The 57,671-nt window shown below is 32.6% G+C and carries 45 protein-coding genes and 2 pseudogenes (1 of these 47 cut by a window edge); 15 read left to right on the top strand and 32 right to left on the bottom strand.

Annotated elements, in window-relative coordinates:
- From CLCY_RS02710 to CLCY_RS02730, 5 genes are all read right to left on the bottom strand, one after another.
- On the bottom strand, window positions 1–88 hold the start of the coding sequence (locus tag CLCY_RS02710) for a methyl-accepting chemotaxis protein (RefSeq protein WP_048569602.1). It extends 1,910 nt beyond the left edge of the window; only the first 88 of its 1,998 coding nucleotides appear in the window; the start codon lies at window positions 86–88; the stop codon falls past the left edge of the window.
- Between the two features lie 277 nt (window positions 89–365).
- Entirely contained in the window at window positions 366–1,343 is a 978-nt protein-coding gene (locus CLCY_RS02715; protein ID WP_048569603.1) for a transglutaminase domain-containing protein, read from the bottom strand.
- Between the two features lie 57 nt (window positions 1,344–1,400).
- Window positions 1,401–2,348 carry a hypothetical protein gene (locus CLCY_RS02720; RefSeq protein ID WP_048569604.1) on the bottom strand — a complete coding sequence of 316 codons (948 nt, stop codon included), beginning with the start codon at window positions 2,346–2,348 and terminating at the stop codon, window positions 1,401–1,403.
- 207 nt (window positions 2,349–2,555) lie between these two features.
- Window positions 2,556–4,826, bottom strand: a complete 2,271-nt coding sequence (locus CLCY_RS02725; protein WP_048569605.1) for a bifunctional diguanylate cyclase/phosphodiesterase — start codon at window positions 4,824–4,826, stop codon at window positions 2,556–2,558.
- Between the two features lie 246 nt (window positions 4,827–5,072).
- On the bottom strand, window positions 5,073–6,230 hold the full coding sequence (locus CLCY_RS02730; protein ID WP_048569606.1) for a hypothetical protein: 1,158 nt from the start codon (window positions 6,228–6,230) through the stop codon (window positions 5,073–5,075).
- Between the two features lie 414 nt (window positions 6,231–6,644).
- On the opposite strand from CLCY_RS02730, the gene CLCY_RS13290 reads away from it, so the two are divergent.
- Together CLCY_RS13290 and CLCY_RS02740 are read left to right on the top strand one after the other, a co-directional pair.
- The gene (locus CLCY_RS13290) at window positions 6,645–8,951 is read left to right on the top strand and encodes a bifunctional diguanylate cyclase/phosphodiesterase (protein ID WP_053083242.1); all 2,307 of its coding nucleotides are present in this window, start codon (window positions 6,645–6,647) and stop codon (window positions 8,949–8,951) included.
- A 149-nt stretch (window positions 8,952–9,100) separates the two neighbouring features.
- Window positions 9,101–9,286 (top strand): hypothetical protein, encoded by a 186-nt coding sequence (locus CLCY_RS02740; RefSeq protein ID WP_048569607.1) that lies wholly within the window; start codon window positions 9,101–9,103, stop codon window positions 9,284–9,286.
- A 71-nt stretch (window positions 9,287–9,357) separates the two neighbouring features.
- On the opposite strand, the gene CLCY_RS02745 is transcribed toward CLCY_RS02740, so the two are convergent.
- The 3 genes from CLCY_RS02745 to CLCY_RS02755 form a co-directional block, all read right to left on the bottom strand.
- Window positions 9,358–10,542, bottom strand: coding sequence for an alginate O-acetyltransferase AlgX-related protein (locus CLCY_RS02745; protein WP_048569608.1), 1,185 nt, complete (start codon window positions 10,540–10,542; stop codon window positions 9,358–9,360).
- A gap of 12 nt (window positions 10,543–10,554) precedes the next feature.
- A complete protein-coding gene (locus CLCY_RS02750) occupies window positions 10,555–11,838 on the bottom strand; it encodes an MBOAT family O-acyltransferase (RefSeq protein ID WP_341372092.1) in 1,284 nt (427 codons plus the stop codon).
- A gap of 1,041 nt (window positions 11,839–12,879) precedes the next feature.
- Window positions 12,880–13,824 (bottom strand): ADP-ribosylglycohydrolase family protein, encoded by a 945-nt coding sequence (locus CLCY_RS02755; RefSeq protein ID WP_048569610.1) that lies wholly within the window; start codon window positions 13,822–13,824, stop codon window positions 12,880–12,882.
- A 420-nt stretch (window positions 13,825–14,244) separates the two neighbouring features.
- Here CLCY_RS02755 and CLCY_RS02760 point away from each other — a divergent pair, with 420 nt between their 5' ends.
- Together CLCY_RS02760 and CLCY_RS02765 are read left to right on the top strand one after the other, a co-directional pair.
- Entirely contained in the window at window positions 14,245–16,059 is a 1,815-nt protein-coding gene (locus CLCY_RS02760) for an adenine deaminase (RefSeq protein WP_048569611.1), read from the top strand.
- Window positions 16,060–16,154: 95 nt separating this feature from the next.
- Window positions 16,155–17,576 carry a purine-cytosine permease family protein gene (locus CLCY_RS02765; protein ID WP_048569612.1) on the top strand — a complete coding sequence of 474 codons (1,422 nt, stop codon included), beginning with the start codon at window positions 16,155–16,157 and terminating at the stop codon, window positions 17,574–17,576.
- Window positions 17,577–17,678: 102 nt separating this feature from the next.
- Here the strand turns inward: CLCY_RS02765 and CLCY_RS02770 are convergent, their stop codons facing one another.
- The 4 genes from CLCY_RS02770 to CLCY_RS02785 form a co-directional block, all read right to left on the bottom strand.
- Entirely contained in the window at window positions 17,679–19,088 is a 1,410-nt protein-coding gene (locus CLCY_RS02770) for a serine aminopeptidase domain-containing protein (protein ID WP_048569613.1), read from the bottom strand.
- A 293-nt stretch (window positions 19,089–19,381) separates the two neighbouring features.
- Window positions 19,382–20,398: an ABC transporter substrate-binding protein gene (locus CLCY_RS02775; RefSeq protein WP_048569614.1), complete on the bottom strand. Its 1,017-nt coding sequence runs from the start codon at window positions 20,396–20,398 to the stop codon at window positions 19,382–19,384.
- A 21-nt stretch (window positions 20,399–20,419) separates the two neighbouring features.
- Complete coding sequence (locus CLCY_RS02780) at window positions 20,420–21,169, bottom strand: ABC transporter ATP-binding protein (RefSeq protein ID WP_048569615.1); 750 nt, start codon at window positions 21,167–21,169, stop codon at window positions 20,420–20,422.
- A complete protein-coding gene (locus tag CLCY_RS02785; RefSeq protein WP_048569616.1) occupies window positions 21,163–22,122 on the bottom strand; it encodes an ABC transporter permease in 960 nt (319 codons plus the stop codon). Before CLCY_RS02785 ends, CLCY_RS02780 begins: the two co-directional genes overlap by 7 nt.
- 455 nt (window positions 22,123–22,577) lie before the next feature.
- Here CLCY_RS02785 and CLCY_RS02790 point away from each other — a divergent pair, with 455 nt between their 5' ends.
- The gene (locus tag CLCY_RS02790) at window positions 22,578–22,988 is read left to right on the top strand and encodes a hypothetical protein (protein WP_048569617.1); all 411 of its coding nucleotides are present in this window, start codon (window positions 22,578–22,580) and stop codon (window positions 22,986–22,988) included.
- A gap of 129 nt (window positions 22,989–23,117) precedes the next feature.
- Here CLCY_RS02790 and CLCY_RS02795 read toward each other — a convergent pair whose 3' ends face one another.
- Together CLCY_RS02795 and CLCY_RS02800 are read right to left on the bottom strand one after the other, a co-directional pair.
- On the bottom strand, window positions 23,118–23,930 hold the full coding sequence (locus CLCY_RS02795) for an alpha-helical endospore appendage domain-containing protein (RefSeq protein WP_048569618.1): 813 nt from the start codon (window positions 23,928–23,930) through the stop codon (window positions 23,118–23,120).
- A gap of 157 nt (window positions 23,931–24,087) precedes the next feature.
- Entirely contained in the window at window positions 24,088–24,762 is a 675-nt protein-coding gene (locus CLCY_RS02800; protein WP_048569619.1) for a hypothetical protein, read from the bottom strand.
- A gap of 710 nt (window positions 24,763–25,472) precedes the next feature.
- On the opposite strand from CLCY_RS02800, the gene lpdD reads away from it, so the two are divergent.
- On the top strand, window positions 25,473–25,880 hold the full coding sequence (lpdD, locus tag CLCY_RS02805) for a prenylated flavin chaperone LpdD (RefSeq protein ID WP_048569620.1): 408 nt from the start codon (window positions 25,473–25,475) through the stop codon (window positions 25,878–25,880).
- 72 nt (window positions 25,881–25,952) lie between these two features.
- Here lpdD and CLCY_RS02810 read toward each other — a convergent pair whose 3' ends face one another.
- From CLCY_RS02810 to CLCY_RS02820, 3 genes are all read right to left on the bottom strand, one after another.
- Entirely contained in the window at window positions 25,953–27,869 is a 1,917-nt protein-coding gene (locus tag CLCY_RS02810; protein ID WP_152668076.1) for a hypothetical protein, read from the bottom strand.
- Window positions 27,870–28,038: 169 nt separating this feature from the next.
- Window positions 28,039–29,418: an esterase-like activity of phytase family protein gene (locus tag CLCY_RS02815; protein WP_048569622.1), complete on the bottom strand. Its 1,380-nt coding sequence runs from the start codon at window positions 29,416–29,418 to the stop codon at window positions 28,039–28,041.
- Between the two features lie 180 nt (window positions 29,419–29,598).
- Complete coding sequence (locus CLCY_RS02820; protein ID WP_048569623.1) at window positions 29,599–31,557, bottom strand: S8 family serine peptidase; 1,959 nt, start codon at window positions 31,555–31,557, stop codon at window positions 29,599–29,601.
- A 349-nt stretch (window positions 31,558–31,906) separates the two neighbouring features.
- On the opposite strand from CLCY_RS02820, the gene CLCY_RS02825 reads away from it, so the two are divergent.
- A complete protein-coding gene (locus tag CLCY_RS02825; protein WP_048569624.1) occupies window positions 31,907–33,097 on the top strand; it encodes an HNH endonuclease in 1,191 nt (396 codons plus the stop codon).
- A gap of 80 nt (window positions 33,098–33,177) precedes the next feature.
- Here the strand turns inward: CLCY_RS02825 and CLCY_RS02830 are convergent, their stop codons facing one another.
- The 5 genes from CLCY_RS02830 to CLCY_RS02850 form a co-directional block, all read right to left on the bottom strand.
- Window positions 33,178–34,665: a flagellin gene (locus CLCY_RS02830; protein ID WP_048569625.1), complete on the bottom strand. Its 1,488-nt coding sequence runs from the start codon at window positions 34,663–34,665 to the stop codon at window positions 33,178–33,180.
- Window positions 34,666–34,843: 178 nt separating this feature from the next.
- Window positions 34,844–37,225, bottom strand: coding sequence for a hypothetical protein (locus CLCY_RS02835; RefSeq protein WP_048569626.1), 2,382 nt, complete (start codon window positions 37,223–37,225; stop codon window positions 34,844–34,846).
- 184 nt (window positions 37,226–37,409) lie between these two features.
- Window positions 37,410–39,812: a hypothetical protein gene (locus CLCY_RS02840; protein WP_048569627.1), complete on the bottom strand. Its 2,403-nt coding sequence runs from the start codon at window positions 39,810–39,812 to the stop codon at window positions 37,410–37,412.
- A 361-nt stretch (window positions 39,813–40,173) separates the two neighbouring features.
- On the bottom strand, window positions 40,174–40,692 hold the full coding sequence (locus CLCY_RS02845; RefSeq protein WP_048569628.1) for a hypothetical protein: 519 nt from the start codon (window positions 40,690–40,692) through the stop codon (window positions 40,174–40,176).
- A 248-nt stretch (window positions 40,693–40,940) separates the two neighbouring features.
- Window positions 40,941–43,565, bottom strand: a complete 2,625-nt coding sequence (locus CLCY_RS02850; protein WP_200899958.1) for a hypothetical protein — start codon at window positions 43,563–43,565, stop codon at window positions 40,941–40,943.
- A 552-nt stretch (window positions 43,566–44,117) separates the two neighbouring features.
- On the opposite strand from CLCY_RS02850, the gene CLCY_RS02855 reads away from it, so the two are divergent.
- The 5 genes from CLCY_RS02855 to CLCY_RS02870 all read left to right on the top strand — a co-directional run bounded on the left by CLCY_RS02855 (window position 44,118) and on the right by CLCY_RS02870 (window position 46,238).
- A complete protein-coding gene (locus tag CLCY_RS02855) occupies window positions 44,118–44,354 on the top strand; it encodes a DUF1659 domain-containing protein (RefSeq protein ID WP_048569629.1) in 237 nt (78 codons plus the stop codon).
- Between the two features lie 30 nt (window positions 44,355–44,384).
- Entirely contained in the window at window positions 44,385–44,600 is a 216-nt protein-coding gene (locus tag CLCY_RS02860) for a DUF2922 domain-containing protein (RefSeq protein ID WP_048569630.1), read from the top strand.
- A 257-nt stretch (window positions 44,601–44,857) separates the two neighbouring features.
- Window positions 44,858–45,490 carry a sigma-70 family RNA polymerase sigma factor gene (locus tag CLCY_RS02865; protein ID WP_048569631.1) on the top strand — a complete coding sequence of 211 codons (633 nt, stop codon included), beginning with the start codon at window positions 44,858–44,860 and terminating at the stop codon, window positions 45,488–45,490.
- 200 nt (window positions 45,491–45,690) lie between these two features.
- Complete coding sequence (locus tag CLCY_RS13415) at window positions 45,691–45,837, top strand: DUF1413 domain-containing protein (RefSeq protein ID WP_161797098.1); 147 nt, start codon at window positions 45,691–45,693, stop codon at window positions 45,835–45,837.
- Between the two features lie 95 nt (window positions 45,838–45,932).
- A complete protein-coding gene (locus CLCY_RS02870; protein WP_048569632.1) occupies window positions 45,933–46,238 on the top strand; it encodes a hypothetical protein in 306 nt (101 codons plus the stop codon).
- 100 nt (window positions 46,239–46,338) lie between these two features.
- On the opposite strand, the pseudogene CLCY_RS02875 reads toward CLCY_RS02870, so the two are convergent.
- The 3 genes and pseudogenes from CLCY_RS02875 to CLCY_RS13420 form a co-directional block, all read right to left on the bottom strand.
- A pseudogene (locus CLCY_RS02875) lies at window positions 46,339–47,031 on the bottom strand (glycoside hydrolase family 113); the annotation flags it as partial.
- A 143-nt stretch (window positions 47,032–47,174) separates the two neighbouring features.
- Complete coding sequence (locus tag CLCY_RS02880) at window positions 47,175–48,308, bottom strand: RNA-guided endonuclease InsQ/TnpB family protein (protein WP_048569633.1); 1,134 nt, start codon at window positions 48,306–48,308, stop codon at window positions 47,175–47,177.
- Window positions 48,309–48,919: 611 nt separating this feature from the next.
- Window positions 48,920–49,219 (bottom strand): annotated as a pseudogene (locus tag CLCY_RS13420) (glycoside hydrolase family 113); the annotation flags it as partial.
- A gap of 966 nt (window positions 49,220–50,185) precedes the next feature.
- Here CLCY_RS13420 and CLCY_RS02890 point away from each other — a divergent pair.
- Together CLCY_RS02890 and CLCY_RS02895 are read left to right on the top strand one after the other, a co-directional pair.
- Window positions 50,186–50,422 carry a DUF1659 domain-containing protein gene (locus CLCY_RS02890; RefSeq protein WP_048569635.1) on the top strand — a complete coding sequence of 79 codons (237 nt, stop codon included), beginning with the start codon at window positions 50,186–50,188 and terminating at the stop codon, window positions 50,420–50,422.
- A 30-nt stretch (window positions 50,423–50,452) separates the two neighbouring features.
- Window positions 50,453–50,668 (top strand): DUF2922 domain-containing protein, encoded by a 216-nt coding sequence (locus CLCY_RS02895; protein WP_048569636.1) that lies wholly within the window; start codon window positions 50,453–50,455, stop codon window positions 50,666–50,668.
- A gap of 69 nt (window positions 50,669–50,737) precedes the next feature.
- Here CLCY_RS02895 and CLCY_RS02900 read toward each other — a convergent pair whose 3' ends face one another.
- The 3 genes from CLCY_RS02900 to tnpA all read right to left on the bottom strand — a co-directional run bounded on the left by CLCY_RS02900 (window position 50,738) and on the right by tnpA (window position 53,232).
- A complete protein-coding gene (locus tag CLCY_RS02900; protein WP_048569637.1) occupies window positions 50,738–51,079 on the bottom strand; it encodes a hypothetical protein in 342 nt (113 codons plus the stop codon).
- 292 nt (window positions 51,080–51,371) lie between these two features.
- Window positions 51,372–52,814: an RNA-guided endonuclease TnpB family protein gene (locus tag CLCY_RS02905; protein ID WP_048569638.1), complete on the bottom strand. Its 1,443-nt coding sequence runs from the start codon at window positions 52,812–52,814 to the stop codon at window positions 51,372–51,374.
- Between the two features lie 70 nt (window positions 52,815–52,884).
- Window positions 52,885–53,232, bottom strand: a complete 348-nt coding sequence (tnpA, locus tag CLCY_RS02910) for an IS200/IS605 family transposase (RefSeq protein WP_048569639.1) — start codon at window positions 53,230–53,232, stop codon at window positions 52,885–52,887.
- A gap of 451 nt (window positions 53,233–53,683) precedes the next feature.
- Between tnpA and CLCY_RS02915 the strand changes: the two genes are divergently transcribed.
- A complete protein-coding gene (locus CLCY_RS02915) occupies window positions 53,684–53,872 on the top strand; it encodes a ferredoxin (protein WP_048569640.1) in 189 nt (62 codons plus the stop codon).
- Window positions 53,873–54,026: 154 nt separating this feature from the next.
- Here CLCY_RS02915 and CLCY_RS02920 read toward each other — a convergent pair whose 3' ends face one another.
- From CLCY_RS02920 to CLCY_RS02935, 4 genes are all read right to left on the bottom strand, one after another.
- Complete coding sequence (locus CLCY_RS02920; RefSeq protein WP_048569641.1) at window positions 54,027–54,815, bottom strand: hypothetical protein; 789 nt, start codon at window positions 54,813–54,815, stop codon at window positions 54,027–54,029.
- A 65-nt stretch (window positions 54,816–54,880) separates the two neighbouring features.
- Window positions 54,881–55,645: a hypothetical protein gene (locus tag CLCY_RS02925; RefSeq protein WP_048569642.1), complete on the bottom strand. Its 765-nt coding sequence runs from the start codon at window positions 55,643–55,645 to the stop codon at window positions 54,881–54,883.
- A gap of 247 nt (window positions 55,646–55,892) precedes the next feature.
- Window positions 55,893–56,654 carry a hypothetical protein gene (locus tag CLCY_RS02930; RefSeq protein WP_048569643.1) on the bottom strand — a complete coding sequence of 254 codons (762 nt, stop codon included), beginning with the start codon at window positions 56,652–56,654 and terminating at the stop codon, window positions 55,893–55,895.
- 198 nt (window positions 56,655–56,852) lie between these two features.
- Entirely contained in the window at window positions 56,853–57,419 is a 567-nt protein-coding gene (locus CLCY_RS02935) for a hypothetical protein (RefSeq protein WP_048569644.1), read from the bottom strand.
- Window positions 57,420–57,671: the final 252 nt, after the last annotated feature.

Below are 57,671 nucleotides of genomic sequence, written 5' to 3' on the forward strand. Positions count from 1 at the left end.
CTTTAAACACAATTATCGAAGTAGATAATATAGTTGGGATAAGTGCAAATAAAATAAACATAGCTGTAAACTTGCTTTTTAACTTCATACATCCTTCCTCCTATTTAACTCATTTAATGAGGTATCGCATGTTTTTCCAAATTACTTTATATTCTGCCAAGTTTTAAATGCCGATTATTCCTATAGAAACAATAGTAAAAATAGCAAACCATTTCTATAAGCATTGATATATCTAGTGTTACATACTTCACATTATTAATGGATAGTAATTGTTAATTTTTAATGAACTAATGGTAATTTAGTTTTTTAGATTAGAACTTTAAATAAAAAAGCCACTTACACATGTAAGTAGCTTTTAATTCAAACTATTTATTTATAGATTTTACAATATAACGTGAAGGCATAAACCTTGTGCCTTTTTTAGGTTGATACTTTGACAAATCAGCCTTAGGATAGTTTTCTTTTATCCAGTAATGGGTTCTTGCCATATAACTATCTGTTTTATTAAAGAAGTCATATGATAGTATAGGCTTTAACTGACCGTTTAAATAGCTAATAGGATCGTCCCATGTTGGATCAACATGATACCAAATGCTATTGATTTTTACTAGGTTCCATGCATGAGGTACTCCATCACCTGTACCTACAACTATTTGACTATCTACCCCTACTGCGTCTAACATTTTTTTCATCGTTGTTGCGTACCCATCACACACAGCAACTTTATTCACTAATATTCCATATGGTGTATGTGAATCTATAGGTATAGTGTCTTTATCTAAGTTTTCAACATCGTATCTAGCTGTGTTAACAATGTAATCGTGTATAGCCTTTTCCTTTTGATAATCACTCATTGATGATGTTACTATCTTAGATGTGATTGAAGCTACTAGACTATTGACTTGACTTGTCTTTCTTTTAACTTCATCTATACTCATATGATAGTTGTAATATATTACATATACCTCATTTCCATCTTCTGTGTATTGATAAGCAGAATAGCTCTCAACATAACTCCCTGTTCCAACGAAGGAAATTATCTTTTCAAAGTTACTTCTAAATCCTTGTAAATTACCTTTTAGATAGCTATTTTTGAAAACCATCTTTACACTTGAATCTACATTTTTTATTGATGAATCAAGGGCTTTATAAAATTCATTGTAGTTACTAACACTGTATGTTGGCATGCTTGGAGTAGTAGCTTTATAAACCCCCTGCTTAATAGTTATGCTAAATTCCTTATTGTCCATAGGAGCTGATGCTGAAGCCACACCACTAAAAGATGCAGAAACAATAAATGCCCCGATTACCATTGACAATAATTTTCCAGTAAACTTTCTCATAATATCACCTTCCCCTGGAATATCTTATATGTATTTGAAATTGATTCTTCTCTTAAATTACTGAAATAATATTCCTATTGGATATAACTTAGCAGTTCCCTTTGATAGTACCACATCGAAAAGTACTTCCCCCTTATCAGGATTGCTAAATGCCTTAGTAGCAGTTACATCAATGTCATATCCTATCTTGTCATTTATAGCATTTGATATAGAGCTAGAGTCTGTATTAACAACTTCGAATTCCCCATTTTCTAATGCTTCTAGAAGCTTATAATATGCATTTTTAATGTCTATTTCATCCTGAGTTAAGACTATATCTCCTAGACTTGCTAGAAGTAGCCTACCCTCATATTCAAGCATATTGCTTTCTTCACATGTTCCTAGTTTTTCAGCTTCTGCAAATGCCTTCTTTGCATCATCTACATTTCCTGAAGTTTGGGCCCCCTCTAGCATAGCTTTTGCTACATCGAACTGTGCATTAAACTTATTCTCTATATCCGTAACTACCGCTGTACATTTATTCATTCTAGCAGTTAAGATATTTATTTCTTTTAAAAATTCAGTTCTATCAACCTTTGCTAAATCTTGACTTCCAAGGGTTAAATAATTATTCCACTGTCTAACATTTCCTATTCTCGGAGTATTAGATGCAATACTCTTTTCTACTTGATTTATTCTTGCAAGGGCATTGACTAATGACTCTGCCTTATTAATAGCAGTGGTAAGTTTACTTCCCTCCGCTGCTTCACTTGATGGAAGCTTTGCTATAAGTGCTCTAATTTCCTTTATGTATGCCTGCCACTGAGCTTGATTTTTAAGTCCTAGATAATTATTATGTAGTGACCATATAAGATGAGATGTCTTTGCCTTAGCATCACTTAATGTATTTGATATAGCTTGTACAAAAGTTACCTCATTAAGCGATTGAAGCCCTACAGTAGTCCCACTTAACGTCAACAACGCTGCCATAAAAATCCCTAGGGATTTCTTCTTTAGATTAATCATACTACTCCTCCAATTAGCATAGTTTTCCACTAATTAAATATTTTGTTATGTAATACTCCATTTCTATTAGATAAAATATACTTTATTTATTAGAGGAATTGCAAGAAAAATATTAATATTTATTAAAATAAACTACGTAATAAATATACGCTCTAAATCTAACAACAAAAATGCCCTCCTAGTGAACTAGGAGGGCATTCTATAATTCTAAAATACCTTATGAGAATTAGTCATTAACATATCTTTAAATTCTGATATAGGCACAGGCTTTGAAAACAGATATCCTTGCGCCATATCACATCCAATTTCCTCTAGAAACTCCGATTGTTCCTCAGTTTCTACTCCCTCAGATACAACCTTAATACCCATACTTTTGGCTAATGATACAATTCCTAAAACTACTTGTTTCCATCTTCCTGTACCATTTACTTCCTTAAAGAATTCCCGATCAAGCTTTAATATATCAACAGGTAAATCTTTAAGTAAATTAAGAGATGAATACCCTGCACCAAAGTCATCCATTGATATACTAAATCCAACCTTTTTTATACTATTCATGATATCCAGTAAAATTTCAGTATTACCAAATACAGCGCTTTCCGTTATTTCAATTTCTATAAAACTTGGATTAATATTATATTTATCTGCTAGTTCCTTATACATTTCAATAAAGTTCTTATTATTTAGATGAACACGTGATACATTAACTGATATAGGAATAATAGGAACACCTCTATCAATAAAGCTTCTAATAGTTTTACAAACCTCTTCAAAAACATACATATCTAAATCAAGTATAAATCCATTTTTCTCAAATAGAGGTATAAACTCACCAGGTGATATAATACCGTTTTCCTTACTATTCCATCTAACAAGTGCCTCAGCACCTACAATACTTAAATCTTTTAAGCTGTACTTTGGCTGAAAATATATAACAAACTCTTTATTCTCCAGTGCTGAGTTCATATAAGTTTCTATTTCTTTTTCCTTTAAAATATTATTATATATACTATCACTATAAAATGTATAAGTAGTCCTATGATATCCCTTGTCTACTTTTTTAGCAATACTAGCCTTATCAATTAAAGCTGTAATATTAATTGAATCATCTAATATTTCTTTATCTATTTTATAAATTCCAAATGAAATAATAGCCTCATAATTCCCTTCCTTCTTCCACTTATAGGTATTTATTTGACTATTAATATCTATTAACTTGTTTATAATATCCTCATTTTTTTCATATGAAAGTAAAAGAACAAATTTATCAGCATTTATTCTAGCAAAGGTTTCATGTGACTTTAATTTACTCTTAAGTGTATCAGAAATAAATCTAAGGGTATTATTTCCCTCTTCATAGCCGAACCTATCGTTGATATGTTTAAATCTATCTATATCAAATTGAATAATTGCATATTTTCTATGATAATTACTTTCTATAATTTTCTTTACATCTACCTTAAATTTGCTTAATGTATTAGCACCTGTTAAAGGATCTATAAAAGCTATCTTATATATCTTATCTCTAGATATCCTTTGCATATATAAAATATACATGGTTATTAAACTAAAAACTATAATGATTCCAGCAAAAATACCTAAAGTTCTACTTTTAATATATGATATTTTTTCACTAACAATCCCCTCAGGTATAACAGACAGTAAATACCAGTCATTAATCTCAATAGGAGTATAACTCATGTACTTCTCTAAACCATTGATTTTACAATTAACATTTCCGCTTTTGCCCTTAGCCATTCTACTTAGCATATCATCTTTACTGTGCTCACCTATAAATTCAACTGAATAATCTGAATCACCAACTAAATTAAAGTCCTTCAAACTATTATATTGGTTAGGTCTTAATATCGTTTCCCCTGTTTTCTTTACAACATATGAGTATCCTTTTCCACCAAATGTTGAAACCGCTAAAATCTTGTTATATATCTCTACCTCATGTTCTGCATAGATAACACCTATTATACTTTCATTCTTGTAAATAGGAGCTGCATACACGCTTACCTTTTTACCATTAACTCTTCCAATTAGTGGCTCAGATAAGTTCGCTTCTCCCTTCATAGCCTTTTTAAAATATTCTCTATCACTTAAATTAACATGATGTTCATCAGTAGTACAAGCTTCACCATTTGGAAGTATAATTCCCATTCTTATAAACTTATCTTCAATTCTACTCCCCTTTAATTTCTTCAACTCACCCTTTACATCAAGCTTATCCTCCGCCCCTATAAGCTGTGAAATATTCTCAAGTGCTTTAATATCCCCTTTTATTTGTTTTTGAAGTGTTATCACACTTTGATTAGATATTTCTGAAAGATAGGTATTAGTTTCTTCTTTCAATATCCTTGAAATATTTACAATGTAATTAGTAAAAAAAGCTATAGAAATTAAAATAACCATAAAGGAAATAGCTAATGTAGTAATTACTTGATACTTATAATCTTTTAACATAGACTTCATATCTCCCCCAAAAACCTTACATTTAATGTTAATCCCTCCATATTATTATAGTACATTTTATGCCTAAAGTGTTAAAAAGTATAAACATTAAATGTATAAAGGGGTAATCTTTTGATATAAGTTAGGCGTACTGTGGGATATATTATCTTTGGTTAAAATGATGAGGACACCCCTTGCAGAGCACTAACCTACATAAAAAGACTGCTTACAATCTGTGTTTGCAAGCAGTCCCTATATTAATTTAAACTAAGCTATAATTGTATTCGCCGCTTCTCTTTCTTGAAGTGCTTCTCTCGCTTCCTCTAGTAGGTCCATAGCTATTCTATTCTTATTAAGTAATTCTCTTTGTTCATCTGTTAACGCATTATCATATGCAGAAACTAGAATATCAGCTATCTCGAAGTAATCCTTGTGTTCTTTGTCCTCAGAAAGTCTACTTTCTAGTAGTACAGCTATAGGATGTGCCGCTGCACATGCTTTTAAAGCTTCAAGCTCCCTAGCTGCTTCTATAATAACCATTTCCTGAACTTGATATGATAACTCTTCGAATTCAGACATTGCTACTAGTGCATTTGTAAAGTAGTCTACATTTAACTCCTCAAACTGAGACATATCATATAGATTTTTTAGTGATGTAATTACCTTCTTCGCCAAAGACTCGTTAAATATTCTATAAATGCAGTCTATCTTTTCCTTAGCATAACTATTAGCCCTAACTTGAAGCTTTTCATACTCTGAAAGCTCCTCATACATATTAACTGTTTCTCTAGGTTCTCTTTCATATGGCTCATAATTTTCAAATTCTGAATCATCTTCATATCTGTCTCTTCTATCTTTATCATTAGGATCATATGATAATAATTTAAGAGTTACTACTTGAACCTTTAGTTCGCTAAGTATTCTCTTAGCTGGTTCATCCCTATTTATTACTTCCTTTGAACCTTCAGGTAGCCTATTATATGAATTTATTACCTTCTCCTTCATTAAGCATCCTGAATCCTTTAGAGAGTATATTGCTCTTAAATCCCTTATAACTGGCTCTGCCTTAGCCTCATATAGCTTATAAGCAGCTTCACTTCTAAGCACTAATGATGTAGCCATCGGAGAAAGCTTCTTATATATATCAAGAACCTCCCTAGCTTTTTCGTAGTAGTTCTTATCTAATAAATCTAGTTTCATAAGTAAGTCTATAAAGACCTTTGCATCCTCTTCAGCCTTAACCTTCTTCATTACTTCTAAGGAATCCCAGTACTTGTACGCTAAGTATGTATTGTTCATAACCTCATTCTTCTCTTCAGCTGATAACTCCTCATAGGAAGCCAGTGCAGTCTTTATTTCTTCTTTATTTCTTTTATTATCTGGACATAAAGACTTTAGCATGTCTATTACCCTTATTACTCTCATGAAATTCGCCCTCCTTAGTACATTAAGTAACTTTAATTAAGCAAAAACGAAACCTTAATATATACTTAATATTTATCCTTTATCATGAAGAAAAACCATAATAATATCTTCACTTGTTATTATAATTTTCAATATGAGTAGATTTTATTCCTAATTATCCATACCTTATATTGCTATTTAATACATGAGCCTAGGAAAGTAATAAGCCTTGCTACAAGATTAACTTTAAGTATAAACAAAATTCTTAAATTAGAGGGAGTTTTAACTTCCTCTGATTTTTAGAAGTCCTTATCCAGAGGCTTACTATAGGATAAAATTTTTTAATTACTAGAACATTTTTACTTTTTATTCTATAATAAACCTAATATGTCATAATATACTTTAATAAGCCATTGAATTAAGGAGGTGTATATTATGCTAAGAAACTTAAATAAGAAAAATAAAATACTAAGCTCCTCCCTAGGTTTAAATAAGGATAAAAACATACCTATTATATTATCTGTAATTGCAGTAATATTTACAGTATTTATAATGATTGTGCTTTCTGCAATATATATGTATAAACTTAGATTAATTCTTACGGAAGAGACAAATTCCTACTTATCAGAGGTTAACTCCCAAGGAGTATCCTCGGTTAAAAAACAAGTTAACTATGAATTAGAATTACTTAGTGCAATTGCATCCTCTATAAGTGAAGAAAATGGTAATAACTTAGAAAATGCTGCACTTACACTTATTAAAGAAAGCAAACATAACAATTATAAGAGAATGGGTATAATGCTTCCTAATGGTAGGTCCTATACAAGTGATGGATATATCGAAGACTTTTCCGATAATGACTCCTTAAAAAATTCACTTAGAGGATCTTCTAGTGTTTCTAAGGTTATTATAGATAAGATAAGTGGAGATAAAATACTAGTATATAGCGTACCAATATATAAATCTGGAGATGTTATAGGAGTACTTTTCGGTACCCATAACATAGATGTCTACAAGGATATCATTTCTGTATCATCATTTAATAACAATGGAATATCCTATATATCACAAAGTGATGGTAAACTGGTTATAAACTCCAATAGCCCAAATACTCATACTCTATTTAACGAAGAACTTAACCAAGATATAAACACTACACCAAAGAATATAAAAGATTTTAATCTTATGAAACTTAATATGAAAAATGGAAAAAAAGGGACTATAGAATATAATTATTCAGGAAAAGATATGTACTTGATTTATTCACCTATAGGTATAAATAACTGGTATCTTATGTCCTGTGTACCAAAGGAAATAATCACAGAAAAATCTAGTTACCTAACAAAAATAACATTTCATACATCTATTTTTATTGTGTTTTTATTTTCTTCTCTTATGCTATGTCTTTTATATAGTCAATACAAAAGCAAGAAGGCTCTAAGTAATCTTGCCTATATAGATGATTTAACAGGAGCAAGCAACTATACAAAGTTCAGCTTAGATGTGAAGAATTTGCTTAAGAACACTAAAAACAAATACGTTTTTGTTATATTTGATATAGACAAGTTCAAGTATATTAATGATGTCTTTGGTTTTAATGAAGGCAATAGAATCCTAAAGAATATCTCCTCTATACTTGAGGAAAATATTAATAGAGAAGAAGTTTTCTCAAGGGTTCGATGTGACCATTACTCAGTTCTTATGAAGTATAAAGATGATGAAGAGATTGTTACTAGACTAAAGGGATTAAATGAAAAATTCTCTGAAATTAATAACTTCAATGCTTCTAAATATAATCTAGTAATAAACTATGGTATATATAAAATAACCAATGAGGATACCTCACTTAATACTATAAGTGACATGGCGGAAATCGCACTTGAAACAGTTAAGGGAAGACATCAAAGTTCAATTGCATTCTATAATGATGAACTTAAGAGCAAAATCCTAGAGGAATGCGAGATAGAAACTTACATGTACTCCGCCCTTGAAAAGAAAGAGTTTAAGGTATATCTTCAGCCTAAGTATAATCTAAATCCTGTTAAAGCAGCTGGTGCTGAGGCACTGATTCGTTGGACTCACCCTAGCAAGGGATTACTTTCACCGGGTATATTTATCCCTATATTCGAAAGAAATGGATTCATAGCTAACATTGATATGTATGTTTTTGAAGAGGTTTGTAGGATAATACGATACTGGATGGATAACGGAATAACCCCTATTCCCATATCAGTAAACCAATCTAGAGCAAGTCTATATAATCCTTGTTCTATAGAAATCCTTAAAGGATTCATAAACAAATACAATGTTCCACCAAAGCTTATAGAAATCGAAATCACAGAAAGTGCTGTCTTCGATAATGTAAACCAATTAATTGATATTATGATAAAACTTAAGGAAATTGGTTTCATTTTATCTATGGATGACTTCGGTTCCGGTTACTCCTCACTTAACCTACTTAAAGATATTCCAGTAGACGTTCTAAAGCTTGATAGAGAGTTTTTCAACGAAACTGCAGATACGAAAAGAGGAAAAACTGTAATATCAAGTATAGTTTCAATGGCAAAATCACTTGATATCAAGGTACTCTCAGAGGGTGTTGAAACTAAGTCCCAGTCTGAATTCCTAAAAAGCATAGGATGTGATATGGTACAAGGGTATCTATTTGGAAAACCTATGACTCTGGAAGAATTCGAAGCAAAAGTACTATCTATCATACCTAAATTTAACCATACCTCATAACATAACCCCGTTAGGTAATAACCTAATGGGGTTAACTTTTTTACGAGCCTACTTTTCATATAATATTTTAACCTATACATAACACTCTATATAACCTACCCTGCATATATTGATACTAGATAGATTTATAATAATTAGGAGGTTATTTAATGATAAAATTCACTTTACCTAGAGATGTTTGTTTTGAAAAAGATTCCTTCAAGTTCCTTAAAACTATGAAAGGTAGTAAGGGTGTTTCCCTCCTAGGTGAAGAATTAATGAAGAAAACCATATTTGTGGATAGTTATGCTATGTACATTAGGGAAGCTTCATTAAACCCTCCCCCCACAATATAATCTATAAAGAAATTCTATATATATAATATATGAACCCCCCTAGGTAATGTTACAAAGGGGGGTTCACTTTTTTAATTTTTAAGTTCATCTATCATATTAACAAAACCTAAATCATTAAACATAAATAGTACAATATCAGCATCTGTCGATTCTGCTACTTTCCTATTGCTTGTACCAGATGAATCTATATATCTAGGGTCTACAACCTCAACCTCACGGAATATATCCTCAAACATCCAGCTCATTGCAGAATGATATGAATCCCTGTAGATAAGAAGCTTCTTATCTACAGGAGCCGCTTCATTAACTACCTTGTAATGTACACTTGATGATGTGTATGCTGTAGGATATGATATTACATCATCCTTAACTCCAGTTGCAATTATCTTAGATGAATCTACCTCCTGGAACTTCTCTCCATTATGAAGATAGTATTTATGAGGCTTTTTTGCCTTACTATATACATATGGAACAGATTCATTAAGTGGATACACCTCATATAGATTTCTATTATATACACCTAGAAATTCCTTTTTCTTAAGAGTCTCGGTTTTATAGGATTCATCCTTTATGTGTACCTTAAGCTTTGAAGACTTAGACATAGCATCCATTATAATCTTAAATCCCTCAAAGGCACCTTTACTATTCCAATGGTTATCTGTTTTGAAATAAAAGTCCTTTAGCTTGTCCTGAGTAAACCTTTCATTAAAGCTATCATGAAGATTTATAACATTTATATCATCCCTATTAAGTCCAGACATGAACCTTGAACTATTTCTAAGCAGTGTCTTACTGTTATTAAACTTTGGTAATAAGGAAATTAATATATTCTCCTTTTGAGGGGTAGCTACATAGTACACTTCCTTCCCATTATCTCTTAGGAGCTTTCCATAATCATTTATTGTATCTGAATACTCCTTAGCCTTACTTTCAGTAAGATTTAAGCTATTCCCTTGGAATATCCAGCCATCATCAACTAAGTAGTATCCCTTTATATTTGTCTTTCCTAGAAGAATTTCACCTTTCATATGAAGTTTAAGAAATTCATCACGAAGGGCGAACTGATCAGTATAGTACTTTTCATAATCTCCTGTATAAGCTTTAATCCCTACCTTTCCATATATAGGCTTTTGAGCAAGTGCTCTATTTTCCGCCTTACTTTCAGATTTGTCAGCACTTATGAAGTTAAAAGCTGAGAAGCTAAAAACAATAGCTAAAAAGGGAATTGTCATCCATATTGATTTTTTTCTATTCATATCCTTCCCTCCTTAAAACCTAAAATATAAAAATGGATTATAAGTAGAATTAACAAGCTTTATTATAATCACCATAAAAAGCACAGAATAAAGTGCAGTTTGAGTAAAATATGCAATGCTATTCTCAAAGACATTCGGCATCTTCTTAGCTATTCTTTCCTTCATCCACTTAACAACAGGAACAGCGAATATAGCACCAAGTATAATAGTGAACCCATAATCACTTATATAAACATAGCTTAAGTTATCAAACAATTCAGCTCCGTTAAGTCCTAGCATTGTCTTTAGGTAGTTGATACTATATGTAAAACTACCTGATCGGAAAAATACCCATCCTATAGAAACAGCAAATATCAAATACATATGTCTAATTGGTCTATATACCTTAGATAGAAGCTTTCCAAGAAAGGCCTTCTCTAGAGATATAAGAATACCGAAGTATAATCCCCATGCTATAAAACTCCAACTAGCTCCATGCCAGAATCCTGTTAACATCCACACAACAAATATGTTAAAGTAAACACGAATCTTACCTACCCTATTACCGCCTAGCGGAATATATACATACTCTTTAAACCAAGTACTAAGTGATATATGCCACCTTCTCCAGAACTCAGAAACGCTTTGAGCTATATATGGATAGTTAAAGTTCTCAAGGAACTCAAAACCAAACATCTTCCCAAGCCCTATAGCCATATCACTATATCCACTAAAATCAAAGTATATCTGAAGGGTGTATGCAGCTATTCCTATCCAGCTAGTCACAACGGATACTTCATCTTGAGGCAGAAGAAATATAGCATCACAAACTTCACCAAGTGGATTCGCTATAAGAATCTTCTTTCCCATACCAATCATAAACCTATTAACACCTTCACCAAACTTCTCAATTGAATGATCTCTCTTAACAATCTGATCAGCTACTGTTTGGTATCTTACAATAGGTCCCGCAACTAATTGGGGAAATAAAGTTATGTATAGTGCAAGATCAAATAGATTTCTTTGAACCTTAGCATCATTTCTATACACATCAACAACATAACTTAATGCCTGAAAAGTGAAAAATGATATCCCAAGTGGCAATGCAATCGATGGAACAAATAGATCTGTATTAAATACACGATTTACATTAGATAGGAAAAACCCTGTATATTTAAACACACCAAGAAGTCCTATATTAAATACCACAGACAGTGTAAGCCATAACTTTCTACTTTTATCATCCCTATCATTTGTAACCATAAGTGCAAAAGCATAATTACACACAATAGAAAGTAGCATTAATAAAATATACACAGGCTCCCCCCATGCATAGAAAAATAAGCTACCTAAAAGCAGAAAGTAGTTTTTATATTCATCCTTAATAATATAATACCCAAGTAACATAATAGGGAAAAATACAAATAAGAATACTAAACTACTAAAAACCATATTATTACCTACTCCTTTTAAAATTTTTATAATATTAAGCTATCCTAAGACACATTATCTTAAATTTCATCATTATATTATATCATTTTCTATGGAATTGCAAAAAAGAATGAATTTCCAATGTAGGTGGAGGTGTCCTGCGGGATGTGTTTTCTCCGCCTGAAACGACGAGCTCTTCGAGAAGAGCTTCTAATCTTCGTAAATTTATATATACCAAGTGCGACTAGCTGAAAAACCGCAAAGCTTGACGCAGTCTTCTAGGCATATATAAATTTACAAAGATTGAATCTCTAACTCTTGACTCTATTGTTTCAGTCAAAGAAAACACATCCTCACAGAGAAACTTTCCCTACATAATATAAATTCAACTAGATTGAAAGGATTTTTAGAGAATTGTATTGTCAAAGCTGTAAGAGGTATTTAATAACTGTAACCGTATAAAAATTAAGTCTTTTAACAGAAGCTTGTAGTCATAGTATAAGAGGCTAGGTGAATTAAATAAGTTTCATAGTGCTAACGCACTTATATTAAGGGTTATATTCTACTAAACTTCCCTATCCTCATTCATACATTAAGTAACCTTTCACCTGCTTAATTAGAAGGTGCTACTTCCTCAGGTAATGATAAAAGTAATTGACTATTAGTAGCCTAGCGGCTTAAAGCTAAAGCTTCTATTAGACCTTTTAAAACTAATCTTCAAAAGACTTTTTATGATACTCAAAATAGATAGCTATCTATTAAACAGAACTTTTAAATGTTTAATGTAGAAAAGTTACTCTGTAATTATGTGTTACCTATGGATGAAGCAATAGGCAACACATAATTACAGGACTACTTACCCTACATCAGAAACGTAAAAAGCTGCTAGCAATTTATCTTCGCCAACAGCTTAAAACTTTTATTATTCTAGTTTTGTAAATCCACTAATGACTTATGGAACTTATCTGCTACCTCTTCCACTAAGTCTTTTTTAACTATAGCATCTAGCCATTCACTAGGTATATCCTCATATCCATGGTATATACCTGCAAGTGCACCTACTAGTGCTGCTATTGTATCAGTATCATCTCCTAGGTTAACTGCTCTAAGTACAGCATCCTTATAGTCATCTCCATTTAAAAATGCCCAGAATACTGCTTCTAGAGTATCTACCACATATCCTGATGATTTGATTTCTTCCTCTGGATATAGTGCTATGTTGTTTTCTATAATTCTATCGAATACCCTTAATGTTTCTCTATCCTCTTCTGATGAGTAAATCTTTTTAATCTCATCCTTAACATATGTGTATGCCATCCATAAAGATGCTCCATCTAATAGTGCCATAACGTATAGAGAATACATAGTACATGCTATAATTGGAACCCTGTGAGCATGTGTTATTGATGATGCTCTTCCAACTTCTTCATGTATGTTCTCTGCCCCACTTATATATAGGTAGAATGCTAGAGGAAGTATTCTCATAAGTGAGCCATTTCCTTGGTCCATCTCACCTTTCCCGCCTAGGGTAGTTGGGTCATCTCCCTCCATGTACTTACTTATTGCATTTCTTGTAGTGATTCCTATATCAAAAGCCTTTCCATTAGTTGTCATATACCCCTCTAGAATCCACTTTTCGAATTTTTCTACCATATCATGATAGTTAAGTCCATGTGTTAGACTCTCAGCTGTACAAAGAAGCATACTAGTGTCATCTGACCATGTCCCCTTAGGCTGCTTATGTGTTCCTTCTCCTATCATATCAGTTGCAGGATTTTTCTTAAGCGCTTCACGAAATTCAAATTCATATGGAACTCCTAAAGCATCTCCTACACAAAATCCCATAATCGCACTTGTAGTTATATTTGCCATTTGTTTTCTCCCCTTTTTCATTACAAAAGTTCAACTATTCATATTATATCATGTGCAATCTCATTTCTATTAATTAAGATTTAATCTTTAACACTACTTATGTAGTATAAACAGAATTCTTCAATTAGATGGAGTTTTAACCCACTCTGATTCTTATAAGTCCTTATCTAGAAGCCTAGATAAATTAATTATGACTATATTTATAAAAACAAACATTAAATCTTGCAGTATTTTGTCAAATGGTGTAACTTTATGTATGTATTCCTTTTCATGGAGTAAAATTTTATTTATAAATCATTAATATTTTTTACAATTTATACATATAGCTATTAATAGCGAAGAAAACTAGCACTAAGTCTGAAAATATTAATTATTATTTTAACCAAAGAAATTAAAGATTATAAATTAAGGGGTGTTTAAATGTTAAATCAACGTTCACTAAAACTTGTATCAGATAGACAGCACATGGTTGATGTTCTTATGGATGAACACACTTATGCTGACAGAGTACTAAAGAATGGTAATGTAGTTAATGTAATTACTAAGGAAATATATAAAGCAGATGTTGCAATCGATGGAGAATACATCCTTATGGTTGGGGATTGTTCAAAGCTTATTGGTGAGCATACTGAAGTAATTGATGTAGAAGGAAAGTATATCACTCCAGGTTTCATAGATTCACATATGCACTTTGAAAGTGCAATGCTTACAGCTAGTGAGTTCTCAAGAATATCTATCCCTACAGGAACTACTTGTCTTATCTCTGACCCACATGAAATTGGAAATGTTCTAGGTCCTATAGGTATCAAGGCTATGGCTGAGGAAGTTAAGACTCTTCCAAACCACGTATACCTTAGAGTACCTGCGCTAACTCCAGACTCACCAGGTCTTGAGACAGCAGGATATGATATAACATCTAAGGATGTTCCAGAGCTACTATCATACCCAAATGTTACAGGTCTTGGAGAAACTCAAGGTATAAGTGCTGCTAAGTGGGTATATAAGCATAACCCAGCAGTATTTAGAGATACTATAGTTTCTACTGTTTATGCTAGAGAAAATGGTAATAGAGTAGATGGTAATGCACCAGAACTATACGGAAATGAACTTGCAGCTCACATTATAGCAGCAGGTACAGATATATCTGACCACGAGACAACAACTAAGGAAGAAGCTATCGAAAAGCTAAGATATGGTGTATATCTTCTTATGAGAGAAGGTTCAACTCAAAGAAATATGCCAGAGTGTATCAAGGCTATAACTGAGGAAAAGCTTGACTCTAGACGTGCAATTCTAGCTACAGATGATATGCTTGCTGAGGATATAGTATCTGTTGGGCATATGAATGACATAGTTAGAAGAACTATTAAGGAAGGCGTAGACCCAGTTGAAGCTATCCAAATGGTAACTATAAACCCTGCTACTTGGCACAACCTTTCTGAAATCGGTGTTCTAGCACCTGGAAAGTATGCTGATATAGCAGTTATTGATGGTAAGCTTGAAGATATGAACGTTACAAGCGTATACCTTAAGGGTAAGCATGCAGCTGAAAACGGAAAGATTCTACTTAACATCCCTAGCTACATTTACCCAAGTGAAGTAAAGCATTCAGTTAATAGAAAGCCAATTACTGTAGAAGATCTTAAAGTTAAGGCTTCAGGAAGCAAGGCAAAGGTTAGAACTATTGGTCTTATTCTTGATCAAAATTTAACTGATTCATTTGAAGAAGAACTTAGTGTAGTAGACGGATATGTAGTACCAGATGTAGAGAACGACATACTTCCTATAGCTGTTGTAGGAAGATATGGTCAAGTTGATATTGGTTCAGCATTTGTTAAGGGCTTCAAGCTAAAGTCAGGTGCATTTGCTGAAACAGTGGCACATGATACTCATAACATCATAGTAGTTGGTACTAACTATGAAGATATGGTAGCTGCAGTTAATAGAGTTATTGAACTACAAGGTGGAGTTACTGTAGTTAAGAAAGGATCTGTTATAAATGAAATGCCACTTAGAATAGCAGGTCTTATGACAGATGAACTTAATGCATATGAGCTAACTGATAAGATGTCAGAACTACACGAAACAGTTAAAACTGACCTTGATTGTGCTGCTCATGCTCCTTTCATGCATCTAGCCTTCCTAGCACTTACAACAAGTCCAAAGTGGAAGATAACAGATAAGGGAATTGTTGATGCTAACAACTACTGTGTAATTCCTACAGTTGTAGAATAAATAGATTTCATAAAGACTAATAAGTTAGATTAATTATTTTAGGAGGGTCACATGACCTTCCTAAAATATAAACAATTAAATAGGGAGTGTATTAAATGAACAAAAACCATATGGACGTAGCCTTTAAGGTTGAAGAGAATTCCATTGATCCTATCCCCGAAAACCAGAGACATGGTAATCCGAAGTCTCTTTTTCCTATGTGGATAGGTGCAAATGTTAATTACGTTGTCCTTTTAAATGGTATTGTTGTTGTAGCCCTTGGGCTTTCTATGTGGCAGGCACTAACTGCGGTACTAGTTGGTAACCTTTTAGGTTGTACAGTTCTTGGACTAGCATCTATTATGGGACCTAAAACTGGTACAGCAGGTATAGTAACCTCTAGAACTGCCTTCGGTCAACTTGGTTCATACCTACCAGTTATTATTAGTGTTTTATCTGTACTTGGATGGTTCTCCATTAACTCAGTTGTTGCTACAGAAGCTTTAATGCAGGCGGTAACTAGTGTATTCAAAATGGATGCATCAGGCAATATTCTAATGTGGGTTTGCCTTATAATTGTACTTGCTCTAGAAATAATCATAGCAATATACGGACATGCTACAATTATGGCATCAGAAAAATTCTTAGCACTTATACTTGGAACTCTTTTCCTAGGTCTTTTATTCTTCGTAGTTCCAAATATAGACTTTTCACTTATAGGATCAGCTGCTGAAAAATCAGGTGACTGGAAAACATGGGTCATAGCAGTTGGTATTATATTCGCATACCCAATCTCATGGGTTAACTTCGCATCAGATTACAGTAGATATTATCCAAGAAATACAAATTCAAAATTAGTTGCACTTTATTCAGGTGGTGGACAGTTTGTAGCACTTACCTTCTGTGAATTTATAGGTGTTCTATTCTGCGTTGCTATTGGAGGTCAAAATCCAGCAGACCCTATAAGCGCACTACTTGGAGTACTACCTACTTGGTATCTAATTCCTTTCCTATTCGCAGTTATGATGGGTTCAGTTGCGACAAATGTTCCAAATGGTTATACTGCGGCACTTAACCTTGTTGCACTAAGACTTCCTTTACAAAGAGTACAAGCAGTTCTAGTAGTTGCAGCATTTACTCTTCTATTTAGAATCGCTACTCTTCTATTTGGTGAGTTCTTCTCACTATACGAACAATGGTTAAGTATTATTACTATTTGGTCTTGCCCTTGGGTTGCTATTATTATAGTTGACTTCTTCCTAAGAAAGGGTAACTATGTAACAGAGGATATAATGAAATGGAAGGCAGGAGAATACTGGTATAATAAAGGCATATTCTGGCCAGGAATTATATCATTTGTACTAGGACTTTTCGTTGCTGTACTATTTACAGACTCCACATATATACATGGTCCTATAGCAGTATCTATAGGTATGGACATTGGGTTTGAAGTAGGCTTCATAGTAACTGCTATTTGCTACTTCATACTAGCTAAGGGTCACCCTACATTCAAGAAAGCAAAGACTTTATATAGTTAATTATATTTATAGAAAAAGCCTAGAAATCAATTTATTTCTAGGCCTTTTCATATTATATAAACTTATCTAAAAGTCTTAATCTATTTATAATCTTAAAATCTGCTACTTACAAAAGCTTGCTATATCATCTATAACTCTTTGGCTAACCTTTTCCTTTTCCCCATATGCATTAGGTGTCATATCTCCCTTTGTAAATGTATGAATTAACCCTTCATAGGTTATATAACTAGCATTTGTCTTTCCCTCTAGGGATTCTTTGTATTTATTAAGTTCTTTTTCTCTTACTTGGTAATCATTAAGTCCTTGAAGGAATAGCATAGACTTATCTATAGCTGATGCCTCTTTTCCTGGGTCATATCCCTTAAAGGATAGCCAGTACTTAGTAGATGCTCCTAATATTAAAGCATCTTCAGAATTTTCATCTAATGCTTTTATCTTTCTATTCCCATCCTTAAGTTCCTTCATTATCTCTTCCTTTTTATCCTCTGGATAATTCGGTGAAAGGCTAAAAAGATACTCATACTGTTCAACCATTAAATCCTCTATAGGACTAAAGGATGCTCCCATAAAAACATACCCCTTAGCTGATGAGTTAGCCTTTTCTAGCATTGGAATTATGTATCCTCCTTGGCTATGACCTATAACATATATGTTTTCCTTATTTATATCCCCTCTTGATGCAAGATACTTCATAATCTCATTATAGTCATCTAGGTATTCTTCCTTAATAGTGAAGTTAAAATAGTCCTTATCACTAACATGCTCCCTATGACTTAATGTTCTCTTGTCATATCTAAAGCTGGCTATACCCTTTAGAGCAAGTCCCTCTGCAATATCCTTATATGGATGTACATTTCCTACTTCACCATCTCTATCTGTTGGACCAGAGCCACCAACTATAACTACAGTCTTCATGTCCTTTGGAACCTTCTTCGGCTTTATAAGTTCTCCCTTAACCTCGAATCCCTTTATACCAAAGCTAAGCTCTTCCTTAGTGTACTTTTCATTGTTAATCTTAATAGATTCTATAATCTTCTCACAGCTAGATACTCTTTCATCAAGCTTTGCTTTCTCATTTTCAAATAATCTAGCATCTACCTTAAAAATATCCTCCTTAGCAAGGACTATGTATTTCTCCCACTGTGGAATATTTCCTAGTGTATGCTTATTATCCTTCATGCTTTTCTCGACTTGATTAACCCTCGCTGCTGCATTTACTAGATGTTCTGCTCTCAATATCTTATCTTCGTATTTTTTCTTACTTGATCCATTTGGAAGCTTTGAGTTAAGCTTTCTCGCCTCTTTTATATAGGCTTGCCAATTCCCTACATTTTTAAGTCCTAGGTAATTATTTTTAAGTGAATATATAAGATGCTCTACCTTTCTATGTACATTCTCTACATCACTTTTCACTGCACTATGTACCACATTCCCTCCAATAGAAGTGAATACAATAGTCGCTGTCATTATCCCAATAAGAAAGTCCTTGAATCTTTTCATACTAATACCCATATCCTTCCCCCTTAAACTATAATGAAATTAACACAATTCCACTATTTTACATATAATATCATTGTACCACTAATTGCCATTGTGTTTCTCCTTAAATTTATTATTTAACCTCCTTCTCGTAAAATATAGTAACGTGAACAAAAATATAGCCCCATTATGTAAAATCGCATAATGGGGCTATATTGCTATGACCTATAAACTTATCTAATTTCTATTTTTTATATTCTCAATATGTCTTTGTTTAGTCACATTATCCACAAGTGTATTAGTTTTAATTCTTATATATATGTCTTCTACTTTAATCCCTTAAACTCAACATATACTTTATCTACAACCTTATTAATGTCTGTATCATTTTTAATTAGCTTAAGCTTTCTTAAGTCTTCGAAGTTTCTTCTTAATGCTTCTTTTCCACCCTTTACAGATGATACAAAGTTATATGACTTTAGAAGTGCTGTGTTAAGCTCTAGGTCTGTGTTAGATACTAACTTCTTTTCGATTTGGTATTTTGCTACTTCCTCTGGATGATCCTCTACATATTGAGCTCCCTTCATAAGTGCTCTAGTGTATTTTTCAGCAAGTTCTGGATGTTCTTCAACAAATCCTGGTCTTAGGAATGATACACAGCAGAATTCATCCTTATATTCTGGATCCTTTGTAGTATCTAGTATAACTCTTCCTACTCCACTTTTCTCAAGTATTGCTCCAACTGGGTCACTTGCTGCTATAGCATCAACTGATCCATTTTGAAGAGCAAGTTGTAGTTCAGATTGATTATATACTACAAACTCAACTTGCATGTTTTCAGGTGTGACACCTATTCCCTTTGAGGCTAATGCTCTATATGTAATTACTGCAGGAGGCGTTGCAAGTCCTGGAACTCCAACCTTTTTTCCCTTTAAATCTTCAATTTTCTTTATGTTTGAACTGGCCTTCGCTACTACCTTTAGACATCCAGTATGTACACCTACTGTCATTCTAAGATTTACACCGTTGTCTATTTGTTGTATTACTGAAGGTAGCATACCTGTAAATGTATCTGCTTTTCCTGATGCAATTAAGTCATTTCCATGTCCCTCAGACTTTATAAGGTTATACTTAAGCCCTTCCTCTTCAAAATATCCATTTTTCAATGCCATTTGAAAAGGTGCCTGACATAGACCTGAATTATAAGTCATCTTTATCTTATAATTCTTATCTCCATTAGCTTTCTTAGTACTAGTTTCCTTTGTGCCACTACTACAAGCAGTTAAGCTTACAGCAAGTAGTCCCACTAAAATACCCTTACTTATTAATCTCATTTTAATCATTTATACCCCACTCCTTTAGCCTTAATATCCATTGATTACATCAAGTATCTCACTTCTAAGTTCTAAGAATTCCTTAGAGTCACGCACCCTTGGATAAGGCAGATTAATCTCTATTATCTTATCTATCTTAGCTGGTCTAGGTGTCATTACAACAACCCTATTACTCATGTATATAGCTTCCTCTACATCATGGGTTACCATTATCATTGTTGTTTTTCTACTGTTCCATATCTTTATAATTTCATCTTGCATATTAACCCTAGTTAATGCATCTAGTGCACCTAGTGGCTCATCAAGAAGTAGTACCTTTGGATGATTTATAAGTGCCCTAGCAAGTGAAGCCCTTTGTGCCATTCCTCCAGACAAATGATGAGGAAATGCCTTCTCGAATCCATTTAACCCAACTAGATTTATAAATTCATTTACTTCATTTTTCTTCTCCTCATATACCTTTCTAGCTCTTAATCCAAATGCAACATTGTCATAAATATTGTTCCAAGGAAAAAGCTTCGGATTTTGAAATACTAATCCTCTTTCATGTCCTGCACCTTTAATTTCAACATCATCTAGTGTTATAGTTCCAGATGTTGGTTTATCAAGGCCTGTTATAAGTCTAAGTAGTGTAGACTTTCCACATCCTGAAGGTCCTACAAGGGTTATAAACTCCCCAGGTTTTACTTCTATATTTAGGTTATCAAGTGCAACAACACTTTCTCCATCTGCTCCCTTGAAAACCTTTCTTACATCTTTTACTTTTATATTCCCTACCATTTGATAACTCCCTTCTGCCAAGTTAGAAGTCTGTCTCTAGTCTTAAATAGTAAAGTAACCACCAATGAGCAAGTAATAGCGATTACTATAAGCCCAGCATAAACATTTGCATAATTCATAGTTTCTCTTTGCCAATTTATGTACCAACCTATACCAAACTTGGCCCCTATCATTTCAGCTGTCATAAGAGTTAAAAACGCAGATGTAATCCCATTAAAAAAACCTATAAACATAGATGGTAGTGCTGCAGGAATAGCTACCTTTTTCACCTTATACATTGAACTTGCCCCTAGTGTACTTGCAACTTCAAAGTATGCATTTTCTATATTTAAAATACCTGAGCTTGTAAGTACAGCTGTTGGAAACCACACACTAAGCCCTATTATAAAGGAACTAGCCCCAAAGGTTGTTGCAAAGGTAACCATAGCTATAGGAATCCATACAGTAGCTGGAATTGGTCCAATTAGCTTTATAAGTGGATTTATCCAGTAGCTTGCTCTTTTGCTGCATCCTATAGCTATGCCAGTAAGTACACCAATAACCCCTCCCCCTATAACTCCTGTTACTAAAAGCTTTAGTGAGTATCCTAAGCACTTAAGTAGAAATAGCCATTGATTGCAAAATACAGCTATGATCTTATCTGGATATGGAAAGTAAACTTGGTGCAATAGCAAAAACTTTAATGTTACTAAATTATAAATATTAAGCAACGCAATCATTCCCGCTATAAACCATGACTTATAGGCATACTTAACTCTAAGCTTTTCATTAAAAATAGATACTATAGTTAAAATCAGTAAAATAATAGACAAGGACAGCATAAAGTATGTGAAGTAGTTATAGTCCTTAGTCATAATATCCTCATGTTTAGGCAAAAAAACATGTAAAGTAAGTGCAAAAACAGAAGATATAAGTGGTAAAAGTGTTTCCCATCTAAAATTTACTTTTTTCATAGAATCCCTCCTTTACTTTCTTTTAATTTACAAATTACGTTTTATCTCTATATTAATTCTCATAATCTTACATATTCCCCCAATTAGTATATCAACCAATATTTGTAATGTATAATAGATTTTCACTATTATTACACCAACTGGTATAGGGGATCTTTTTATAGATATTTTCTCAAGAGTATTATTCCTGTTTCCCTCTGCTGATTCAAATGTGTGTACTGTTACTAAATCATCATATGCTTGCAGAAACACCTGAAGCTAAACAAAATATAATTAATAAGTTAAAATCACTACTTGGATGTAATTAAAGTAATTATTATACTTTCTACAACTCTCTCACTTCTACCAGTTAATAATATGAACCTCATATCCTTTAATGAGAATAAAACTTGTATATATTGAAAACCATATATTAAGACAGAAGTTTTATTTTTTAATATATAGGGAGGATAAATATGATTGATTATACAGGTAAAGCACTAGAAGTAGTAAATTTATTAAAGGCACTTGATGCTGAGGATAAAAAGAATATAGATGAAGCTAGAAAAGTCATAGATTTATATAATGCATTATCAGAGGAAGATAAGCAGCTAATCAAGGGAGATGTTCATCTATTCTATAAATATTTTGATGCAATAGAACTTATAAAAAAGGCTGATGCTGAAGAAGAAGCAAAACCTGTTATAGAACTTTTTACGAATCTCAACTCTGATGATAGTGATTATAGAGAAAAGGCTAAGAAGGCCTTAGATGAGTTTAAGAAGTTATCTTCTGCGGCTATATTTGTTGTAATTTTAAGTGATGTTAGATCTAAGCTTGAGGATGCTAAGGCTTTGTTTGAAGAGGCAAATCCAGATAATGATTAAATACTTATGTATCATATTCTCCTAGACTAATTAAGGAAATCTAGTATTAACCAAATGAACTTTCAATGTCTAATACAGAATGAAAAGGGCTGCTACAAATTTTATTTTGAAGCAGCCCTTTACTAATGGTTATCCAATAGGAGTTTCTGGAATAGGTTCTTCAGCTGGCACTTCAGGAGTAACTACCCCACCTGAGCCATCTATAGGACAACTTTCTATAGTGTATGCATTCGCTGGCACCCCAATAGATCCAGTAGTATAACCATCTGAAATTGTTAAGTTAAAACTATCATTTCCATCACCAGTGGTTATAATAAGAATAAATTGTCTCTTAATAGGGTCAGTATTCACTCCATTTACTACAGTACCACTACCGGTTAATGTAATTGAACGAGAAGTACTTCCTATATCGCACTTTGTTATTTTTAATGAAAGTTGGTTTGCTGTAAGCTTTTTTATTGTTGTTCCTGCACTATCCTTTTCCTCGAAAGTTATATTACCATCTTGTACATTTCCTGAACAGGGACTACATACACTAGCAAACAATATAGCGCTTTCACCTCCAGATAATATTGAAGATGAGTTTCCTCCTACCCCACAACTCCCTTTGCATGGAACTACAATATTAATATCACCTTCCCCTCCTAGGAAATCTAATATATTCTGCAGTTGAAACCCTATTAACATTTCCTTCTGTATAATAAGTCTTAGAGCTCTTTCAACCCCTCTATCAACTTCCTCTATTTCTTCAAGTGTTAAACTATCTACACTTCTTTCTACAGGCAATATACCTATAACATGTTCGATTTTATCAGCCTGGGCACCTATTAATCTTCCTAGTTCCAATTGCTCCTGTGCAAGTGATGCAAGAAGCAATCTAGCTACTTCATCAGAATTTGGAATTTCATCAACTACATCTAAAATGTTATCATTAAAAGCCATACTATCACCTCATTTTAAATTTATTTCTAGCTACATCCATTTTGGAGTTCATACTATTCATACCCCCTTTATTATGTGAACGCTTATATAAACTACAATTTTAGGACAGAAGAAAGGGACTGCTGAAAATTCTACTTTCAACAGTCCCTAATTATCATTAGTATTTATTTACACGCCATGCATGAACTTTTCTGATATCAGAGTTAATTTCTCCAATGTACTCAAATTCCCTATTAAAATATCTAAAGCTTTCCTTATCCTCACTTGTATATAGTAAGCTTCTCCATGGTCTATTCCACTCCTCTGGATTAGGATCGGAACCATCGGTTAGGATTATTCCTCCATCAACCATTTTCTCTACAAGTATCTCAAGTAAATCCTTACCCATCCACCATTGACCACTTCCATCTATCTTTGAAGTATCTCTCCTATAGAAGAACACTGAAATATCCTCAAGTGACATAAGTGTTACAGCACCATCTAGAAAATGCTTATAAATCTCAATACTTCTAGAATCTTCTCCCTCTAGTGTCCAAATGTGTTTCTCTCCCCTAGTAGGAATTGTAAGCGAACCAAGGTCTAGCTCTAAGTTTTTTCTTAGGAAAGCACCTAGATTTAGACTTCCATCTATACTAGAGACTTTACTATCCTTAACTTCTAGAGTCGGCAGTCTTAACTCCTCTTCATTTATATCTGTAAAGTGGAACTCATCAACTGAATCTATAAATAATGAAATAGGCTCATAGGTGTCACTTCCTGAGCATGGATAAAACAGCACTCCCTTTGGTACATCTATTTTGAACATTTCCTTAAAAGTTTTATTATCTAACATAAAAACTTTCCCCCTAATAATTCATATTCTTATTAATCTTAAATACCCTGAGTAAACTTAATAACCATGCATGTATATTGTAACCCTATAGCTAAAGGTAAAAATTCTAATTATATAACTCTTTATAACTTTTCTGAAATATCTTTATATTTCATAATATACTACATTACTTTTAGTATATCTATTTTAATATTTCTACATATTCCGACATCAAATATCATCTTCAGACAAATCCAACCCCATAATTTCCAGTGCATCTACTTTTTATTTAAATTCTACTTAACAATTTAACTATAATTCCCTAAATAACCTTAAATTACATATATAAATAACATGCTATTACTTCCATCAATTCATAGTAAATCCATATTTAGCAATGCCTTAACTACCTTTAATTCTCATACATAATCAAAATACTAATTCATTAGTTTTATCTCCTTTAAGGTTTTACTTAAGCTTTATTAAAGGCTCTTAAGTGCACTTATATAATTGATTGACTCTTATCTATCTGCTACAATATCAGTACATAGTAACTCTAAATATAGAAATCAAAACATTACTAATAGGCAAATAATTGATTAAATTCATTGATTAATACACAGAATTATTGAATGAGAGATTTTTTAACTCCCAAGGATTCTTATAAGTCATGGAATCCTAGCACTGCTAAGCTATGGGAAAATAAAAGTCAAGGAGGTGCTTAAACTTAAATGAATAGTATTAGAGAGAGAGTCGGAACTGGCAAATACGTTGTTGAAGGGTTTGCTATATGGTGTGGCGAGGCCCTAAATATAACTATTGGTGGTGGAGAAAAGTACCACATAGGAGCAGTTGGAATAGCAATACCAAGCTCACTTAAAGGTGAAAACAAGAGAAGTGCAACTACAAGCGTTTTATGCATTCAAGAGCATAAGGAAGATGAATATGCACGTTATGCTGCAAAACACCTAGCAACTGCACTAGATTGTGTAGTAACTGTAAGCATTGGTATACATATTGATGATGTAAGCAAAGAAGATATTGAAGTCCTATCTAATAACTTCAAAGAGATTATAGATAAATTTGAGAAATCCCTATCATCAAGAACTAAAAGTAAGAGTAGTCTAAGCTACTTCTAAAACAAGATAAATTTTAATAAAAATAACAAAAGCTTAGTTGAAGTTTCCACTTCAACTAAGCTTTTTCTTGTATTATCTAGTATATACATTAAGATTTCCTGCACTATCCGTCCATAGCGTAAGATTTATCCTAGTTTCCTTAGGGTATATACCTATATTCTTATTCACCTCATCTCTGATGAGAACTGTTATACTTCTATAATTCACAGTATCAAATGCAGTTCCATAGAACCTAATGCTACACCTTCCATATCCATCACTAGTAGCTACAGCATATAGTCCATGAACTCCATGTGGAAGTGATGTATCCAGCTTTACTTTAAGTGAACCGTATTTTGATAAGCTATTGAAATTACTTGTATCTAGGGTTATCCCCTTAGTATAGCTTTCAACTATCATATTACTTCCATAATTATTACTAAGGCTTATCTTGTTATCACTTGAACTTGTATAATCTATATTAAGTTTAGCCTCTTCACTTGAGAACCTTCCAGTAGTCTCAAATGACTTAGAACTAGAATTATAATATACTCCACCTGTGTTTTTTAGATATTCATTACTAATTGTAAGTGTAGCCTTAAACTTTAGCGCTGCATTTACATACTTAGCATCTAGTCCATTTAAAGTTATAGTTAGTTTATTCTTACTTGTTAATTCATATGTTGCACTTTCTAGCTTAAAGTTCTCTGTAATTATGCTAGGTGCCAGTGTATACTGAGGAATCACAACTCCAGTATCTGCTACTAGAGACATCTTCCCTATTCCAGGTAGATTAATATCCGTATTATTATATCCATTTATAGTGAAAGGAACAGTCACTACCTTAGAACCAATGCCATCCCACGTAGACATTATACTCTTAGGATCTATATCATTTGAGAAGAATATTTCTATCTTCTCATCTCCATTAACACCACTTCTATAGCCCTCTTGGAATTTAATATCACTAACTTTAAATGCCCTTGTTTCTAGGTAGGTATTCCCTGTCTTTAATGCACCTCCACCTTTACCATATGACTTAGGGTTCGCTGCTACTTCAAGTGACATTATACTTTGACTACTTGAACTTGGTGTACCATAGAAACGTATCTTCCATCTATTTATACCTGTTAATATAACCTCACTTGCCTTATATACCTTACCATCTACCTTATAAGTAAAGTCACCTTCATGAATATATTCCATAGGACCACTAAACTCTACCTCTAGGTCAGTATAACCATCATAGGTATAGTAATCCTTAATATAAGCAGACTTAACAGATACAACCTCCTTGATTATAAGTCCCTCGGTACTCTCGCCATTTTCAAGTCTTAGTATAAGCTTATTAATCTCCTTAATTAGACTCTCTGTCCTTGGAGACTTTCCAAGATTCTTAGCTCTACTTAAGGCGCTTTCTGCCTTAACTAAACTCGATGAGCTTATAGCTTCATTATGCAGTTTCACAGCTTGAAAATAAGCTGCTTCAAAGCTCTCCAGGATTCTACTAACTATAGATTCGCACTTATCCTTTCTCTGAAGTAAGCTTTTATACTGAGTATAAAAAGCATCTTTATCTACCTTATCTAGATTATCACTAGCAGTCTTTAGATAAACCCTCCAGACCTCAGCATTTCCTATTCCATGATAATTTGACTGCATGCTTTTCTCTACATGATTAATACTTCCAACAGCATTAACCAATAATTCGATTTTGTTAAGCTTAGTTACTAAATCTGTATTTTTTCTATACTCATACCTTGGAAGTTCACTTATAAGCTGTCTTGCATTCTTTATATAAAGTTCCCAAGTTGCTTGATTCTTGATTCCTAGATAGTTAGTCTTAATTGAACTTTCTAAGTGTCTTATCTGAGCCTTAGCATCTCTTAAAGTCTGAGAATCATAGGCATAGGCAATACTACTTCTACTAGGTATTAATACTGTAGAAAGTGTTGAACACGCCATAACCGCTACAGTCATCATCCCTATTAACCTCTTATTAATCTTCACTAATATCCTCTCCCCTATATCCTTAAGATATATTCCATATATTGTAGCTTTATATATAATATTACCATACAATACTAATCATCAAAAGTCCTATAGATTTTTGATCAGAAGTAAAAAAAGGAAGATACCTAGGAGACCTTTCTCCTAAGTACCTTCTAAAAATCATCCTCTAACCTATAGGCTTATTCATATCAATAAGCCATAGAACAGGATTTCTTTCTTCTATACTATTCTTTACAAATGATATCTTAGCATTTGCTTCCTTTCCTTCATATGTATACTTCTTAGTTTTACTATCATATACATAATCAGTTATATCAGCATTCTCTACACTAGGATCATTTACATCTACAGCCATTCCAAAGTCATTATCATTAACTATAGCTATGCTCTTCTTATCAGGAAGTACACACATTCCTTCAACCTTTTCCTTATCCCATCCATACTTAACTAGGTCAACCAGAAGCTCCTTCTTAGCAAATCTTATACCCTTTAGATTTAGAATTTCCTTAGAAGTGGCATATTCTAATTCCTTACCTTGATACTTTTTATTTGATATGTCCGTGGCACCAGCTAGATTAACAGAATAAATCAGGTTATTCATCTTACCACTTTTGTCCTCTCCCTGCTCTATAATAACAAGTTTCGAATCACTTACTGCATATATATCCCCTATCTTTGCGTTTTTAGATGATTTATAGCTATTCACATTATGTGGATAAGCAAACATCTTAGTCTTCTTAGTCTTAGGATCGAACTCTACTATTCTTATAAACTGAGCCTTCTTAGCTGTTTCTCCATTTACATCTAGTACACTTTGCAGAACACAGTAGATCTTGCCTGATGGTGCTATAGTAATTCCTTCAAAGCCGCGATTAGGTATCCTATGCTTTAGAACCTCTGGAAGACCCTTTCCTGGGGCATACTTCTCTAATTGATTTCCGTTTTTATCGAACTTAGTTAAGAAAGGACCATATTCATCAACTGTCCAGAAGTTGCCATCCTTATCAACTGCTACCCCCTCAGTATCTAGACCATTATTATCATAAGGAAGTTTATTCATATCCTCATCTAGTGCAACCTCGTTTGTAGAGCCTACAAGCCCAGGAGTCACTGGAAGCCCTGAAATCTCCTTTCCATTGTTCTTAAGAGGAATAGATTCCTTGATACTTGCTCCATCCTTATTCACCTTCAATATACCAATTGAAGGAGTAAACTCAGGTGATGGGAAGAACTTCGATGTAAACTCCTTGTCCCCTTGTATGTAATTTGGTGCATCACCATTAGGACCTCTATCGGTTATAGCGTAGAACTCTAAATCACCATTCTTATCCACTGACTTTAGTGTTAGTCCTGAACCAAAACCTGGCTTAAAGCCCTCCTTGAAACTATCTATATACTTTCCACTGTATGGCACAAATAACTTACTACTTACCTCTACATCATACTTCTTTATACTTATATCCTTCTCAGCTGCTAAGGCATGGGTACTTAAAATACTAGAACATGCAATAATTCCTACTAATGTCTTTGAAACCTTCTTAATCATATTCATCACTCCTTAAAATTGATTTAAAGACATTATATAAAAGGAATATTAACTTCCAATTATACCCATGTTAAATATTAATCCTTTTAAGTTCACATAACTTAATATAAATAAAAGAGCTAGAATAGACCTTTACATCTATTCTAGCTCTTTATAAATCTTTTCACATTACACTATATCCTAAACCTCAAGGTCACCTTCTACTTCCACATTACCTTGAATGTCATTAATTAACTTCTTAATATCAATTTCTAACTGGTCACTTCTATCACATGTTCCAAGCTCTTCAGCTGCCTTAAGTGCATCAAGAGCCTTATTCAAATCCCTTGTTGCCTTAGCCTCATTATATAAATTAACTACCCTATCATATTCAACCTTGAACTTATCCTCTATATCAGTAACAACTAATGCCACCTTATTCATTCTAGCTATCAATTCGTCATATTGCTTCTTAAAGATAGACTTATCTACCTTATCAAGATCTATCTTTGCAAGTCTTAAGTACTCATTCCAGGCTTCTGCGTTCTTAATGCCTAGATAATTCCCATATCCGCCTTCTGACTTTGGCTGTATACTTTTTTCTACGTGATTAATTCTAGCAAGTCCATTAACTAATGCTTCATCCTTATCTACCTCTATTGTTAAAGCTTCTTTCTGTGCCCTTTCATAACTTGGAATCTTCTTTATAAGTTCTCTAGCTTGAGCTATGTATGATTGCCAAGCAGCTTGATTCTTGATTCCAAGATAATTCGTTTTTAATGATTTTGTTAGGTGACTGACTTTAGCCTTTGCATTTTTTAGTGCATCGGACTCAGCTGCATGCACAAGTGAGTTTAGTATCTTTTCAGTATTAATAAGACCATAACCATAGTAATTATCATATCCAGTAGGTCCTAGATCCTTACTAGTTGATTGAATTAGCTTTTCGAATTTTGCAGGTGTTAAAGAAGGGTCTAGTGAAGCGGCTATAGCAGCAACTCCTGCAACGTGTGGAGACGCGAAAGAAGTCCCATCAACATACTCATAATCTGCACCATCATCTGAATACTGCCAATCTGCTGTTGTCAAAATACCTTCTCCAGGTGCCACTACATCAACCTTATTATTAAAAGTAGAAAAAGATGACTTTGAAAGATTACTCTTAACAGATCCAACACTTATAACTCCATTATATGAAGCTGGATAGTTATATACTGAATTACCTTCATTACCTGCAGCAGCTATAACAATAGAGCCCTTTGAAAGTGCATATTGAACCGCCATATCTTCCATTCTTGAATAACTATCTGCTCCTAGACTAAGATTAATAACCTTACATCCTATATCAGCAGCAAGGTTAATTGCTATAGCTATGTCTGAATCATATATTTCACCTGTGTAGTATGCAACACCAAAGGGAACAATAGCTACATCCCAGTTTACTCCTGCTATTCCTACACCGTTATTTGTCTGTGCACCAATAATTCCAGTTACACTTGTTCCATGCCCCTGTGTATCATCATAGCATGGCCCATCTGAAACTACACTTGCTCCATTTCTAATATCTACACCATCAAAATCAGGATGTTCTCTATATATACCTGAATCTATAACAGCTACAAAAACTGATTCAGAACCCTTTGAAATATCCCAAGCCTTTGGCATATTTATAGCAGGAAGTCCCCACTGATACTTATATCCTGGGTCTGATGGAATAGCTTGGAGCTTTGACTTCTTATCTTCCTCAATGAATTCAATAAATCCTGATGCTTTTTCTTTAAAGCCTTGTAGATCTTCAAGCTTTACCATAAACACACGTTGATCACTTTTTCCTATTAGCTTATACTCATAATTACTTACTATCTCAAATACCTTTTCAAGGGAAGCATTATTAGAAAACTTTACGACATATCGTTTCCCTGGGGTGCTTAATGACTTCTTTTCCTGAAGCTTTCGCTGTTTTAGAGATATTCCACCTTTCAGGATATCTCCATCCTTCGTCTCTCCCTTAGCAGTGCTAACCCTCTCAGCACGAGCCTTGTCTAAGGTAGCAAATGGGTTATTTTCTGTTGGCTTTGCTTGTACAACCATTGAGGAATTCAAATTAATGAATCCAGTTAAAGCTAAAGCCAGGATAATTGTTGAAGCCTTTTTAATCATTTAATCCTCTCCTTAAACCCCTTTTATAGTTTTAACATTTAAAATATAAATGTAGGCAGGATATAAAGTTCCATATCCTGCCTTGAATAATATTCCATAAGTATTTCATAATTCCTTCAACTACTAAACTCTTTTCCTTATATCCCTGTAATAAGTTTATCACTTCATATATTTACAATTATATCATAATTTATACAGTGACTTTTAGTAGCTATTATAAATTATTCAAATCAAAACTTAAGATATATATGTAACCTATCTCCCAGACACCTTACTTTTAATTACAATATATACAATTCGTAGTATAGTATTATTAGTATAAGAAATGTATTTACTATGGGGGATTAATATGAAAAAAGATATGCTATATGATATTGCTACTATATTAGTTGATGTAGCAAATAAAAAAAGAACTATAACATACAAGGAATTAAGTGTAAAGTTAAATCAAGAGATAACTCCACTTAATCTAGGACAACCTATTGGGGAGCTATCATATATTTCACATGACTTAGGATTACCATTAATATCTGTTCTAGTAGTAAACCAAGAGACAAGAATTCCAGGGGATGGATTTTTCAAGTTATCTTCAGAATTAAAAAAAATTAATGAAGTTGACGCAATGATAGACTTTCAAAATGAAGCTGCTAGAGCTTATGAATGTACAGAATGGAATAGATTACTTGAACATTTAAGTGGGGAATGTATTGAAGAAAATGTTATTAGGTATATGAATTTACGTAAAAAGGTAAAGAAAAAAACCTTAAATAATAAACCAAAGTATTGGTTAATAGTTCATGATATAACTGCATATGAGGAAAACCCTAGATTATTAGGCTTTAGTGATAAGATTTATAATGCAAAGAATATAGAAGCAAAAGATATAATAGTATACTATTTCTCTAAATCAAAGGCCATAAAAGGTATATATGAAGTAGCTGAAAAACCATGGATAAAAGAGCCAAGATGGATAAGTGAACATCAAATTGAAATTACTCCAATAATTGAGTTAGAGAATGAAATAGATTTTGAAAAAGTAGTTCCAGAGATAAGCCTGTTTACGAATAAAGATAGATGGTATTCACATATTCAAGGAACAAATGCTATTAGAGAACTTTCAGATGAAGATTATAAAACCATAGAAGATTATGTTATAGAGTGTATGATTCAGAATAATGAATCAGGATATGCAATCCTTCAAGAGGATGATAATGACTTAATAAATGAAACTATAGAAGTTAAAATCAATAGAATGAAAAGATATCAATCTATAGTTAATAACTTAAAAAATAAATACAATAATACATGCCAAATTGAGGGGTGTAACTTTACTTTCAAGAAGAAAAACGGCGATTATTATTCAGAGGGTCATCACCTGGAGCCTTTATCCGAGAATGGAAGTCAAGATAGTAGCAATGTAGTTATACTATGTCCAAATCATCATAGGATGTTTCATTATGCAAACATAGCTATACATGAGCAAAAGGGAAACAAAAGAAAAGTTATAATTAACGGAGAGAACTACTTTATCATTTACTAAATTAAATAATAAACAAATAAGTGAATTATGTACCTTATTTTTAATTCCCTAGAGGTATAATACCTTTAGGGAATTTATTACTAGTTTATATTCTTAAAGTTACCTAACATATTTATTATTCCATCTGATAACTTTAATGACTCTATTAATAAACGTTGAGATGCATCTGCAAGAATACCGCTTTTAGCTGACTTTATAACTTCTAATGAGATATCAGCATCTTCTATACGTGAGTTTGCTGCATTGAGATTTAAATTAGAATTCTCTACATTATTTGATATATGCTCTAGAGCATTTGTATAGGCTCCAAAATTTGCTCTTTGACCTGAAACCATAAGCATTGCGTTATCAATTCTTGTTAATGCATCATTTGCATCTTCTCTAGACAATACAGATAAATTATATATCCCTAAACTTTTACACCTAGCATCAAATAAGTCTATTACAAACTGTTGACTTGAATTAGGCCCTACCTGTAGTATAACATCTTTCATTTTCCACTTTTCCTCAGTTGGTGTAGATGGTTCAGGTAAAGACCCTTTTATGTCATTAACTAAATCGTTTATAAGATTATTCTTAATATCTTCCGTAGTTGAAGGGTGGTATATCTTTCCTCCAGTTGTATCTGTTATTTCTTTATATACACTATCATACTGATCTCCATCGAATAAGAAATTATATACCTGAACATCATCATTATCATATCCTAGTTTTACATTACTTCCTTCTACCTTCTTACTCGTACTTTCACTAGTTCCTCCACCACTTTCATTATATGTATCAGTAAATAATACAAATACCTTTTTAGAGTTGCTATTATAACTTAGTTTACTACCAACACTTCCTCCTGGCATTGATTCTATAATAGCATCATATGGTCTAGTTGATGCTGATTCAATTTGAATGTGGTCTAAATTTGGATTAGATGAAAAATCCTTAAAACTCTCTGGATTATTTGTATTTAAATCACACAGGCTGACAAAAGCTATTCTTGTACTTATAGTGTCCTGTAGACTTTCCACAAATCCTCCAATACCATCCTTCACCATTTGTATTTCTTCTCCCATAGTTGCTGAATCATCAATTAGAAATACTATATCTAATGAAGGTTCTTCAGTTTTAGGTGGATCTTCTGTATACTTAACCATTGGTGGTGCCAATACATTTATCTCATTAAACTCTGTATCAGTTGCTATACCATCTATAGAGGCTTCAATATTAGCAAGTTCCGTTTGTATATGCTGTCTATCCGAATATGTTAATGTATCATTTAAAGCTTGTATACACAACTCTCTCATACGAACTAGATTAGGGTTTTCTATAGATGCTAATCCCCCTTCAGCAGTTCGTATCAATGATATTCCATCTTGAATATTTCTAGATGCCTGCTGTAATCCTCTAATTTGCCCTTTCATTTTCTCTGAAATAGATGCTCCAGCTGCATCATCAGATGCTTTATTAATTCTAGCACCTGTAGAAATCTTCATCATTGCTTTTGACTTATCACTTATATTCTTATTATAGTTATTATAGGCATTAACTGCCGCCATATTATGATTTATATTCATTATGTCATTGTCCTTTACTAAAATTATGTCTAAAGTAATATTTTACCGTATATGAAATATCATTGTAAATACATCCTCTTGAAAACTAATAAAATAACAAAGAAGGCATCTAAATTGAAATTTTCCGTTCTACTCCACATTCAATTGTCAGGAGAATATTCCCTATCTAGTAAACCCTCTACTTAACATCTATATTAATACTTTTGTTCTCTATAACATTTCCCATAGTACCTAAATCTTCATCAAAATCTTTAATGTAAAAAATAACTACCATCCTATCTCCTCTTTTAGTGGTTACTCCTTCATATATATCTATATCCTTAGATGCTGAATTAGAATTAAGATCAATACACCTTGCATGCACTTTTCCTAAGATCAAATCACCAGTACTATATATACCATTATCATCTTTATCTAGATATAAATCCCCTATACTCATATTGCCATTTATAGTTATAGAATCTGACTTCTTAATCCTTACTCTATGTGAAGTTGGGTTACTAAGTACAATTCCATTAATGTAATCATCATTACTACTTTCTACAACGTCTAACATATCATATATATTAACTACTTCACCTACATAATTTATATCAGTCGTACTCTTCCAATTCACCCCTTCTATTTTATTACTATATGACTGTACTTTAATTCTAACTTTATATGCTAAAGAACGATTAGGATAAAATACCGCTAAATCCGATTCTCCAGACTTCTTAGCTGATACTATAAAATCCTCAACATCATTAAAGACTCCATTATCTAATCCTGATATAGATAATAGATCTTTATCATACATTACACTATAGTCCTTTAAATTAACTCTACCATTATATATTCCTTCTGAATTATACTGAGACATTTGAAACTTTATGTATCTATCAATATCATAACTCTCAGGAAAAATAGTTAAATCCTTTGAATAACTACTATCCTTATAAGGGACTATATCCAAACTTAACTTCTCTACATTATCCATCCTACTAACTCTTACCTGTATACTATGAAGAAGATTTCCCTCATTATCCTTTAAATGAATAGTAGCTAGCCCTTCTACACTCCCTGCTTGTACATTGAGAATAGCTTCTCCTATATCTTTGTATTCAATAATAGCATCTGCTATTTGATAAGACCCTTGAATAGCAACTTTAATATTCTTATAATCAATAGGATCACCGTATTGGTCTTTAATGTAGAGATTATAGGCTGAATTCTTCTGAGTTATGATATCAAAGTCTTTAGCTTCTATAGTAGATACCTTTCTCTCATCTTCCTTAACTTCTATGTTTATCTTCTTACTAACACCGTTATATAATATGGTCAAAGAGGATACCCCTTTAGATTCAGCTATGATATATCCATTTTCAAGGTCTATGATACTAGTATCATTACTTATAATTTCTATATCACTTGAAACCCTATATACTTCACTATCAATCAAAACATCTAATGACTCAATGGTTGCTTTTTCTCCTACTACTAGAATGTTACTATTATTTATAAAATCTCCTTCATCAATGATTCCATTCTGTCCTAGATTATGTATAGTATATCCTTCTATAGAAGATACATTGCTATCAAGATTAATGACATCTATATTAACGGGACTTGAAATGTATTTATTACTTCCCTTACTTAACATAACAACTACAGTATATCTTCCCTTCGGTAAGCCATCTCTAAGCTTTCCCGTATCGCTTTTAGAGCCTGTAGTAAATATATCAGCATCACTTCCATCATTCTTCTTAGCCTGAAACTCTACGGTATATCCTGCCACCTTTAAGAACTCTATACTTATACCTTCTTCATTGATAAGAAGATATAGTACTTGATTCTTTCTGTCATCATCATAGGTTTCTTCCTTTATATCAACTGAATTAATATTTATTGTTAAAGTTTTTATATCTCTTATGAGGGTTTCACACTTGTATTCTAAGTCATCACTTTCCTTACAAGTACCTAGTAGCTTTGCAGAATCTAATGCCTTTTCTGCATCTCTTAGGAACATTGTATCTCTAGCATACTTATATAACTTAAGTGACTTGTTATATTCTTCTTGAAAAACTTGCTCTATAGATAAAATAATATCTTCACATACTCCCTTTCTTGCTAAAAGTGAACTATGTTGACTACTAAAAATATTCTTATCAACTTTATCTAAATCAACCTGAGATAACTCTATGTATTCCTTCCACTGATTAGAATTCTTAATGCCATGGTAATTTATCTCCATACTTTTTTCTACTTGATTAATACGTGCAATAGCCTTAACTAAATTATCAGAAGTGTTAACTTTATCTATAAGCTTCGCCTTTTCACTAGCTTCACTAATAGGAATAATGCTTATAAGATATCTAGCTTCCTTTATGTAAACTTCCCATTGTGCCTGATTCTTAATACCTAAGTAATTATTCTTAAGAGACCACATTAAATGATTCACTTTAGCTGTTGCACTTACTAAACTAGCTGATATAGCTTTAGCTTCTCTGATACTCCCTATAGTACTTATTAAAAACATGAAAATTAAAAATATAGTAAATTTAAAAAATATCCTTCTCATACTTCCTCCTTAGTACTGTACCTATTATATATATTAATAAATATATCTCCAAAGATAAATATGAATTATTTATCTATTAATAAAAACAAAGAAGGCATCCAAGAGATTTCTCTCTTGAATACCTTCCTTTCCGTTACTATATATACAATGCAATTAGCATCTTCTTATTTCAATTATGAATTAATTACTTTACTGAAATAGTAGTTGATGAAATCATTTCAGTATTATCAATAGTACCATTCTTATTAAGGTCACCATTTACTGATATTATTACATTACCCTTATCAGTAGCTGTTAGCTTAGTAGTACCAGCAACAAAGTCTGCTACAGTAAGTGTACTGAATGAGTCTGTTCCAGTAACTACTACCTTACCTATAACAGCTCCATCATCAGCAAGAAGATATGATCCGTTATCATTTTTGTCTATATATATCTCTCCATCGCTATTTAAACGAACCTTATGTGGAGTTGACGCTGATAAAGTAAGTGATTTCACTTCTGCATCTCCAGCTGATGATTTATCTAACTTAAGAACGTTAGATGCACTTATAGCATCTCCTACAAGTGGAGCAAAGCTTGTGAATGTAACACCTGTAATAGTAGTAACTGATGGTTCTACTACAGTAACAGTTGTTCTATAAGTCTTACCTGAAGCAAGCTTTATAACAACGTCATAGTTTCCTGGCTTAGCACCATCTGCAGATATTTCAACTGCCTTATCACCATCTACAAGAGCTACATCTACGTCTGCATGTTTATCTATAGTAGCTGTAGTTAAAACTTCTGCAGGTAATTTAACTCCTTCTGAAGTATAATTATTAAGAGCTACCTTAACTACTGAATCTTTAGTTCCTGCTACAGTATTGAATATCTTAAAGTCTTCTGAGTAATCTTCATCTGAATCAACTTTAACAAGCTCAATCTTAGATGTGCTAACTCCTTCAACATCTGTTGTTGAAACACCAACTCTTCCTAAAATCTTACCATCTTTATCCTTGAAGAATATAGTATCTGAACCCTTCTTAGTACCTGATGTTATAGTAACTACTGATTCACCCTTTGCATCAGCAGCCGCAACAGCAACACCGTTTACTATATCTGTAGTAGCTGGTTCTACAACTTGTACATCTGTAGCATTTGTAGCAGTTGCTGCATATGCTGGTGCTACTGGATCTCCGTATTGGTCTACTGCCTTTACCTTTACAGTAGCTGTCTTTCCACCAGCTATAGCCTTAATAGAAGAAGTTGCTGGAGTAACACTTACAATTTTACGCTCTTGAGCTACAACTGTATAAGTAAACTCTTTGCTAACCTTTCCATATGTTACAGTTATCTTTGCTGTACCTAATGAATTTGCCTTAAAAGTTCCAGCTCCATTATCAACTGATATAATAGCATCGTTTGATGATGTTAGCTTTGCTCCAGTTATAGCAGTTTCAGTTGTACCATTTGTTACCTTCACATCACTTAAAGTAACTGTTTCACCAACTACTAACTTATCACTTACTTGATTTTTAGTTCCATTTAGTAGTTTGTATGATGAAATTGATGAAGCTGTGCTATCAATATTTTTAACTTCAATAGCAGCCTTATCTGAAACAATTATGTTCCCATCTTTCTTAGCTGTTACTTGTACTTTGTACTTATCTTCAGCAACTGTATCAGCTAATTTACCATTCGTGCTTACAGCATTAAGAAGTGTTCCAAATACTGCAGTGTTAGCTGCTGATCCATCACTATCCTTAGTAGCATTGAATTCTAGAGAATATCCAGCTGCTACTAGGAAGTCTATACTCATAGCTTCTCCATTTACTTTTATTGAAAGTCTTTGTCCCTTAGTGTTATCATCAAAAGTCTTTTCATCTATTGAAATAGTATTAACTTCAACCTTTACACCTTCGATTTGAGCTATAAGTCCCTTAACCTTAGCTTCTAGTGCATCACTTGTAGCGTGAGTTCCTAGAGCTTCTGCTGCTGCAAGAGCCTTGTTAGCATCATCAAGGTTCATTGAAGCCTTAGCTGCATCATATAGCTTTTCTGCTGCTGCAAGTTCAACTGCATAAGCATCTTCTATCTTCTTAACATTGTCTGAAGCTTCATTAAATCTCTTAACTAGTTCTTCATACTTTGCAGCGAATACTGATTGATCTACTGACTTCATATCTTCCTTAGCTAGATCAAGGTATTCTCTCCATTGTGAAGCATTCTTAATTCCTTGATGGTTAGTTGCATAGCTCTTTTCAACTTGGTTGATTCTCGCGATAGCAAGAACTGTATCTGATATTGCATCAACCTTTGCATTTAATTCTGCTGCTTGAGCTGCTTCTGCTGTTGGCATCTTAGCTATAAGAGCGTATGCTTGCTTAGCGTATGCTTCCCATTGTGCTTGGTTCTTAATTCCTGCATAGTTGTTGTTTATTGAATAAATTAGGTGGCTTATCTTAGCCTTAGCATCCTTTGATGCTTGTGATTCAGCAGCGTTAGCTACCTTTACTTGATCTACAGCGTTAACCGCTCCTGCTACAGCACCTACTGCCATAACTCCAGCCATAGCTGCACCTAGTGCTTTTTTGCTTGTCTTTGCCATGTTATTTTCCTCCTCCAAACTCTTTTATATAAGGTTTGTCCTTATAGTGTTTCTAATTCAAAATCATACCGTAGATTTTTTCCGCATATCCGCAGCCGTTTCCCAATCCAGCCACTCGTAAAAAATCCCATGCAAGTAGATTGTAACATTTGACATCTATGTTTGAAACTTTCTTTTTGGTAAAATACTTCTAGCTTTCCATAGAATATCTATATATTTCTCTAATTTCCTAGTTTTTTCACATTTATTACTACATTTATCCTAATATTCCCTCAGTATTAATATTCGACCAGTATTATATTTCCTTTATACCCTAATTAAAACTTTACTGTATTTTCTGTATTTTTTTATTATGGTATATTTACCTATATTTGTTTGCAAGCTCTACTATGTCTCGCTTTATCTCCTCTGCATATTTGCTACTGTTCCCATATATAAGCCTTAGATGCGAGTCTCTTTGGAACTCTTCTTCGATAAGTTCACATAGGCCTCGTCTTCTGTTAAATGTCTTCTCACTTTCCTGCAACTTATACTTCTCTCCCCCCTTAGTTATTATCACCCCATTATATACAGAATCTATATAATTGTTATTGATATATCCATATGCTCTGTCACCTACTACCTTTGCTTCCCTGAGCTTTACTAGTACTAGCATTTCTTCGTTTGTAGGATAAAGTGGATAATTCTTCTTCATCTTCGTTATTTCCTTTATTTTCTTCTTTAGCACTTTAAGGTCTACCATTCTTAATGCCATTTCATCCTCTATGACTATATCTATTGGCTTTTCTATTAGTATCTCCTTAGTACCCTCCTTAAGAACCATGGTACAATCCCCTTTATCCTTGATGTATACAGGGCGAATTGCAAGTATAATTCCCATGACCTACACTCCTTTATCTATGTATTGGAACATTAGTTTTGTAGCCTATATTCTTCCAAATACTTCAAATTCCTTCTTAATTCCCTATAGGTAATACCTATAATAAATGTTTTATGCATTTTTACTGTATATCCCCTATAAATAAACATAAAAACAAGGCACTTTACTCTAGGAATTCCTTCCTAAAGTAAAGTGCCTCTATTATTCATCTCATGAACAGAGATTTATAATTCTTTATAGCTATATAATTAGTTATTAATTACTATAGAAGACGATACTGAAGCCTTGTTACTAGCTGAATCTTGTATGTCTAATGTATCAAGAGCCTTAAGTGTTAGCCCCTTAGCAATATCATCAGCTGTTACAGCTTTTTCAAGAGTTAGTACTAAAGTAGTAGCTCCTGTTGTTTGCTGTGAAGTTGTAACTACGTCGTTAGCTGATACCTTAACTCCACCAATGTATAGTTCGAAGTCATTTGTATCTGCTTCTGCATTCGTTACTTCTTCTGAGAATGTAACTGTTACCTTATCACTATCAGTTAGCTTAGCTGAAACTACTATAGGAACAACATTTTCATTAATGCTTACTGTACCAGCATATGCATTCATAGTTTTAGTAGATTGTAAAGCCTTAACATTCGCAATATTTACATTACGAATCCCACTAAATGAATTTGAGTTATCCTTTAGATTTAGAACTGCAACTTGTGTAGTTACGCCATCAGCAGTTTCTGCTGGGTTTAGAGTTACTGATTCTACAACAGCTCCATCAATCTTGTAGTTAGCTGCATTAGTTGCTGAAGCACCATCAACAGCATTGTCAAATGTAACATTAACCTTGTTGTTGTCTGCTCCTTGAGCTACAGACTTAACAGCTACAACAGTTGTGTTAGCAACTACTCCATCTTCACCACGAGTGAAAGATGCTGTAGTAGTATCAGCTGCTACACCTGCTCCACTTGTTACACCGCTAAATGAAAGCTTTAATGAATAAGCTGCTCCCTTAATATCATTACCATTTAGTAGTGTAGCTAAATCAACACGAACAACTTTCTTGTTTGTTGAAACTTTATAATCAACTGTTTTTCCAGCAATAGCACCTATAGTAGTAGTTACATAGTCCTTTACATATGAAGCACTTGTAGCAGCTACTTTTGAAGTTGAAAGTTCTACATCCTTATCAAATGTAAACTCTAAGTATTCCTTCTTATTAGTGCCATCAGTAACAACTGCGCTTGAAACAACCTTAGGAGCAGCTGTTTCCTTTACGAAAGTAACAACCCTATTTACATTAGTTCCTGCTTCTCCACTTAGGTCTGCAAAGCTTTCAACTGCAACAGTTGTAGCACCATCAAGAACAGCTGAAGCTGTAACATTGTACTTAGTTGCATCTGTAGTATCCTTAACAAGGTTACCAGCATCTACTGTAGTACCGTTAATCTTAACTGTTGGCTTAGCTTGTAGTTCTTCTGAGAACTTAACAGCAAATGTCTTAGCTCCTGTTTGTGTTATTGAGGCTACAGTTGGAGCAACTCCATCCTTATCTCCCTTAACAAGTGAAACTGTTGCTGGGTTTGGAGTTAGTAGGTTACCAGCTTGGTCTTGAGCTCCAATGATTGTTGCTATAACTTCTTTGTTAGCTGCAACATCTGAACCAACTGTGAAAATGACTTCCTTAGCACCTGCTACGAAATCGTTAGTAACACCCTTTCCACTACCAGCGACAACTGTACCATTTGCTAGCTTGTAGCTTACAGTTCCTAGTGACTTAATTGGCTCTGAGAAAACAACCTTAAATGTAGTAGAAGTTATCCTTGAAGTTGAAACTATTGAAGGAGCAATCTTATCAGCGTTAATTGTTATAATTGCTGAATACTTTGCTATATCCTTATCATCTGTAGTCTTGATATTATCAATAACTACGTCATAACGCTTTTCTAAAACCTTAGTTGAAGTAACTGTTAAAGTTTTTCCGTCAGTGCTTAATTTTCCGCTTAGTGTACCATCTGTAACTGAATCAATTGATCTAAATGTAACAGTTGCCTTAAATGCTCCACTATTTCCCTCTGTAAATAATGAAGTTGGATCAACAGCTTTGTTAAACTTAACTTCAACTTGAGTAGCATTAATTGAATTTACTGCTACTACTTCTGGGTTAGAATTCTTTATAGTATCTATAAGAGCCTCACAATCTAATTCTAACTTATCACTTTCTGCACAAGTTCCAAGATCTTTAGCTGCAACTAGTGCTGCTTCAGCCTTAGTTAGATTTGATGAAGTCTTAGCATCATTGTATAGTGCTACTGCCTTATCGTAGTCAATTTTGAAATCATCTTCTATTTTCTGAACATCCACTGATGCTTTGTTAAGTCTTTCAACTAGCTCTGCATACTTAGCAGCAAATACTGTTTGGTCTACTGCCTTAAGGTCTTCTGTAGCAAGACCAAGGTATGTTTTCCATGCTGGAACATTTTTAATTCCTACATAGTTTCCAAATCCACCTTGTGATTTAGGTAATAAACTTTTTTCCACTTGGTTAATTCTAGCTATACCCATAATAGCCTTTGATATTCCATCTACCTGCTTAGTAAAAGCATTTGCTTGTACCTTTTCTGCCGATGGCATCTTAGCTATAAGTGTTTTAGCTTCTTTTACATAAGCTTCCCATTGTGCTTGGTTCTTAAGTCCAGCGTAGTTTGTGTTAATTGAGTAAATTAGGTGATTTATCTTAGCCTTTGCATCCTTTTGAGCCTTTGATTCTGCAGCGTTAGCTACATTTACTTGTCCTATAGAATTAACTGTACCTGCTACAGCACCTACTGCCATGATTCCTGCCATTGCTGTTCCGATAGCCTTCTTACTTGTTTTTGCCATGTTATTTCCCTCCAAATTCTTTTGTATACTCTTTACCAAATTGATATTTATCCAAAATCATACCCTATGTGCTTCTACGATTCCTAATCAACGCTTCCCAATTCATTGATTTGTTAAAACAATCTCATTTGAGTAGATTGTAGCACCTTACATTTATGTTTAGAAATTCAATGTAAAGAGTTTACAGTAAGCTTTTATAAAATTTTCACGCTCTCTCTTCAAATCCCTAACTTTTATACAATAATTTTCTACTTATCTCCTTTTTTCACCTTTTTTCCTCATATAATCCTTTTTTTCTTGTATTTTGGACAATGATTTTTTGAATTATTTTCATATTAGTTATTGGGTGTTCCATATTTGCCAAACATTACACACACATTTTTTCTCTATTTACTGTATATTTTCATGAAATCCTACCTACTTTTTTACCTTTTCTCCTTATACAAATCAGCTAAAGGAATTTGTTTAAATCCCTATTTTATAAAATTTTTTTAATTCTTTGCCCCTTTCCCCTTCTCCATTCCATTTATGTAGTGAAGGGAGTTGATAAGCATGGCAATCAAAACTAAAATAGCCGCTCAATCACTTGTACTAAAAGTAAACTTAGGTGAGGATAAGAGTGGGAAGATAGCCTTTAAAAATGTTAGCTTAAAGCAGGTAAGACCTGAGGCTAGCGATGAGGGAATCCATGCAGTTGCTGAAACTGTAAAGGGTATTCTTCCATATCCAGTGGAAAGTGTATCTAAGAGTACACTAAGCGAGATAGTTGATGACACAATAGTAGGCTAAAACAATAGAATAAATGGAGGTGCATAGAACATGCAAAAGAGCTTAAAGCTTGTATTCCTTGATAATAAGGGAGATAAACAATCAATCATCATACCAGAGGTTAAGGAGGATATAACAAGTGCTGAGATAAGAAATCTAGCAGATGTTATTCTTCAGAACAATGTCTTTGGAGATGAGATAAGAAGTCTAGTGAAAACTGTGGAAGCAGCTCTAACTTCAAAGGATGTTACGACTATAGTATTCTAATAATCACGATAATAAAGCCGCTAAGGGAAATCCCTTAGCGGCTTTTGTTTATGTAGTTTTATGTACGTTTATGTACTAATTCTCTTATTTTTACCAATATATTCACTTCGAGGTTTATATGTGATAGATTCTGAATATTTTCTTCACCTTCATTTATTATTAACCCCTATTTCCCCTTGATTCCCCTAGTTTATTCAGCATTTAAGCTTATTCCCCTTTTTCTTTAGGCTAAGGGTAAGAAATTTGGAGGTGAGGTTTTGAAAGATGTTAAATGTGAACTAAGTGAAGAAAATAGTTCTAAAGAAGTGTGTGAAATACAAAGACTTCTAAGGGATGCTAAGGAAAGTGTAGTAAGCCTTGAGGCATTAGTTAATAAGTTTATGCCCCTTATATTAAAGGCGGCTAAGTACTACTGTGTATCCTCTGATATACTACCTGATGCTATAAGTGAAGGGTCATTAGCATTTATAAGGTGTATTGAGAAGTATCCACTTGACTCCCCTATTCCCTTTCCCTACTACGCCAAAAGGGCAGTATATTCCCACATAAGATACTACTGTTCAAAGGAGATTACAAGACATGATAACACTATTAGCATTCATAGTCCTGTTAATGGATGTGATGACATAACCCTAGAGGATACTATATCCTCAGAGGAGGGACTTGAGGATGAATTCTTTAGAAGGTCATCATTTCTAGAGATCATAGACTATATACAGAATCTTAATGACTTAGAAAGAGAGGTTCTCGAGAGGCACTACTTTCTAGGTCATAGTCTAAAGAAGATATCTGAGGATCTAGGATATAGCTATAGAGGGATTAAGTATGCTAAGTCCCGTGGTATCAAGCTCCTTCAGTCAGAGTTTGAAGGTGAGGGGAAGTACATATAATTCCTTGAAGCATATGTATTGTAGCTATATTGTAGTAACTTATCACCCTTTCATCACTTACTTATGTATTACTTATTGTCATGCTTTATATTATTGATAAGTTAAATATAAAAAGGAGCATCTCTACTCCTTCTAGTTCATAATATAAACTACAAGAAAATTTACATGAATAGAATAATTTGTATTAAGGAGATATGAATATGAACAATTTACTATGTAAAGCAATCGGTAAAATAGCAAACTTTCCCCCAGGAAAAAGTTTTTGCTTAAAGGATTTACTTACTGAAGATGAATGGGCTTCCCTATCAAGTTCAACAACATTTGGAAAAGAGTTTAAAAAACAGTAGATTCTACTACTTATTTAGGAATAAGACCTAGACCAAATAAAGGGGGAACTCAATACTATACAAAAGAAGGTTTATTGAATTAGGAGGTAACATTTATGTTAAGTAAACTTTTTAATGTTGGTACATACTATTCATTTGAGGAGATTTCTGAGATATATGATAGAGAAATAGGAGATAAAGAACTTTCTTTTGTTTCAGGTAAATTAGTTTTTAAAGATGAGTTTGGTATAGATAAAGGTAAAGGTAAGTGTGAAGCCTTTATCTTTGATACAGGCTCAGATGACCATACTATTTTTTATATCTTATATAGAGAAAAAAATATGATTGGAATAAGACCTGATTATCCTTTAGAATATTGTAAGAGTTTTATAGAAATGCTAAAGTGCTCTTCTTCAAATTAAAAAGAAACAACTACACTAAAAGAAATTGAAATAATAGCTATAAATAAGCTAAGCATCTGTTTTTACACTAATGCTTAGCTTTAAATCACTCGTGATATATTTACTTTTCCTTGCTATACCAGTTTCTTATAACTTCTGCACTTTCTTCACTTGGATAATAACGTTTGTCATCCCCTTGCTTCCCTATTGCAAATATAGAGAAGCCTAGAAACCATGGCTCATTTTCAAATTTTCTTCTATATGCTTCAAAGCAGTTAGCCTGCTCCTGATTATTTACTATGTCATTTTGGTATGGGTTCCAAGGCTTATTTGAAGCTCCATTAATTTTGGGGAAACCAAGTTCTCCAAAGAAGATAGGCTTATTCCATTTATCATGGAAATTTTTTATCTCTTGTTTTATATTTTGGTTTCTTAATTGTCCATCAACGGATATTTGAGAACTTTCTATTGCACTTGTAAGATTTTCTACCGTATTTGTAGGATTATTTGTAAGCTCAAAATATGCTGCAATTGATATAAAGTCTAGCTTTGAAAACAGCTTATTATTTAGCTTGTTTTCGTATGCAGCAATACTTTTAGAATCCCAGGATGCTGTGTACCAGAAGTTTGTTCTATATGTTACAAGTCCTTTATAATACTTTCTTACATAATCTATAGTGTCACACCAAGCCTTCTCTTCTGATTCCATGATTACAAAGTTGCTTCCTACATTGAATGTACCCATCTTGTATGGCACTGCAATATTATCTATTAATGGTTTTAGTACATTTGTCCGTTGCCAAAAATCTATAAAAATCTATAAATTCTGTTTAGTTCCCTATTCAACCTATCCTATTTCAAATATACAAAGACACTCTACTTTAGTTTTATATAATAGTCCAAGGGCGTAAATTCCGATACAACGAATCGTACATATTAGTAATATCTTTCCTGTGATTAACTTACTAATTTATACTTTGATAGATTAATAGCAGCATTTAAATCCCTATCTATACTTAATCCACAGTCTGTGCATATATAGGTTCTGTCTGAAAGCTTTAAATCTTTTTTAATTGCTCCACATGAGCTACATGTTTTAGATGATGCATACCATTTATCAGCTTGAACAAACTCTATGCCATTAAATTTACACTTATATTTCATTTGGCGTATAAATTCATATAAACACTGCTCTGCAATAGCCTTTGATAAATGCTTATTTTTCATCATTCCACTAATATTTAAATCTTCCATAACAACTCTATAGGGCTTTAGCTTTACTATTCTATTCGTTGCTTGATGAATATGATTACTTCTAATGTTTGCTAGTCTTCTATATATTAGCTTTATTTCTTTTTCAAGCTTAATAATATTATTAGTCTTTACAAACTTAGAATCGACTTTATTCATCTCATACTTTCTCGAAACCTGTCTTTGTAATCTTTTAAGTTTTTTATTTAGTCTTCTAACTTCATATGATTTATTAATGTTTTTAATTGGCTTATCTAAACAGCTAAGAACTGCTAAACTTTTAATTCCTAAATCTATTCCTATTGATAAATCATTATTTAACTCGGTTTGCTTTTCACCTTGTTCAAAGCCTAATGTTAAGTACCAATACTTGCCATCAAAATGACATCTAGGGTTATTGTATTTAGGTAAACCAGGTATGATGTGATTAGTTTTATACTTTACCTTGCCTATCTTTTCTAAGTTCACCCTATTGTCTTCAAACTTAATAGCATCATATCTAACATAAAAGCTTTTTCTAGACTTCTTCTTAGATTTAAATTTAGGATAACCAGATTCCTTTTTAAAGAATTTCTTAAATGCAGTATCTAAATCACTAAATGCTTGTGAGGTAATTTGAGCACTTACTTCATAAAGCCATTTATACTCTTGACTCTTTTTAACTGTATTATTAAATTCTTTCTTAATTGCAGATTTAGATGGTTTTGAACCTTCTTCATATAGTTCACCCCATTTATTAAGTCCCCAGTTGTATGTGAATCTAGCTATACCAACTGATTTAAACATTAATTCTTCCTGCTCTTTCGTTGGCAGAAGTCTAACTTTTATAGACTTTATCACTTTATCACCTCCCTAGCCTTATTGTATCAAATAGTTATCATATTATTGACAACCAATTTTTGTAATAATAACTTTAAGGTGATAAGATATTTAATTTAATTACAAAAGACATCTTAAACAGACTTTATACATAGTTATAGACTTTTGACCTTATTCAATAGTACTCGTCACATACTACCAGTTCTCTCATGAACTTCTTATGCTTTCACATAAGCGTAGACTATATCATTACCTATCTATAGGTATCCCCCACTTCCACTATCATTATTGACTTATAGTGTACTTCCCTTCGGAATAGTCGTTGAAGTTTATTCATATCCATTGGACTTAGAATCTTACCTGCTGATTGCCTATTGTATAAAGCACTTAGGATTTAACCTTATGCTATCTTAGTACTTTTTTCTACTTTCGCAACATTCAAGCTTATCCTTTCAGATTACTTTGTAGTGTACTAAGCTTTAAGGGTTTCCAGCAATTCAAGGGATTTTGGATGGCTAAAGCCACCGCTCCATGCTCTTTATGAACATGGGAGGCTGTTGACAATTTTAATATCTATAAAGAATTTATATGTTTTAGCATATTTTTATAGATATTTTGCAACTGTACAGTTACCTCCAATTTAAGAAGAAGGTATTCATATTATCTGGCTTCCATTCTGTCTCATATAAGGTACCATCAGCTATCCATGGATAGGGCTCTAGTATTATGTTTATATTTTTACCTATTAGCTTCTTAATTAACTTTATTGCTTTCTCTTCACTTGATTTATTAATACTCATATTACTTGATGATAAATTATCTATTTCTATCACTACAGGTATGTTTAAAGTATTTAATTGAAGCTTATCTATATCATTTAGTACTTGTTCAATGTCATAGTCGGTAGATAGATTACCTGACTTGATCTTTATAGGGATAGGAACAGGTTCTACCTCTGAAGTACCTGCATTAATGAATTCCTTAATATCTTCCTCTAGCTTATCACTTCTATCACAGGTACCAAGCTTTTCAGCTTCTTTAAGTGCTTCCTTGGCCTTATTCAAGTCATTAGATTCCTTTGCCTCTTCGTATAGTTTAACTACCCTGCTATATTCAACTTGAAACTTATCCTCTATATCCTTCACTACCTTAGAAACATTATCTAATCTACCTATTAGCTCATCGTATTGCTTCTTAAAAATAGATTTATCTACTTTTTCTAGATCTATTTTTGCAAGGTGCAAATATCCATTCCATGTTTCTGCGTTTTTGATGCTAAGAGAATTTCCGTATCCACCTTTATCCTTAGGTGTTATACTCTTTTCTACTTGATTAACTCTAGCCAGTCCTTTAACTAACGCTTCATCCTTATTAACTTCTATTGCTAAAGCATCCCTTTGTATCTTTTCTGAATTAGGTATTTTATTAATCAAATCCCTAGACTGTGATATGTAGGTTTGCCACATTCCCTGATTTTTAATTCCTAGATAATTTGCTTTAAGGGACTTTGTTAAGTGACTAATTTTTGCCTTAGCATTAGTTAAAGCCTTAGATTCAGCTGCATATACAGTATTTACATCATTTATAAGTAATGAAGATAATGTCATGGCTATTATAAATATAGCTAATATAATTTCTAAAAGTCTGTATTTAACCCTTGTCATTTTTCAGTTCACCTCCATGTATTCCATATTTTACATTATATTACATATCATAATTATTATATAGACTATGTAATAAGACGCTAGAGATATCACGTACTTCAATTAACCTTTTTATCAGTATGAAATAATAGAGTCTAACCTCTTCATAACTTCAAAAACCTTTCAAGATTATTTATTTTCATTGCCCCTTTTCACTTTTACAATCCATTTATGTAGTGAAGGGAGTTGATAAGCATGGCAATCAAAACTAAAATAGCCGCTCAATCACTTGTATTAACAATGAATCTAGGTGAGGACAAAAATGGAAAGATAGCTTTCAAGAATCTTAGCTTAAAGCAGGTAAAACCTAACGCTACAGATGAGGGAATCCACACAGTTGCAGAGGCTGTAAAGGGTATTCTTCCATATCCAGTGGAAGGTGTATCTAAAAATACACTAAGCGAGATAGTTGATGACACAATAGTAGGCTAAAACATTAGAATAAATGGAGGTGCATAGAAGATGCAAAAGAGTCTAAAGCTTGTATTCCTTGATAGTCAAGGAGATAAACAATCAATAATCATACCAGAGGTTAAGGAAGACATAACAAGCGCTGAGGTAAGAAACCTTGCTGATGTTATTCTTCAGAATAATATATTCGGAGATGATCTAAGAAGTCTAGTGAAGTCTGTGGAAGCAGCTATAACTTCTAAGGATGTTTCAACTATAGTATTCTAATTCACATGAGAACAAAGAAAGCCACTAGGGAAATCCCTTAGTGGCTTTTTCTTTATATTAAACTTCAACCTATCTAAAAATCCCTCTAATGGAATCAATGATACTTGGCATGGAACTACTAGAATACCACTCAATAACTGTATCACGAAGAAGAGTTTCTCGTCCCTTATATAACTTTAAAGCATGACTTTTATACTTATCCTTTATAGGCTGGGCCTCATCACCTTTAGTCTCCTTTATGTATATAGCATCAAGGGCTCTTTTTATCTCCCTATGTATACTTCCATCCTCTTTAAGTGATGATGAAAGAAGTATTAGTAGCTTCTCATGGGTAAATTCTCTATTTATCATCTCAAAGCCTTCACTTATCTTCTCTATATAAAACTTCTCAGCTGAATTTATCTTGCTCATATAATCACCTTTTTTTCCTTATTAAGTTAATTAAAAAATTATGAAAAACAGGTCAAACTCTGTATCTAATATCTGAACCTCTCACGACTAAAGTCGCAAGGTTCTTAGGTACTATCCAAGCTTCTTTTGGATAGCCGATAGGTGCTAAAGCACTATCGGTTGACACCAAATACTGGCTTGGTTTCCCTAAGACTTTATCGGGCAAAGTTTCTATTGAAACTATTAACACCCTATGGGGTTAATCATATCGGCTCGGTTCAAAACCCTATGCCCCTAATTCAAGTAGTTTAGGTTATAGCCCTATGCTACTTAATTGTTTTTTATCTAAGTTTTTAATTCTATTTACTTCTTTATTATGCAACTTAAAGAAGTTTTCATAACTTGAATTTGCTCTATCTATATCTATTTCTTTTAAGTTATCCTTTGTATTCATTATTAAAAATGCCGAATACATATCTCTTTGAATATTTCCTTGCTCAAATTTATTCCAACGTTTTGAAAGTGGCTTTTTAACATAGGTTTCTGTGAAGTGATCAAATTGACTTGCTTTAACTTTATAAGTATCTATTTTTTTCACTGAAAGGCCAAGGTGCTTAAGTTTGTTATCTATTAACCTTATAAGCATACTTGGTGCTTTATTACTAATAGATTTTCCAAATCTTTTCTTAGAATTAATCTTTCCCGTTTTCTCATTTACTATTGTTTCTTTTGCTCTTTTTTGAAGTCCTTTGAAATTCATTGTTTCAACTCTAACATCAAGACCAAGTGAAAGAATATGATTAGCAAGTTTATTATGAGATTGTTTTCTCGTGTCCGCTATTTTCCTTTGAATTTCTGCAAGTGCACCTTTAGTCTTAATATAACCTTTGCTTTGAATCCATTTCTCTCGATTTCCCTTTTTAATTGTACCATCTTCATTATATTTATTAGGATTATTTGCTCTACGTTGTCTGTCGAGCTTCCTTTGAAGAACTCTCTTAAGCTTTTCGTCTACATTAATATCTTCTGCAAGTTCTAAGATTTTAACTTCTTTTTCACTTGCAATAGCAAGTATAGAAGTACCAATATCTAAACCTACACGAGCATTTTCATCATTAGATATACTATGATTATCCTTTTGAGGTGGGACACCCTCAAAAGTCATTTGAACAAAATATCTATTTTTACCACGGATAACTTTTTTAACAAGTTTACAAAATTTAAGTTTATCTAAGAAACATTTACTTGCATACTCATCATTTCTTTTTATAATTACCTGCATAGTCAGACCAAGCCATTCCATTATATTTCTATCTTGAAAATATCTAAAACCTGTGATATTTCCTTTTTCACGTACAGAATAGAATTCTCCAAAGGTCTTAAATCTAACTTTCTTAGCTTCTCCAAACATTAGTTTTTCAAAAGCTCCAAAGGCCCTCTCTGCTATTTCTTGAACCATTTGAGAACCTAAGTTTTGTTTAAATTTTTGTCCCATAGGTTTTACATATTTATTTAGGTCAAACTTAGTTAAACCGAAATCTTTTCTAATCTTATTAAAAATTGCATTGCGTTCTTTACCTTTTCCCATTTTCATGGCAAGACCATAGTTTTTTTGTCTTTTCATTAATTTATATCTTGAAAGGATTTCTCCAAGACAAGCATTATAGATTTGACGAGCAATATTTAATCTTTTTTCTAATATATCTTCTTGCCACTTTTCCGTTTTTAACGGAAGTGTCAAAACATAATTTGCCATTTAGAAATCTCCTTTCTTACTTTTTCTGTTGACTTTGAATATATCTTTTTATTTGTTCTTCTGTATTTTCTCATACAGTAGCTACGAAGTAGCTTGGGTTCCAAATATGCCCACCACATAGACTATTTTTAAGTTCTGGATGTAACTGAAACATTCTTCTTGCAGATACACCTTTAAGAGATTTTAGAAGATTGAGGATATAATGCTGTGGAGTACACTCAACTAGTAAATGTATATAATCTTTATCACTTTCCATTTCTACAATGGTTATATCATTAGCAGTTGCAAGTTGATTTATTATTATTTTTAAGTCTTTTTCTATATTTTCAACGAGTAATTTATACCTATATTTAACACACCAAACTATATGATACTGAATTACATAGACATATCCTCGTCCGTGTTTAACTTCTAACATTTAAAACAACATCTATCAGTATATTAACATATGTAATTATCGAAATGAAGTAAACTCAGTGAAGTAACACTTTTATCTAATTACATATGTTAAAAGTCAATGTGGCATTCATCTCCGCACTGAAGTAGCGAGTATTCTGCCGTGGGAGATAAATTATTATATAACACTAAAGCTATAATTAATAACCAAGTTTATGAATTACTTTAAATATAATTATTATGAAAAATATTACTTCAAAAGTTTTACTCATTTACCATTTACTATTTGATTAATTTAAAGAAATATGGATAAAATATAATATAGCTTTATTTTGTATGCTGTTTATCTTCATACAAAGTTTAGAGATATGATCCGTTAGGAATAGTTTATTTTTTATATCATTGGATATGATTATGAATATACTAATCCTAGGCTTATTACATTATTTTTTTGAATATAAGGAGGCATAACTATGAAAGCAAGTGTTAATGAAGATCTATGCATTGGATGTGGACTATGTCCATCTATAGCACCACAAGTTTTCGCTCTTAACGATAACGGTAAGGCTGAAGCTATAGTAGAAGAAGTTCCAGGAGATTATGAAGATGAAGCTGCTGAAGCACGTTCAAGCTGCCCAGTTGATGCAATCGACGTACACTAGAATCTAATCTATACTGATTTTATTTTACATGACAGAAGGTAGAAGTCCACTGGACTCCTACCTTCTGTCTATTAGTCATCATTTTATATTTTACATTTAAAGATGTATTTACTTCATTAGATACTGTTACATTATATACCATTTTAGTAATATTTTAAAGTTCATTTTCAAACTTATTATCATTAGGTCTTATTTTCCACTTAGGCTTTACATTCTTATCACAAAGAATAACTATATTAAGAATTATCCAAGGAATACTTATAACTATTAAGAGAAGTATTATAATCATACTTACAATTAGAAATTCTATTCTTGGTGAAATTCCAGTATGATGACCCTCAAGTGTAAAACATTCATATAAATACAAGCATATACCTGTTCCTATAATGCTAGAAACAAGTACAATTTTTTTAAATACTAAGTTTTCACGCCATATATCATAAATTCCTATCCTAATAAAATACTCCCTGTTAACATAGAAAATATATACCCATAATAATTGAAGCACTCTTCCTGGAATTAAGAATATAAACGTTAACCAGGGACTAGTATTCAGTGTAGAAAAATCAAAATGAAAAATATTAATAAGAATCTGTAATGTAAATATCTCTGCTATCATAAATAGAATATGTATAAACATGCAAGTAGAAAACACCTTACATAATTGCCTTGATTTTGTTAAAATGGTAATTAAAGCAAATGATAATAGTATGTTAATTACAACCCTAACATTAAAACTTAACTTCATGGCATGTATTTCTATATTAAATACAACTACACAAGGTATTACATATGTAAAGATTATTCTTAACATACTATTCTTAATTTTATCTTTACTTAGAAACTCATACTTACCCATGGCTATTAAAATCATTATACATGCTAAAAATTCCTCTGGAATACCTATAATAAACATTTTTAATAATATCTCATTAAAAGACAATTTATCACCTCAATGCATATGCACATAGCTCTATAGCTTTCTTAGTGTATTTTTTAATTACTCCCTTAAACCTCTTCACTTTCCTTAATTCTATGTTTGTATTTTTCCTTAGGGAATACAGACATTAAAGTTATCCATGGGATCATAATATTTAAAGCCACTAGTGCAAGTACTATTACAACTATCATTAACTGTAAATTCTCTGCAAGTAAAACAAGAGACCTTTTTACTACAAAATAATTATATAAAATTATAAGTATAATTAAATTTACAGAAGCTGGTATAAGTATACTACTTCTATAAAACTGGTTATCTCTCCAAAGCCTTGCAACATCAACACTTACTAAGGCATTTTTCTTTAAATATAGGAAGTATACTATCCCATATTGTATAATTCTTTCTGGTAATGTTATAAGGAAGTTTACTCCTGGATAGAAATCCAAGGTTGAAACATCAATTTTTAGTAGGTATACAACAATCAAGAAAGTTATTATATCTTGAATAAAGATAAGCACAAATACCATTAAGGAGAAGGAAGTCACCTTTTTCACATCCTTAGACTTTAATAAGATAAGCATAAGAATTGAAAATATTGTAACATTAGTAATTACCCTTAAATGCATATCTAGTTTCAATACAAATATATTAGTGCTAAATATTACTACACAGGGAACTACCACAACAATCATTATTTTAATTAAATTTTTTCTTATAGAATATCTATCCAATAAATCATATCTGCCTATCCACATAATAGTCATAAGGGTTATAACTAATTCCTCAGGTATTGAAATCAAAATCATATTCAATAATATATAATATAATGACACTACATCACCTCAATATCCTTAGGTTAACGTAATTCCCGAAGGTAATTATATCCTAGGAAATTCAAAATACAAAGCACTTTCTACCACTTACAACAAAACCTCTCAGCATACTACAAATTCCCTTAACTCTCTACATATTTCTTCACATTAATTTAATAAATTTTATGGGTATGTTAATTTTAAGTATAATAAAAAGTACACCTATAGTAATTAACTTAATAACCCTATAGGTGTACTCTTTATTATACTAGTTTTCCTTTTTGCTTACATTGCTTCTATACCTTTCACTGGGGTATATTGTAAGGATAATGATCCACGGTAGCATAAAATTCAATATTAATAGGACAAAAATAATTGTAACAATAAGTATTTGAGTGTTTTGTAGTAAACATTTCAATGAGTTATTATTTATAAAACTACTATATATAATCATACATATAAATATATTTATAATAGAATATATTATTGTAGTAATCCTCAATGGAAAGTTTCCCATCCAGACCTTCATTATCTTAAACTCTGACATAGAGTTTTTCTTAAGATAAATTAAGTAGATTATAGTAAACTCAATTATTCTCCCAGGTAAAGTTAACTTAAAATTCATTATAGCAGATTGGTTTATTATATCTCCGTCTAAACTAAGTACATAAAAAATCATACCTACTGTTGTTAGCTGTATTATCATAAACACTACCACACTAAAAAGCAAATACATAACTACCTTAAAGACCTTCTTTGTCTTTAACAGTATACATATCATTATCACCATACTTAATATGTTTATAATTAGATTAAGGTTCTCATTAATATGTAAAACATATACCATTATATTAGATAGAATAGCGCTAGGTACTACTACTATAGATAGAACCTTAATTAAATTAATCTTTAATAAATACTTATCTATGTAATCAAACCTTTTCATAAATATTAATGCCATAGCTACTATAAAAATCTCCTCAGGAATTGAGCATAATAGTATATTTAACACTATATCATTGGTTGTCAAAATATCACCTCTATGTAAAACACTTATTACATACCATCCTTATAATAATTATAAACCACTTAAATGAATAACAAAAGAATTTCCCAATTTTTATAAATATTTTCCACATAATTCTGTAATCTTATACACAAAAAGGTTAACCTATAGACTACAATCTACAAGTTAACCTTTTCTTACATAAACACCTATATGTTAATACTATTCGTTTAAAAGTATTAATTGATCAAGAATCTTCTTGGCATTTACAGATGATTCTGCATCACTTACCTCAATACCCATATATGTATTAAGTAACTTAGGAGTATTTTTACTTTCTATTATATTAACCTTAATCTTATCACTTTTATCCCTTATCTTCTCAGCTCTTTCTAAACTCTCTCTATAATTAAGTGCCTCTCTATCTGGTATTCTAATTACTACAGTATCCTTCTCCCTAACAAGATTACTCCTGTTAAATTCGATTATATTGTAGTTAATACTATCCTTAGAATCCTCCTTAATAACATTCTCAACATCACTTACAGAATCAAGAGATCCTAGAATCTTTATATTCATATGTTTAGCAAGCTTTTCCCCAAGTCCCTTTAGGATATTCTCTGTTTCCTTGGAGTTTTCCTTATTGGTAGTAAAAAGAATTATACCCCTCATACCTTGATTCATTACAGACTCACTTTCAATCTTATTTATAATATACATAAGATACCCAACAGCAAGTACCGTGAAAGAAATCACCAAGCCTACAACAAGAATCTTAAACTTCCTCATATACCCTCCATAAAAGTATTTGCTATAACCAATATATGAAGGGAGAATTTAGATTATGAATGGAAGAGTAAGCGTCTTGCAAGTAGTTAAGATTAATGTATAAATAAGACTTTTATACCTATCTGAAAAGTCATATCAAAAATCTTATCTCTAGTGTAATATTGTTTAAATAGGATTAGTTTCATGCGAAAACTAGGGCTATCAAAACCGATGTGCTTGAGCTGACTGCTAGATATTCTTAACGAAAGTATT

This window comes from Clostridium cylindrosporum DSM 605 (assembly GCF_001047375.1).
Classification (GTDB): domain Bacteria; phylum Bacillota; class Clostridia; order Clostridiales; family Caloramatoraceae; genus Clostridium_AB; species Clostridium_AB cylindrosporum.

Bases quoted from the DNA above. Each gene is read 5' to 3' on its own strand.
- CLCY_RS02760 (WP_048569611.1), top strand. From the start codon at position 14,245: ATGTTAAATCAACGTTCACTAAAACTTGTATCAGATAGACAGCACATG.
- CLCY_RS02850 (WP_200899958.1), bottom strand. From the start codon at position 43,565: ATGGCAAAAACAAGTAAGAAGGCTATCGGAACAGCAATGGCAGGAATC.
- CLCY_RS02725 (WP_048569605.1), bottom strand. From the start codon at position 4,826: ATGAAGTCTATGTTAAAAGATTATAAGTATCAAGTAATTACTACATTA.
- CLCY_RS02775 (WP_048569614.1), bottom strand. From the start codon at position 20,398: ATGATTAAAATGAGATTAATAAGTAAGGGTATTTTAGTGGGACTACTT.
- CLCY_RS02755 (WP_048569610.1), bottom strand. From the start codon at position 13,824: ATGGCAAATATAACTACAAGTGCGATTATGGGATTTTGTGTAGGAGAT.
- CLCY_RS02785 (WP_048569616.1), bottom strand. From the start codon at position 22,122: ATGAAAAAAGTAAATTTTAGATGGGAAACACTTTTACCACTTATATCT.
- CLCY_RS02765 (WP_048569612.1), top strand. From the start codon at position 16,155: ATGAACAAAAACCATATGGACGTAGCCTTTAAGGTTGAAGAGAATTCC.
- CLCY_RS02870 (WP_048569632.1), top strand. From the start codon at position 45,933: ATGTTAAGTAAACTTTTTAATGTTGGTACATACTATTCATTTGAGGAG.
- CLCY_RS02800 (WP_048569619.1), bottom strand. From the start codon at position 24,762: ATGTTAGATAATAAAACTTTTAAGGAAATGTTCAAAATAGATGTACCA.
- CLCY_RS13290 (WP_053083242.1), top strand. From the start codon at position 6,645: ATGCTAAGAAACTTAAATAAGAAAAATAAAATACTAAGCTCCTCCCTA.
- CLCY_RS02815 (WP_048569622.1), bottom strand. From the start codon at position 29,418: ATGATTAAGAAGGTTTCAAAGACATTAGTAGGAATTATTGCATGTTCT.
- CLCY_RS02830 (WP_048569625.1), bottom strand. From the start codon at position 34,665: ATGAATATAAATCATAATATGGCGGCAGTTAATGCCTATAATAACTAT.
- CLCY_RS02825 (WP_048569624.1), top strand. From the start codon at position 31,907: ATGAAAAAAGATATGCTATATGATATTGCTACTATATTAGTTGATGTA.
- CLCY_RS02915 (WP_048569640.1), top strand. From the start codon at position 53,684: ATGAAAGCAAGTGTTAATGAAGATCTATGCATTGGATGTGGACTATGT.
- CLCY_RS02720 (WP_048569604.1), bottom strand. From the start codon at position 2,348: ATGATTAATCTAAAGAAGAAATCCCTAGGGATTTTTATGGCAGCGTTG.
- CLCY_RS02835 (WP_048569626.1), bottom strand. From the start codon at position 37,225: ATGAGAAGGATATTTTTTAAATTTACTATATTTTTAATTTTCATGTTT.
- CLCY_RS02730 (WP_048569606.1), bottom strand. From the start codon at position 6,230: ATGAGAGTAATAAGGGTAATAGACATGCTAAAGTCTTTATGTCCAGAT.
- CLCY_RS02855 (WP_048569629.1), top strand. From the start codon at position 44,118: ATGGCAATCAAAACTAAAATAGCCGCTCAATCACTTGTACTAAAAGTA.
- CLCY_RS02715 (WP_048569603.1), bottom strand. From the start codon at position 1,343: ATGAGAAAGTTTACTGGAAAATTATTGTCAATGGTAATCGGGGCATTT.
- CLCY_RS02780 (WP_048569615.1), bottom strand. From the start codon at position 21,169: ATGGTAGGGAATATAAAAGTAAAAGATGTAAGAAAGGTTTTCAAGGGA.
- CLCY_RS02890 (WP_048569635.1), top strand. From the start codon at position 50,186: ATGGCAATCAAAACTAAAATAGCCGCTCAATCACTTGTATTAACAATG.
- CLCY_RS02820 (WP_048569623.1), bottom strand. From the start codon at position 31,557: ATGATTAAAAAGGCTTCAACAATTATCCTGGCTTTAGCTTTAACTGGA.
- CLCY_RS02740 (WP_048569607.1), top strand. From the start codon at position 9,101: ATGATAAAATTCACTTTACCTAGAGATGTTTGTTTTGAAAAAGATTCC.
- CLCY_RS02895 (WP_048569636.1), top strand. From the start codon at position 50,453: ATGCAAAAGAGTCTAAAGCTTGTATTCCTTGATAGTCAAGGAGATAAA.
- CLCY_RS02795 (WP_048569618.1), bottom strand. From the start codon at position 23,930: ATGGCTTTTAATGATAACATTTTAGATGTAGTTGATGAAATTCCAAAT.
- CLCY_RS02745 (WP_048569608.1), bottom strand. From the start codon at position 10,542: ATGAATAGAAAAAAATCAATATGGATGACAATTCCCTTTTTAGCTATT.
- CLCY_RS02790 (WP_048569617.1), top strand. From the start codon at position 22,578: ATGATTGATTATACAGGTAAAGCACTAGAAGTAGTAAATTTATTAAAG.
- lpdD (WP_048569620.1), top strand. From the start codon at position 25,473: ATGAATAGTATTAGAGAGAGAGTCGGAACTGGCAAATACGTTGTTGAA.
- CLCY_RS02935 (WP_048569644.1), bottom strand. From the start codon at position 57,419: ATGAGGAAGTTTAAGATTCTTGTTGTAGGCTTGGTGATTTCTTTCACG.
- tnpA (WP_048569639.1), bottom strand. From the start codon at position 53,232: ATGTTAGAAGTTAAACACGGACGAGGATATGTCTATGTAATTCAGTAT.
- CLCY_RS02840 (WP_048569627.1), bottom strand. From the start codon at position 39,812: ATGGCAAAGACAAGCAAAAAAGCACTAGGTGCAGCTATGGCTGGAGTT.
- CLCY_RS02770 (WP_048569613.1), bottom strand. From the start codon at position 19,088: ATGGGTATTAGTATGAAAAGATTCAAGGACTTTCTTATTGGGATAATG.
- CLCY_RS02860 (WP_048569630.1), top strand. From the start codon at position 44,385: ATGCAAAAGAGCTTAAAGCTTGTATTCCTTGATAATAAGGGAGATAAA.
- CLCY_RS02905 (WP_048569638.1), bottom strand. From the start codon at position 52,814: ATGGCAAATTATGTTTTGACACTTCCGTTAAAAACGGAAAAGTGGCAA.
- CLCY_RS13415 (WP_161797098.1), top strand. From the start codon at position 45,691: ATGAACAATTTACTATGTAAAGCAATCGGTAAAATAGCAAACTTTCCC.
- CLCY_RS02900 (WP_048569637.1), bottom strand. From the start codon at position 51,079: ATGAGCAAGATAAATTCAGCTGAGAAGTTTTATATAGAGAAGATAAGT.
- CLCY_RS02845 (WP_048569628.1), bottom strand. From the start codon at position 40,692: ATGGGAATTATACTTGCAATTCGCCCTGTATACATCAAGGATAAAGGG.